Raw genomic sequence first — 56,328 nt, 5'->3', positions numbered from 1 at the left:
GGGAGGCCCCATCGCCGAGGAGATCCGGGGAGAGCTCGCCCGCGAGGTGGAGGCCCTTAAGGCCAAGGGGATCGTGCCGAAGCTCTCGGTCGTGCTGGTGGGGGACGACCCCGGGAGCGTCTGGTACGCCCGCAACAAGGTGAAAACCGGGGAGAAGGTCGGGGTGGTGGTGGAGGTGAACGAGCTGGCCGCCGACACCCCCGAGGCCGAGGTGGTGGCCTTGGTGGAGAAGCTCAACGCCGATCCGGACGTCCACGGCATCCTGGTGGAGTTGCCGCTTCCCGGCCACATCGACAAGGCCAAGGTGATGAACGCGATCACCCCGGCCAAGGACGTGGACGGGGTGACCGCGGTTAACCGCGGCTACGTGCTCGGGGGCCAGGAGGACCTGGCGCTCGTGCCGGCGACCCCGCTTTCGTGCATCGAGCTCATCCAGCGTTCGGGGGTGGAGCTCAAGGGCCGCCGGGTCACGGTGGTAGGCCGGGGCGACACGGTGGGCCGGCCCCTGGCCATGCTCCTTCTCCAGAAGGGCCGGGACGCCACGGTCACGGTGTGCCACTCCCGCACCAAGGACCTCGCCGGCGCGTGCCGGTGGGCCGAGATCCTGGTGGCCGCCGCGGGGGCGGGCCCGGACCATCTCATCAAGGCCGACATGATCGCGCCGGGCGCCGTGGTGATCGACGCGGCGATCAACGAGAAGCCCGACGGTTCGATCACGGGCGACGTGGATTTCGAGGCCGCCAAGGAAGTGGCGAGCGCCATCACCCCGGTGCCCGGCGGGGTGGGGAGCCTGACCACCACGATCATCCTTTCGAATACCATCAAGGCCCTGAAGCTCCAGAAGGGCCTGTCCTAACAACGGAGGGGAGGAGCCATGTCCATCTACGCGAAGAGCCTAAACGAGTACCTGGCCGAGGCCGCGAGCAAGAGCCCGACCCCGGGCGGGGGAAGCGTGAGCGCGGTGGTGGCGGCGAACGCCGCGGCCATGGTGAGCATGGTGGCGAACTTGACCCTCGGGAAGAAGGGGTACGAGGAGGTCCAGGACCTCGCCAAGGAGGTCGCCGACGGCTGCGCCAAGGCGATCGAGGACCTGAAAACCCTGACCGCCCGTGACATGGAGGCCTTCGAGATCTTCATGAAGGCCTGGCGGATGCCCACCGACACCGAGGAGCAGCACAAGGCCAAGGATGAGGCCATGGAGAAGGCGGCCCAGAACGCCTCCCAGGTGCCCCTGGAGATCTGCAAGGTGTGCCTGGAGATCCTCAAGATGGCGGCGAAGCTCGCGCCGGTGGGGAACAAGGGCGCCATCTCCGACGTGGGCGTGGGTGCCTACATCGCCGAGGCGGCGCTGCGGGCCGCGATGCTGAGCGTTGACATCAACCTGCCCTCGATCAAGACGGCGTCGTTCAAGGAGATGCTCGTGCGGGAGCGGGCCCGGCTCTTCGTGGAGGCCGAGGAACTGAAGCTCCAGGCCCTGGCCGACGTGAAGCGCAGGCTCTAGGTCAACCGGCCGGGAGTCTTCCGGACAAATAACGGCGGCCCGGGATCGCGTTCCCGGGCCGCCGCTTTCGTTTGGCGGGCGAGCGCCCGCGGACGGAGGGACGGCGACCGAGGTTTACGAGGCCGCGGCCCGGAGCGCCTGGTCCAGATCCTCCAGAATGTCGTCGATGTGCTCGATGCCCACCGAGAGCCGGATGAAATCCGGGCTCACCCCGGCGGCCTCCTGCTCCTCCGGCGTGAGCTGGGAGTGGGTGGTGGAGGCCGGGTGGATCGCGAGGCTCTTGGCGTCCCCGATGTTCGCCAGGTGGCTGAAGAGCTTGAGGTTGTCGATGAACCGCTTCCCGGCCTCGAGCCCGCCCCGGATGCCGAACCCGAGGATCGCGCCGTAGAGCCCCCGGTAGTGGTACTTTTTGGCGAGCTCGTGGGCGGGATGGCTTTCGAGCCCGGGGTAGCTCACCCAGTTCACCAGCGGGTGGGATTCCAGGAACCGGGCCACGGCCATGGCGTTTTGGGAGTGGCGCTCCATCCGCAGATGCAGGGTTTCGAGCCCCTGGAGGAACAAGAACGCGTTGAACGGGCTCAGGCACGCCCCGGTGTCCCGGAGCCACTGCACGCGGCACTTGATGATGAACGCGACGTTTCCGAGCCCGGGGAAGTCGCCGAAGGTTTCCCAGAAGTTGAGCCCGTGGTAGCTCGGGTCGGGTTCCGAGAAGTGGGGGAATTTGCCGTTGCCCCAGTCGAACCGGCCGCCGTCCACGATGACGCCGCCGATGGAGGTCCCGTGCCCCCCCACGAACTTCGTAGCCGAGGCGATGACCACGTCGGCCCCGTGGTCCAGGGGCCGGAGGAGGTAGGCCGTGGGCATGGTGTTGTCCACCACCAGGGGGATTCCCGCCTCGTGGGCGATGGCGGCCACCGCCTCGATGTCGAGGGTGTCCAGCTTGGGGTTCCCCACGGCCTCGGCGTACACGGCCCGGGTCTTCTCGGTGATGGCCCGCCGGAAGTTTTCGGGATCCCTAGGGTCGACGAACCGGACCCGGATGCCGAGTTTGGGCAGGGTGTAGTGGAGCAGGGTGTAGGTGCCCCCGTAGAGGCTCGTCGAGGCCACGATCTCGTACCCCGCCTCCACGATGCAGGAGAGGGCCAGGGTCTCGGCCGCCTGGCCCGAGGCCACGGCGAGCGCGCCGGTGCCGCCCTCCAGGGCCGCCATCCGCTGCTCGAACACCTCGGTGGTGGGGTTCATGATCCGGGTGTAGATGTTCCCGAACTCCTTGAGGGCGAACAGATTCGCCGCGTGTTCGGCGTTCTTGAACACGTAACTCGTGGTCTGGTAGATGGGGACGGCACGGCTCCCTGTGGTCGGGTCGGGCGACTGCCCGGCGTGAACGGCCAGGGTTTCGGGTTTCCAAGACATGGGGCGCTCCTTTTGGTTGTTGAGTGATCGAGGTCGCCAATGAGTATCCGAGATCTCCTCCGACGTCAAGGGAAATGGGTGGGGTTCGTGTGGGTTTTCGCGGCGGTGTGTGCGGCGACGGTGGCGGGCGCGGCCGATGCCGACCGGGCGGCCGAGCACCTGCGGCGGGCCGAGGCGTACCGGGCCGAGGGAAAGCTCGCCGAGGCGGAGATCGAGCTGCGCGCGGCGGTGCAGGCCGACCCCGCGAGCGCCCCGGCGCACCGGGCCCTGGCCGAGGTGTACCTGGCCCGGGGGGACGGCGCGGCCGCGTTCCGGGAGTTCCGGGAGGTTGTGAGCCTCGATCCGTCGGACGGCGAGGCCCGGCTTCGGGTGGCCGGGTTCTATCTGGCCGGGCGCCGGTTCGCGGACGCGGAGGAGCACGCGGCCAAGGCCGCGGAGTTCCTGCCCGACCGGTTCGAGCCCTGGGTCGTTTTGGGCCGGGCGCGGGCCAGCCAGAAGAAGTGGGACGAGGCCACCGGGGCGCTGGAGAAGGCACTGGAGAAGAACCCGGACGAGGAGGCCCTGTGGGTTGAGGCGGCCCGGATCCGGCTGGCCGCGAAGGACCCGGAGGGCGCGGAGCGCTTCCTGCGGCGGGGGCTCGATCGGGTGCCGCCTTCGGCGCGCCTTCGGGTGGCGCTCGCGAACCTCCTGGCGAGCCGGAAGCGGACCGAGGAGGCCGACGCCCTCATGGAGGAGGTGCGAAACCTCGCGGAGGGGAATCCCGACCTCCTCGAGGCGGTGGCCGTGTACCGGCTGCGCCGGGGCGACCGGGAGGGCGCGGAGGCCGTGTTGCAGGCCGCCCTGGACGAGGCCGGTGAGGATCCCGAGGCCCGCCGCCGGGCGCTCGCCGCCCTGGCCGGGTTCTATTCGGTCACCGGGGATCTCGGCCGGGCTCGCCAGACCCTGGAGGAGCTCCAGACGCTCGCGCCGGAGGACCCGACGGTGCTCCTTCGGCTTGCGAACGTGTACCTCCTGGCGAACGAGCCCGACCGGGCCGAGCCCCTGATCGGGAAGCTTCGGGAGAAGGCCCCTTCGGACCGCAACGTGCGGCTTCTGGCCGCCCGGCTCGATCTCGCCCGCGGGCGGGTGGCCGAGGCGCGCGAGGCGCTGGAGGCCCTGGTGGCCGAGGCGCCCGACTCGGTGAACGGCAACCTCTTTCTGGGCAAGGCCTACGCCATGGAGCGCCGCTGGGAGGAGGCCCGGGAGGCCTACCGGCGGGTGGTCGCCGAGGTGCCGAACCACTACTTCGCAAACCTCGACCTGGCGAAGGTGGCCCTGGAGCTCCGGGACCCCCGGGAGGCGCGAGAGGCGGCCGAACGGGTGCTCAAGGTCCGAACCGGAGATCCGGTAGCCCGGGAGATCCGGGCCACCGCGCTCCTCCTGGAGGGCGACGCCAAGGGAGCGGAGGCCGAGTTCCGGGCGCTCTTGAAGACGAAACCCGGGGACCCCAGGCTTTTGCTGCGGTTGGCCCAGAGCCTGGAGGCCCAGGGCCGGGGGGAGGAGGCGCTGGGGGTGTACGAGGAGCTCCGGTCCCGGGCCCCGGCCGAGGTGGAGCCGGTTCTGAGGGAGATGGCCTTGCTCGACCGGTTGGGCCGCCACGACCGGGTCCGCGAGGTGGGGGAGGCGTTCCTGCGGGAAAACGGGGAGGTGCCGCGCGTTCTCAACGCCCTGGCCGTTCACGCCACGAGCCGGGGCGAACCCGACGCGGCCGAGGCGTACCTCAAGCGGAGCCTCGCGGCCGACCCCTCCTGGGCCGAAACCCGGGAACTCCTGGCGCGGCTTCGGATGGCGCAGGGGCGGGTGGAGGAGGCGGTGGCGGCGCTCGAGGAGGCGCTGCGGGGGGAGCCCGACCGGGTCTCGAGCCTCCTCCTGCTCGCGACGATCCGGGACGGCACGGGCGAAAAGGAGAAGGCCGAAGCGCTCTACCGCAAGATCCTCGCCCTCGCGCCCCGCCATCCGGTGGCGGCCAACAACCGGGCCATGATCCTGGCCGAACGCGACGAGACCCTGCCCGAGGCGCTGCGGTTGGCGGAGATCGCAGCCGAGGAGGCCCCCGACAACCCGTTCACCGCCGACACCCTGGGGTGGGTGCTCTACCGGCAGGGCGCCTACGAGCGGGCCCGGCGCCAGTTCGAGGCGGCCCGGAAGCGCTTGCCGGACCATCCCGAGGTGGCCTACCACCTGGGGGCGACCCTGGCGAAGCTCGGGGACCGGACCCGGGCCCGGGCGCTTTTGGAGGAGGCCCTGGCCGCCAAGGAGAAGGGCCCCTGGGCGTTCGACGCGGGCCAGATGCTGGAGGAGCTCAAACGGGCCGGGGAATGACGGGGCCGTAGACCGTGGACCGAAGACCAGAGGAGCGAGCCATGAAGGCAGAAGAGGCGCGAGCCGGGCGGGTGTTCGTGCTGCGCCTGGAGGACGGCGACCGCCTGCCCGAGGCGATCGAGCGGTTCTGCGCCGAGGCCGGCGTCCAACGGGGCGTGTGCTGGATGGTCGGCGGCGCAGGGGCGGGGCGGGTCGTGGTGGGGCCCGAGACCGGGTACGCCCGGCCCGTCGTGCCCATGGTGGCGGGGCTCGACGGCGTGCACGAGGCGGCGGCCGTGGGCACGATCTTCCCCGACGACGAGGGTGCGCCCCGGCTCCACATGCACGCGGCCCTCGGCCGGTCGGGCCGCACCGTGACCGGGTGTGTCCGGCTGGGGGTGGAGGTCTGGGAACTGGGGGAGGTGGTCCTCCTCGAGATCGAGGGGAGCTCGGCCCGGCGCCGGCTGGACCCCTCCACCGGGTTTTCGGTGCTGGTTCCCGGCGGGCGAGCCCCCGCGGGCTAGTTCACCAGCTCCTCCGCCCCCTCGTCCGCGAGCCCCGCCCGCACGAGCAGCATGTACTGGGCGAGCTGCTCGTGGAGGAACTCGATGTAGCGCAGAAGCGCGCGGATGTCCCGGAACATCTGGTAGTCCGAGACCCCCGCGAGCACGTCGTCGTACCGGTTTCGGATGGTTCGGTATTCCCGCAGCATGGCCGATCCTCCCGCCCCGGCGGACATGGGGAGCCGGGGCCTGGGGTACGGATCGGCCGAGATCCGCCGCGGCTTTACCGGTCGGCCGGCGGACCCTTGCGGTGCCAGTTCCACGCCGTCTCCAAGATCACGTCGAGCCCCGGGTACCGGGGTTCCCAGCCCAGTTCCCGCCGGATCTTCTCGCTCGATCCCACGAGCACCGCCGGGTCCCCCCACCGGCGGCGGGCCTCCAGGACGGGGATCTCCCGGCCCGTGACCCGCCGGGCCTCCTCGATCACCTCCCGCACCGAGTACCCCCGGCCGTTCCCCAGGTTGTACGACCGGCTCTCCCCGCCCCCGAGTAGGTGCTCGAGGGCGAGCACGTGGGCCTCGGCCAGGTCCGTCACGTGGATGTAGTCGCGGATGCAGGTGCCGTCGGGGGTGGGGTAGTCGGTGCCGAACACGGCGATGTGGGGCCGCCCGCCCAGGGCCACCTCGAGCACCAGGGGAATGAGATGGGTTTCCGGGTCGTGGGCCTCGCCGATCTCGCCGTCGGGGTCGGCGCCGGCCGCGTTGAAGTACCGCAGGTTCACGTGGCGCATGCCGTAGGCCGTTTCGAAGTCGGTGAGCATCTGCTCGACCATGAGCTTGGTGCGGCCGTACGGGTTGATGGGGCGCTGGGGGTGGTCCTCGGGGATCGGGACCCGCTCGGGTTCGCCGTAGGTGGCGCAGGTGGACGAGAAGATGAAGAACTCGCTTTCCACCTCCTTCATCGTCTCCAGAAGCGCGAGCGTGGTGGCCACGTTGTTGCGGTAGTAGGGGCCGGGATCCCGGACCGACTCGGCCACGTAGGCGTAGGCCGCGAAATGCATCACGGCCCGGATCCGGTGCTCCAGGAGCACGGCCTGCACCGCCTCGCGGTCGGCCAGGTCGGCCTCCACGAACGTGCCCCACCGGGCGGCCCATCGGTGCCCCCGTTCCAGGTTGTCGACCACCACGGGGTGAAACCCCCTCTGGGCCAGGAGCTTGGCCACGTGGGAGCCGATATACCCGGCCCCCCCGGCCACCAACACGGCTTCAGACATGGGACGGCGTCCTTTCCACCGGGTTGTCCCGGAGCCAGTCGTCGAAGTAGTCGATCGTCCGCCGGAGCCCCTCCCGGAGCGGCACCTTGGGTTCCCACCCGAGTTTCTCCCGGGCCAGCGCGATGTCGGGCCGGCGCTGCACGGGATCGTCGGCCGGGAGCGGGAGGAACCGGATCTCGGAGCGCGACCCGGTCATCTCCCGCACGAGTTCGGCCAGTTCCAAAATGGTGAACTCCTCCGGGTTTCCCAGATTGACCGGCCCCGTGAACCCGTCCCGCTCCATCAGGCGCACGAGTCCCTCCACCAGGTCGTCCACGTAGCAAAAGCTCCGGGTCTGGGACCCGTCGCCGTACACCGTGAGGGGAAGCCCCCGTAGGGCCTGGACGACGAAGTTCGACACCACCCGGCCGTCGTCCGGGAGCATGCGGGGGCCGTAGGTGTTGAAGATCCGGGCGATCCGCACGTCCACCCCGTTTTGGCGGTGGTAGTCCATGAACAGGCACTCGGCGGCCCGCTTGCCCTCGTCGTAGCAGCTCCGCACGCCGATGGGGTTCACGTGGCCCCAGTAGGTCTCGGGCTGGGGGTGCACCGTGGGGTTCCCGTACACCTCGCTGGTGGAGGCCTGGAGGATCCGGGCCTTGACCCGTTTGGCAAGCCCCAGGGTGTGGATCGCCCCGAGCACGCTGGTCTTGATGGTCTTCACCGGGTTGTACTGGTAGTGGACCGGGGAGGCCGGGCAGGCCAGGTTGTAGATCTGGTCCACCTCCACGAACACCGGGTGGGTGATGTCGTGGCGCAGGAGCTCAAACCCGGGGTGGCCCAGGAGGTGGGTGATGTTCTGCTTTCGGCCCGTGAAGAAGTTGTCGAGGCACAGCACCTCCTTGCCGCGCCGGAGAAGGGCCTCGCACAGGTGGGAGCCGAGGAACCCCGCGCCGCCGGTGACGAGCACTCGCCGGTCGGTGCGAAGCGCGGGGTTGTAGATGAGCCGGTTAGGGTCGATTTGCATGGGAAGGTTCGCCTCCGGGGATCGGGCGGCCGATCATACGGAGGCGTCGCGGTCGAGGTCAAACGCCTCCCGTGTGGTGGGCAGGGTGAACCCGAACACGCTGCCCCTGCCGGGTTCGCTCTCCACCCAGATCGTCCCCCCCATCCGCTCCACGAGCTCCCGGCAGATGGCGAGTCCGAGCCCCGCCCCCTCGGTTCCGGCGTTCTTTCCCCGGGCGAACTTTTCAAAGATCCGTTCCCGTTCCTCGGCCGGGATGCCGGGCCCGGTGTCGGCCACCGTCACCTCCAGATGGCCGGGGCCGGCTTCCCGGACGCTCACCCGGATTTCCCCGTGGGGAGTAAACTTCGCGGCGTTCCCGACGAGGTTGAACAGGATCTGGGCGAGCCGGTCCGGATCGGCCCAGGCCCGGGGGGTGCCCGCCGGGGCCTCGAGCGACAGCCGGACGGGGCGCCCGCCCACGAGGGCCCGGGCTTGGTGGAGCACGGCCTCTGCCACGGCCTTGACGTCCACCGGGCAGGGGGCGATGCTGACCCGGCCGGACTCGAGACGGGAGAGGTCGAGGATGTTTTCGATGAGCCGCAGGAGCCGCCGGCCGCTTTCGGCGATGCGTTCCAGGCTCTGGGCCTGATCGGGGGTCAGCGGGCCGTCGAGTCCCTGGATCATCGCCTCGGAGTAGCCGATGATGCAGTTCAGCGGCGTGCGCAGTTCGTGGCTCATCTGCAGGAGAAACTCCGTGCGCACCTGGTCCGTCGCTCCGGGAGGGACCCGGGCGTCGGGCTTCGATTCGAGCCGCTCCAGGACCTCGCGCGCCCGTTGAAGCTCCCCGTAGACCCGGAAGAGATCCTCGGTTTTTTCCCGCTCTCGCTCCTGGGCCTCTTTGATCTCCGAGATGTCCCGCACCACGGCCTCCACCTGCTCGCGGTCTTCGACGAGAGCGAGCCGAAGGCTCCACAGGGCCGCTACCGTCTTGCCGTCGGCCCGCCGCAGCGGCAGTTCGTAGTTGCGGATCCGCTGACGCTGTCGCAGTCGGGCCACCACCGCGGGCCACGCCCGGGGTTCGGCCAGTATCTCTCGGGGGGAAAGGCCAAGCACCTGACCGGGAGGCCGGCGCAGGATCTGGCAAAACGCGCTGTTGGCGTGGAGCACGGTTCCCGCGGTGTCGAGAACCGCGATGCCGTCAGGGGTCATCTCCAGGAACTCCCGGAACCTCGCCTCGGTTTCCTGGAGCCTTCCGGCGCTTCTCTGCACCTCCTGGGCCAGGCGGTCCATGGTGTCGGCGATGGCCGCGACCTCATCCGTTCCCCCGGGTTCCTCGGGCACGAGGGCCGAAACCCGCTCGCGCAACCGCGTCCAGGGCCGCAGCGCCCGGCGCGCCACGAGAAGGGCGACGGCGGTGATGACCCCGGCCGTCAAGAAGGTGAGGAGCACCGCGGCCCGGGCGTACCTCCCCGCCAACGCCTGCATGGCCCGCACCTCTGCGGCTCGGGAAACGGGCGGGACGGCAGCCACGGCGTACCCCAGCACCCCCTCGTCCACCTCCACGGGGGACCATCGAAACGGCACGGCCGCCGCGGCGGTCCCATCCAGATCCACCCACCGGACCCCGAGTTGCCCGGCGTCGGCGTCGGTCAAAGGGTCGAAGACCGGTTGTAACAGCGCTGCCGCGGGGAGGGGCGGGCCGATCCGGTGAGGTGTGCCCCCCTTGTCGAAGAATACGAGGCAGGTGGGCGCGGGCAGGGTGGCCACCAGGTTCTCGAGGTGCAGAAGATCCAGATCCACCCACACCACGGGACCCGGGGCGCCCTGGGTCGGTGTCCAGGAGACCGTGATCCGGGAAAGGCCCCGGGGCGTTTCGGACGATGCCGCTTCCGCCTCGAACCAAAATCCGGTGTCCGAGGGTGTGGGAGAGTCCGGTATGGCGATCGGAGATGGCGGTTCGAAGGGCCCCACCTCGAACCCTTCGGCCCCGGCGCGGTACCCTGCCCGGAGGTAGAGGGGAGGCCAGATCACCGGGGAACCCGGCCCCGAGCCCGTGCGCACCGGGGCCAGGTGGGTGCGGCAGAACTCTTGGTACACGGAGGGCTCGGCCGGTAGATGGCCGAGCAACCGGAGATCGGCAAGCGAACGCTGGAGCAGGGACGACGCCCGGTCCGCGGCCCGCAGCGCCGCGCCCAGGGCGGTTTGTCGGGCGCGTGCGTCGAGGAGTTCCGACTGCGCCGCCGTGAGTTCGTGCCCAAGTCGCGCAAACCCCGCCGCGGCCAACCCCCCGAGCACCGCGAGGGGCAGCAGGGAGCAGGCGAGGAGCGCGAGGACGAGGCGGCGTTCGGTTCGTAGACGCACCGTGAATGTCCGGGACGGGAGGTGTCGACGGCCAGTGTACCGCCCCGGTGGGCGGGAGAAAACAGGAACTTCGGTCCTCGGTCACCGGTCGGCGGTCTCCGGTCCCTTGAGCGTCAGCGGCTGCCGTATCAGGGGCCAGAATTCGGAGGACAGATGTCAGGAACCCCCTGTCTTCTGGCACCTGGCACGGTCGCCGCTCCCACGGGGTAGGTCAAGGGAATGGCGTGGGGCGCCCAGGAGGCATCCGCGCCCCGGTGTCGTCGCGCCCGGGCGGCAGCGCCCCGTGTTTCAGGCCGCGAGCGACCGGTTCCGCAGTTCCTGGCAGAGTTCGAGGAGGTACCGCAGGCTCTCGTAGGGTTCCGCCACTCGGGGGGAGGCGGCAAAGAGCCAGGGCAACCAGCGCTCGGCGGGGGTACCAAACCGGGCGCGAAGGGCCCGGAAGAGTTCCCGGCGTTCCCCGAGGTCGTCGCGCTGGGAGAGATGGGCCGTGAACACGAACCCGGCGTGGGGGTTCCGGATTCGTAACAGGGCCCGGCCGGGTTCGATTTCGAACCCGGCCCCGGAGAGACGCTCGAGGTGTCGGCGTGCCTGTTCGAGGACCTCCGCCGGGACGGCCCGGTCCCATTCCTGCCCGGGGGGGAGAAGGGCGCGGAGGAGTTCTTCCGGTGTGGTAGCGGCCATGGTCACCTCCTTGTGGCAGGGGTCTCGGTTTGTGGGCAATTGCACAAACCGTGCCTGGGCCGGGGCGGGCGCCATGCGCGGACTCCGCCCAGCCGTTCGCCGGGCTCTGTGCCGCCTGGCCGGGGGGCAAGGAGCCGTGGTAGAGTCTCGCCATGGGCGTTGCAACGATCCAGGAGCAGTGGTATCTTCCGGAGTCCTGCCTCGACCGGGCCATGGAGTTGGCCTTGGAGGAGGCCCGGGAGGCGGCCCGAAAAGGGGACGTGCCGGTGGGCGCGGTCGTCTTGTGGGACGGTGAGGTGCTGAGCCGGGCCCACAACCGGCGCGAGGAGTGGGGGGACCCTCTGGCCCACGCGGAGTGCCTCGCGCTTCGGGAGGCCGCGCGGCGCGTGGGGCGCTGGCGCCTCGATCGGGCCCTGCTGGTCGTGACGCTGGAGCCATGCCCCATGTGCATGGGGGCTGTGCTCCAGGCCCGGGTACCCGTGGTGGCGTACGGGGCGGCCGACCCGAGGGCCGGGGCCGCCGGGTCGCTTTACGACCTGAGCGATGACCCGCGATTAAGCCACCGGGTGCGCGTGGTGCGCGGCATCCGGGAGGCCGAGGCGGCGCGGTTGTTGCGGGAGTTCTTCCGGGAGCGGCGCGGGCCCGCCAGCGAATGGGACTGACCGGGGGCGGCTAGAAATCCGGAGGTGTGAAGGCGCGGAGAGGTGGCCGAGTGGTCGAAGGCGGTTGACTCGAAATCAACTGTACCCTTTCGGGTACCGGGGGTTCGAATCCCTCCCTCTCCGCCATTTCTTTCTTGTTCCCAACCAAACGAGCGGCGCGGCCAGCACGGGCGGCTTGGCCCTGCGCAACGAGGCCTTGGTGAACCCCGTCAGGTCCGGAAGGAAGCAGCGGTAGCCGGGAGCCTCGTGTGCCGCAGGTCGCCGAGCCGCCCTTGGTGTCCGCGCCGCTTTGCGTGTGGGGAACCGGATCGGTCCCTCCAGGTGCCCCTCCCACGGGAATGGTCCGCATGGCGTATCAGGTGTTGGCGCGGAAATGGCGGCCCCAGCGGTTCGCGGAGTTGCGGGGCCAGGCCCACATCGTTCGGGCCCTCACCAACGCGCTCAAGGCGGGGCGCATCGCCCACGCTTACCTCTTCACCGGCATCCGAGGCGTCGGCAAGACCTCGGCCGCCCGGATCCTCGCCAAGGCCCTGAACTGCCCCCGGGCCACCCCTGACCCGTGCAACGCGTGCCCCTCCTGCGTGGAGATCACCCAGGGCCGCAGCCCCGACGTCCTCGAGATCGACGGCGCCTCCAACACCGGCGTGGACGATGTCCGCCGCCTGCGGGAGGCCGTGCGCTACCCGCCGCAGCAGGGGCGGTTCCGGGTGTACATCATCGACGAGGTCCACATGCTCTCCACGGCGGCCTTCAACGCCTTGTTGAAGACGTTGGAGGAGCCCCCGGAGCACGCGGTGTTCGTGTTTGCGACCACCGACCCTCACAAGGTGCCGGCCACGATTTTGAGCCGGTGCCAGCAGTTCGACTTTCGCCGGTTGGACCGGCGGGAGTTGATGGGGCTCCTGGGCGACGTGGTGAAGGCCGAGGGGATCGAGGCCGAGCCGGCGGCGCTGGCGGCGATCGCCCGGGAGGCGGACGGAAGCGTCCGGGACGCCCAAAGCCTGCTCGATCAGGTCATCGCCTACGCGGGGGACCGGATCAGCTACGAGGCGGTACGCGATGTGCTCGGCGTCGTGGACCGGGAGTTGCTGTTCGGCCTGGCCGAGCGGATCTTGGGCCGCGACGCCGGCGGGGTGCTGGGTCTCGTGGCCGAGGCTCGCCGGGTCGGCGTCGACGTGGGGCGCCTCGCCCAGGATCTGCTCGAGCTGTTCCGGGACCTGGCGGTGCTCCGGGCCGTGGAAAAGGCCGAGGGGGTCGTTGACCTCCCGCCGGAGGAGCGGGCCGAGGCCGGGAGGCTCGTGGAGGGGCACGCCTGGGAGGTGATCCACGCCCGGTTCGACATGCTGGCGCGGTCGGTCGAGGGGGTGCGGCTTGCGGCCGAGCCCTGGACCGTGCTTGAAATGACCCTTCTGAAACTCGCGCTGTTGCCGCCCCTGGTTCGGATCTCCGACGTGGCCTCGGGGGCGGCACGGGGCCAAGGGGGGGCGTCCGCCCCGGCCCGGACGGAGCGGGCACGACGACCCACGACCGAAGGATCCCCGGCGCGCCCGTCCCGGCGGGAGGAGTCGGCCGCGCCGGATCCCGGCGGGGTCCCGGCCGGTTCCGGGGAGGAACGGAAGCCCGCGGCGGAGGAACCGGGGCCCGACGGGGACGGGGAGGGGGTTCCCGCCGAACGGCCGCCGGCGTCTCCCCCGGACGCCTGGGAGCGGTTCCTCGGGGCGGTGCGGGAATCCAACCGCGCGCTGTGGAACGTGCTCCGGGAACACGCCCGGTTTCGGCGGTGGGACCCGGAGGCCCGACGTGTGCACCTCGCCACCGACCGGGAGCAGTTGTTCTTTTTTCGCTCAAAGGCGGACGTCCTGGGCCGTGCGGCAGCGAGGGTGTGGGGGGCGGGCGCGGCGGTGGACTGGGTTGTCGACGAACCGGCGCCGCGGGGGCGGGCTGGGGGGAGCGATCTGGCGCGACAGGTGCGCAAGGAGACCCTGGAACACCCCTTGGTACGGGGCGCCATGGAGATCTTCGATGCCACCGTGGAAGAGGTAAAGGTGCTAAAACGATAGGGAGACTGGGCGGGAAACGAAACATCCTTCGTACGGAGAGGAGCCGGGTATGGCGAAAGGGTTGGGAAATCTGATGCGCCAAGCGCAGGAAATGCAACGGCGCATGGCGAAGATCCAGGAAGAGTTGGCGGAGAAAACGGTCGAGGCCGCGGCCGGGGGCGGCATGGTTCGGTGCGTGGTGAACGGAAAGCAGGAGATCCTTTCCCTCACCATCGACCCCGAGGTGGTCAATCCCGACGACGTGGAGATGCTCCAGGACCTCGTGGTCGCGGCCGTGAGCGAGGCAATCAAGAAGTCCCAGGAGATGGTGGCCGAGGAGATGGGAAAGGTGGCCGGCGGCCTGGGGCTCAATCTGCCCGGACTCTTTTAGGGGACTCCCATGGCGAGGCGCGGGTTGGTCATCGTGCACACGGGGCCCGGCAAGGGGAAAACCACTGCGGCCCTGGGCCTGGCGCTCCGGGCCGTGGGGCAGGGGCTTCGGGTGGCCATGGTCCAGTTCATCAAGGGCAGCTGGAAGTACGGGGAACTCAAGGCCCCCGAGTTTCTTCCGGGGTTCGAGATCACGCCGATGGGCCGGGGGTTCGTGAACCTCGGGGCCAAGGAGCCCGACCCCCAGGATGTGGCCCTGGCCCGGGAGACCCTGGCGGCCGCCCGGGAAAAGCTCCTTTCCGGCCGGTACGACATGGTGATCCTTGACGAGATCAACTACGCCGTGGACTATGGTCTCGTGCCCGTGGAGGAGGTGCTCCAGTTGATCCGGGAAAAACCGCCGACCGTGCACCTCGTTCTCACGGGACGAAATGCAAGACCGGAGGTGGTCGAGGCCGCGGACCTCGTCACCGAGATGCGGGAGATCAAGCACCCCTTCCGCGAGGGGGTGAAGGCCCAGAAGGGGATCGAGTTCTAACCGTGGCACACGAAGAAAGGAGTGGGATGCGATGCCGATCAGCGAACGCAGGCGCGAGATCAAACGACGCCGGCACCGCCGGATGAAGCGGCTCAAGGCCCGGATCAAGGAACTCAAGGCCCAGGCGGCGAAGACCAAAAAGAAGAAATAGGTGCGAGACCGCGGGCGTTCCCCTCACGGGGGCGCCCGCGTCCGGTTCGTGGCCTTCCCCGTTGGTGCCGGGCCGGGCACACGGGCAGGTCGTCGCCTCGGGCGACGGGTTGGGGCTCCGGAGGCCGGACGGGACCCGGGGCAGGCGCGACCGAAGACCGGTGACCGAAGACCGGAGACCGAGTGGGACCCATGGCGTATCCCGCGCTGACACCCCAGGCGGTGGAACTTCTGGAGCTCCGGTACCTGCGCCGGGCACCCGACGGGCGCTTGGCCGAGGACCCTGAGCGGTTCTTTTGGCGAGTCGCCCGGGCCATCGCCCGTGCCGAGCGGCGCTGGGGGGGGGACCCGGCGCCCTGGGCCGAACGGTTCCACGACCTTCTGCGCTCGCTCCGGTTCCTGCCCAACTCCCCAACCCTCATGAACGCCGGCACCCGGCTGGGGCAGTTGGCGGCCTGTTTCGTGCTGCCCCTCGAAGACTCCATCGCTTCGATCTACGCCTCTCTCGGGTACATGGCCCGGATTCACAAGAGCGGGGGTGGTACGGGGTTTTCGTTCTCCCGGATCCGGCCGGCGGGCGACCGGGTGGGCTCCACCGGTGGGGTGGCGTCGGGCCCACTCTCGTTTCTGGAGTTGTTCGACACCTCGACCCGGGTGATCCGGCAGGGGGGGCGCCGGCGGGGCGCCAACATGGCGGTGCTCCACGCGAGCCACCCCGATATCCTCGCGTTTTGCCGGGCCAAAGTAGACGGCGGGTTCGAGAACTTCAACCTGAGCGTGGGGGCGACCGACGCCTTCCTGGCCGCGGTGGATGCCGGGGGCGACTGGCCGTTGGTGAACCCGCGCGACGGGGCCGTGTGGCGCAAGGTATCCGCACGGGAGGTGTTCGAGGCCATGGTCGAAGGGGCCTGGAAGGTGGGGGACCCCGGCGCCGTGTTCCTCGACGCCGTGAACCGCGCGAACCCCGTGCCCGCCCTTGGGCCGATGGAGGCCACGAACCCCTGCGGGGAGCAACCGCTCCTGCCCTACGAGTCGTGCACGTTGGGGTCGTTGAACCTCATGGCCTTTGTGAGGGGGAACGGTTTTGACTGGGAGGCCCTAGCCGGGGCCGCCCGGTTGGCCGTGCGGTTCCTGGACAACTGTGTGGAGCTCTCCCGGCCGCCCGTGGCCGCGATCCGCCGGGCCCAACTACGAACCCGGAAGATCGGGCTAGGCGTCATGGGATTCGCGGACCTTCTGGTCCGGCTGGGAATCCCGTACGCCTCGGAGGCGGCCCGGAACCTCGGCCGGGAGATCATGGCCGCGGTGGAACGGGCCGGGGTCGAGGCTTCGGCCCAGCTCGGCCGGGAGCGGGGGAGTTTCGAGGCGTTCCCGGGAAGCCGGTGGGAGCGAGGCGGTTTCGCGGCCCTGCGAAACGCCACGGTGACCACCGTGGCGCCCACGGGCTCGATCTCGATCCTGGCCGGGGTGTCGGGCTCCATCGAGCCCCTGTTCAGCCTGGCCTACGCCCGGCGGATCGAGGGCCGGGCCGTGGACTTCGGGGTCCATCCGGCCCTGGAGCCGGCCCTGCGGTCCCGGGGGATCGAGCCGAGGCCGGTGCTCGACCGGGTGCGGGAGGAGGGGTCGCTGGCAAAGGTGGAGGGGATCCCCCGGGACCTCAAGGCCCTATTCGCCACCGCGCTCGACATCCCACCGGAGGACCACCTGCGCATCCAGGCCGCCTTCCAGGTCCACACCCACAACGCGGTCTCGAAGACGATCAACCTGCCCCCCGAGGCGGGCCCCGAGGTGGTGGCCCGGGTGTTCCGGGAGGCCCACGGCCTGGGGCTCAAGGGGGTGACCCTGTACCGCCACGGGTCGAAGCCCGAGCAACCGCTCCTTCTGGGAGATCGGTGTAACCGCTGCGAGGGGGGCGGCTTGACGGCTTGACGACTAGGCGGCTTGGCGGCGTGAAGGCCGGAAAGCCAAGAACCCCCGGGACGGTCGCGCCGGGCGGTCGGGAGTGTTATGGCGCCTTGCCCCGCAGGTCCGGTTGCCCGCCATCCGCTTCGCCGGGGGGAAACCGGACGCCAGAGCCCCAAGGCGCGTGTCCTGGCGGCACGGGTATCCCAACGGGACGTCCCCTCCGCAAATCGAAGCCTCCCGCGTCAGGCGGCCGCCTCCTTCTTCCGGGCCCGGGCCTTCGCGTTTTCGACCCACTCGGCGAAAAACGCCAGGAATACCCCGAAGAAGAGCGACGCCGTGAGCCCCAGGGCGCCGATCAGGGCCCGCTTGGGCTTGACCTTCTCATCCGACACGGCCGGGGGATCGATCGCCTCGTAGGCGAAGTGTTCCACGTTCTGGGCCATCATGGCCTTCTCCACCTGCTCGGACAAAAGGGCTTGGAGTTTCGCCACGATGACCGGGTCGGTGGCCTTCTGGAGTTGCTGCTCGGCGAACCGGCGGTTCGCCTCGATCTTTTTGAGTTCGTCCTCCTGGACCACGAGGGCGAGTTCCTCGAGGAAGTACGTGAGCAGAGTTTTGGCCAGCTCGGGGTCCTTCCACTCGAAGCTCACCCGGAGCACCCCCGCCTTGGTGTCGTTCTTGACTCGATATACGCTCTCCAGGAGCTTTTCGGCGTCCCAGACGTTGGGCACGTCCTTGGGGTCGTCCACGAGCCATCTCTTGGTCTTGGGGTCCCAGATGTCGTCGAACAGCACGGGCAGGAGGTCGTGTTTCTTCACGACCCGCTCGATCAGGCGGTGGCTCTTGAGGAGCGCCTCCAACCGGTTCGCGTCGGCCCCGCCGAGGGAGATGCCGAGGCTCCCGGCGATCTCGGCCCCGAACCCCCCGAACGCCGCCAGGGCCGAGGACACCCCGCTCTGGGCCTTCTCCTGGGGCGGCGCGATCACGGCCTGGGCCCGGTACATGGGGGTGGCCAGGAGGGCATAGGCCACGGCCAGCCCCGTGCCGAGCACGGTGACGAGCGCGATCCGTCGCCACCGTCGCCGCAGCACGGCCAGGAGGTCCAGGAGATCGATCTCGTCCTCCTCGGGGGGCATCCAGTAGGGGAGATACCCCGGGGGCACGGGAACGCCGCCGGCCGGCGGCTCGGGTCGGGTCGGCTCGGTCATGCTCGCCATCCTAGAACAGGGCCACGGCCACCCCGGCCGTCACCGCGATCTGGTAGAGAATCTGGGTCATGTCCTTGAGCTCCTTCATGAAACTCACCCGTACGACCTTCTCCGGCACGAGCACGGTGTCGCCGGGATAGAGCTCGAGCGCCTCGATGTCGCGGCTCCACCAACTGCCGCCGGCGAGGCTGCGGGAGCTCACAACCGTGCCGTCGGCCCGCACCACGTAGATCTCCTTCTCCTCGGCGTCCGGGGTGGGCCCCCCGGTTTTCTCCAGGTAGTGCTCCACCGTGCGGTTGGCCGGCTCCCACAGGAGGCTCGTGGGGTTGTAGACCGCGCCCACCACATTCACGGTCTGGGGCCGTTTGGGGATCGTGAGCGTGTCGCCGTCCTCCAGGGCGATGTCCCATTCGGACCCCTCCAGTTCCTCCAGGGGCAGAAACCGCACCACCACCCGGCCCGTGGCCCGGGCCGCCTCGAGTTTCCGGAGAAGCTGCTCCTGGGCCGCCAGGTACTGTTTTTGGGCGGCCACGTCCTCGGGGGTGAGCGCGGCCTGCACCTCGGCCGACGAGGCCCGGAGGATCGCCTGCTGGAGCCGGTCCCGGAGTTCGTCGAGCCGGCGCTGCTGCTGCTCTCTGGCGCTTTCCCGGGTGAACACGGCGCCACGCAGGTAGGCCTCGGGGGTGTAGCCCCCGGCCCGGCGCAGGACGCTCGAGAGGTGCTCGCCCTTCGAGACGTAGTAGGTGCCCGGGAACCGGACCTCGCCCGCGACCTCGACCTTCCAGGTTTCGCGCCACTCCGGGATGCGCTTCACGAACACCTTGTCGTAGGGCCGAAGCGGCAGGTTGTGCTCGGGGTCGCCGGCCATGGCCTGCTCCAGGGAGAACCGGATCGTGCGGGTGACGGCCTCGTCGGAGCCCTCGGGTACCTCGGTGCGCACGATCTCGGCCTCGTCCGGATAGGCCTCGTCCTTTAGCCCCCCCGCCGCGAGGATCAGATCCCTCACCCGGAGGTTCTCGGCGTAGGGATACTCCCCGGGGCGGGTGACCATGCCCCCCACCACCACCGGCCGAAGCGGTTGGAAGTCGTAGGCGGAATGGATCACCACGTGGTCCAGATCCTGAAGTTCCAGGTTGTGGGCCGGGTCCCCCTGGAGCGCCCGGCCCAGGTCGAAGGTGCGGGCCGTGATCTCCTTGGTGGCGGGGTCGGTGCGGTACAGGTGGGCGACGGGTAGGTACGCGCTTTTGGTGAGCCCGCCGGCCTTGAACACGAGATCCCGGACGGTCATCCCCCGGGTGAGGCGCACCGGGACCGAACCGAGTTCTCCCTCTTCCGTCTTTCGGGCAATCGCCTCTGGTGGCTTTCTCCCCCGGTTCCTAGGGGTCGGCAGTCCTCCAAATCCTGTCTGGCTGGGGTTGCCATCACGATCTTGTTCGCTCTCAACCCACTCACGGAAGCGATCCCACGCGGTCTTCCCCGTCAGATTTTCCGGATTTTTTGCCTTTTGAATCTCGCCCTCTACGAACACCACGGGTTCCGGACCCAGGTCCCACACCGCATGGACCACGAGCTCGTCCTCGTCCTGGAGTTCCAGGTTGTGGTCCGGGTTGCCGGCGAGGGCGGCTCCCAGGTCCACGTAGAGGGTCTGGCGCTCCCGCCCCGGGAGGTACCGGAGGAGTTCGGCCCGAGAGAGCAGCGCGTCGGGGGCGAGCCCGCCGGCCAGCCGGACCAGATCGGCAACCCGGGCCCCCGGCTCGATCCGGTACAGGCCGGGCTTTCGAACCTGCCCCGAAGCCGTGGCCCGGTGGGGGGGCCGGAACGCGTCCTGGCTGAACAGAAACACCTCATCGCCGGGCCGGAGCAGGGGGTCCTCCTCGGTCCCGGCGGCCTCCAGGGCCCGGCCCGGCCGGAAGGTGACCACCTCCTTCACGCGGTCTGGTCCGGTGTCCCGGAGGATCACCCCGTACTCCAGGTCCACCCGGGGTTTAAGCCGATCGGCGGAACCGAGGAGTCCGGAGATCCGAAGACCCTCTTTCCAGGCATAGGTGCCCGGCCGATACACGTGGCCGTAAAGGGCGACCTTGTTCTCGGGCTCGGGGGGCACCGGAAACGCCCTGACGCGGTCGCCGTCCTTGAGCGGAAAATCCGGGGCCCCGGGGCCCCAGGTAACGTCCCGGACCACCCGGCGTTCATGGCCTTCGGTCCGCTCCACCTGGATCCGGCCGCCAAAGGCATCGGCACGCAGTCCCCCCGCGAAGTCCAGGGCGGCTCGGAGGCCCTCACCGGGGAGGAGTTCGTAGATGGCCGGCCGCTTCACGACGCCGGTGACCTCCACCAGAACGGTGGCCCGCGGCACCACCACCACGTCGCCGGTTTCCAGGGGGCGGTCGCCCGGGGCGTATCCGTCCCGGAGGAAGGCGTACAGGTCCAGGGTGGCGATCACCTTGCCCCCACGCCGCAGCCGCACCGACCGCAACGACCCCAGGTCCGTGGGGCCTCCCGCGGCCATGACCGCGTGCACCGTTTGGGACAGGGGCGAGAGGGTGACCGCGCCGGGAGCCTCCACCTCCCCCACCACGAACACCTGAATGGACCGGGTCGCCGCCAAGGTCACGGCGGCGTTCACCCCGGTGATGGATTCGGCCCGGGTGCGCAGCGCATCGCGCGCTTCCCGGTAGGTGAGGCCGGCCACGGATACGGGGCCCACCTTAGGGAACTGGACCCGCCCCTCGGGGTCCACCACGAGATCGTACTCGGCCTCGAGTCGGCCCCAGAGGGTGACGTGGAACCGGTCCCCCGGCCCGACCCGGTAGTCGTCGGGGGGCGGCAGGAGGGCCGGGGGGGCAAAGGCGTCGGGCCCGGCGGCGAAGAGCTGTTTCCCGTAAAGCTCGAGCTTGGCCTGCGCCGGTTGGAGGGATTCGGCCTCCTTGCGGAGCCGTTCGTACACGTCCAGCACGGGGGCGGGGCCCTCCTCCTCGAGTTCCGCCTCCACCGTCGCGTGGTCTTCGTCGGTCAGGGCCAGTTGGGTCCGCCGTTGCTCCAGGATTGTCCGCTCGGTGGCGGTAATGACCCCGTCGGACCTGAACGTCTCCAGCACCGAGCGGTACACGTCGAGCCGGTGGAGCCGTTCCATGGCGTACTCCAGGAGCTTCTCCGCCTCCTCCTGGGAGTCCCCGAGGTCCATCCATTTTCGCAGAAGCCAAGCACGGGCCTCTTCGTCGAGGTCGCCTGCTTCGCGAAGCGCTCTGACGTCGGCCAGGGCGGCGCGGATTCGCTCGGCTCTCTCCTCTGCCACCTCCTCCAGGATTTTCTCGGCTTCTGCTCGGGTCAGACCGAGCGCCAGTGCCTGGGTCAGCAGTTCTTTGCGCTTTTCGGCGTCCGGCATCTCCGTCAGGAGGACTTCCTTCACGATGGCTCGGAACTCCTCTTCCGGACTCTCCTTCTGGACCGCTGCCTTTCGCTTCGGCTCCTCCCTGGGGGCGGGCGCGGAAACTGCGCCCGATCCCCCCTGCATCTGCTGGAGCAGGCGGTTCACATCGACCCCTGGGGGAAGTCCCGGAATCTTCGGGGCCCCGGACGTGGGTGCCGGCAGCGACGGGCCCGCCGCTCGGGCCAGGCCCAGCGGAGCGGCGGCGAGTGCCAGGGCGAAGAGGACGCGGACGAATCGGTTCATGGAGAAAACCCTCTTTCGTGATTTCAGGCTACAGGGCCAGCGGGGTGGGGTACCCCCTGCGACAGATGCTCGGCTCGGTGGAGGCGGTCACCGGGCCAGCATCCGCTCCCCCGGATCCCCCGAAGGAGAGGAAAAGCCCTTCAAAACCACCGGGCCGTCGCGGAGAGCCCCAGGTAGAGTTCGGTGCGGTCGCTTCGATCCGGGGTGTCGAGGGCGTTCGCAACCCGGGCCCACATTGCTTCGGCCCGGACCTCCAGGGGAGCATCCCACAGGCGGACCCTCCGGGCCTCAAGTCCGAAGCCCCACTCGGCCCGGCGCTCCTCCGTTCCGGTGCTCCGGGCCCGTTCCTCGAGATCGAGGCTCACCCGGGCCCGCCAAGCGGGTCCGAAGTGGCGCGAGAGTTCGAAGAACCAATTTTGGGCGTCGCCCCCCATGTGATGACCCAGGGGGTGTCCCCGATAGGTATACCCTTGGGGGTACATGCGGTTCCGGTACCACGGGACGTCGGTTTCGGCCCACTCGAACCGAAACTCCGTGACCGCGGTGGTGAGGTAGAGACCGCCCAGTTTGGCGACCCGGTTCAGCTTGAACGGCTCCCAACTCCCGGTATTTTCCCCTTGCCATTTGGAGATGATGTCGGTGGAGCCGTACTCGAAATAGGCTTTCCCACCCTTCAGCGGCCCCCAACCGTTTAGGAACGGCAGCCGCACCGTGAGGTCGAACGACACGTACTGGTCGTTGTCGTAGCGGTGGCTCTCCCCGGGGTCGACGTTTTCGTTGGTCGCGGTGAAGAGTTCCCACCAGTCCTTCGGGGTGTCGTAGACCTCTCGACCCTTGCCCCCGTACAGGATGGCCCGGTTCGCTCCCAGGTCGAGCCAGGACGTGGGGTGGTACGAGGCCCGCATCCCGAGGAGGCGGGGATCGTGGACGGGGTTTATCCCGCTCCCGTAGCGCGAATCGGCCGGATCGGGATCGCCGTCCGAGAGGTAGGCGTTGAACACCAGAAACCGAAAGCCCCCGAGCCACGCGAGGCTACCGGGCAGGAACAGGGGTGCCTCGGTGCGGACCCGCCAGTAGTCGTAGGTGGGGGCGTTGGCGTCGAGCAGGAGGCTCCCGTGGTAGCCCGGGCCCAGGCGTTCGGCGTCCCGGCCCACCTTGAGCGACCACTTGCCCCACACACCCTTGACGTAGAGCCGCTTCACCCGAAACGAGAAATCCCCGGGTTCCCGGGCGAACTGGAGTTCGTAGGCGCCGGCCACCCGGTCGCCCCAGAACGCCGCCCCCGAGGCGTTCAGGAAGGTGGTCCAGCCGTCTTCGAGGGTGTCCCCGGCCGTTCCGTAGAGGGGTCGGTCGCGGGTGTCCTCATTGGCCCAGTACGAGCGCAGCGTGAGGTCGGGGGCCAAGGTCTCCCAGTGGAGTCCGCCGTCGGCTCTCGCTTGGGCCCAGCGCTCCAGGCGCTCCCCCAGGGGATCGACGAGGCCCCGGGGCTTGAGGGCCCGATAGGCCTCCAGATACAGGGCGTCGTCCAAGGGGCCCGCGGCCGGGTCGGCCGGCCGGGCCACCCCGGACGAGGCGGCGAGGTCGGAGACGGCCCGGGCGTTCGGCTCCCAAAGGGGGATGTCCACGAGCGCCAGGGCCGGGCCGGCGAGCGACGTCGCGATGGCGCAGGCCGCGAACGACCGGACGAGCGGGCGGTGGGCGAGGTCCATCTCCTCTCCTCCTCAACGGGACGGAATCCGGCCTTATAGCACAAGGCTCCCCCGGAGCGGAACCCGGTTGGAGCCCTCGGGAGCCCCGTGGTATACACGGACGCCGGGCGGCGCGTCGTCGTCCCCAGCGCCGAGATTCGGGAAGGGCCGCCCCGCTGCGAAACCGCGACGTTGGACGGAGGGTGAACCCAGGGTGAGCGCGAAAAGGACGTCGGAATCAAACGACACCCTCGAGGGGCTGCGGGCCGAGATCGACCGGATCGACCGGGACCTCGTGTCGCTCCTGGCCGAGCGGCGCCGGGTGGTGGCCCGGGTGGCCGAGCACAAGCGCCGCATGGGACTTCCTGTGTACCACCCGGCCCGGGAGGAGGATCTGATCTCCCGGAGGCGGGAGCAGGCCGCCGAGGCGGGTCTGGATCCGGATCTCGTCGAAGACGTGTTCCGGGCGATCGTGCGGGCCTCGCGGGAGGCGCAAGCCCGGGGGCTTCGGGCGCCCGGGGTGCGGCCCGGGGCCAAGGTGCTCGTGGTGGGCGGCCGGGGCGCGATGGGGGCGCGCCTGGTCGAGTGGTTCTCTGCCGCGGGGTACCGCACCGAGGTGTTGGAGCGGGAGGACTGGGGGCGAGCGAAGGAGTTGGCCGCAGGGGCCGACCTCGCCCTTCTGGCCGTCCCGATCCGGGCCACGGCCGAGGCGGCCCGGCGGTTGGCGCCCCACCTCCCGGGAGAATGCGTGCTCGCGGATCTTGCGAGCCTCAAGCGCGAACCCGTGCAGGCCATGCTCGAAGCCCATGCCGGTCCGGTGTTGGGGCTCCACCCGATGTTCGGGCCCACGACCCGGAGCCTCGACAAGCAGGTGGTCGTGGCCACGCCGGCCCGGGAGCCGGAGCGTTCCTCCTGGGTGCTGGAGCAACTGGCCGCGTGGGGGGCCGTGGTCGTGCGCTCCACCCCGGAGGAGCACGACGAGATCATGGGGGTGGTGCAGGCGCTACGCCATTTCGCCACGTTCGTGTTCGGGCAGTTCCTGTGCCGCACGGGGGTGGACCTGGCGCGGACGCTGGAGGTTTCGAGCCCCATCTACCGGCTGGAACTCGGCATGGTGGGGCGGCTGTTCGCCCAGGATCCGGAACTCTACGCCGACATCATGCTCTCCACCCCGGAACGCAGGGCCCTTTTGCGTCGGTTCCTCGAGGCGGCGGCCGAAAACGCCGCGTTCCTGGAGGAGGGCGGTCGGGAAGGCCTGATCGGGGAGTTCCGGCGGGTGGCCGAGTGGTTCGGGCCGTTCGCCGGGCAGGCGATCCGGGAGAGTTCGTACCTGATCGAGAAGCTTGTGGAGCGTTTTTGATCGACGCGGTTGTCGGTCTCCGGTCATCGGTCGGGCCGCGTCCCGACCCGTCGGGCGGCCGCGAACCGTAGGGCGAAGTCCGAGGAGGTCGAGATGAACGAATACGCGCGGTGGCAGGCCGAGCGGAGGGTGGAACTCGCCGCAAAGGCCCTCGAGGAGAACGGGTTTTCCGTGTGGGTGTGCCGGAGCCGGGAGGAGGCGGTGGAACGCCTCGTGGCGGAAGCCCGGGAGGCCCGGACCGTGGGGTTCGGCGGCTCCGTCACCCTGGTGGAACTCGGGCTTCCGGAACGAATGGCGGCCCTGGGGAAGGAGTGCCTGGTCCACGGGGCGCCGGGTCTCACCCCGGAGGAACGGGTCGAGATCATGCGCCGCCAGTTGACCTGCGACCTGTTCCTGAGCGGGGCGAACGCGATCACCCTCGACGGGTGCATCGTGAACGTGGACGCCACGGGGAACCGGGTGGGGGCGGTGGCGTTTGGGCCGAAGAAGGTTCGCGTCATGGCGGGGGCGAACAAGATCGTGGACTCGGTGGAAGCGGCGAGGGCCCGGATCCGGGAGTGGGCGGCCCCACCCAACGCCCATCGGCTGTCGTTCAAGACTCCGTGCGCCACCACCGGCCGTTGCGTCGACTGCCGGAGCCCCGACCGGATCTGCCGGATCGTCCAGATCCTGGAGCGCCGGCCCAGGCTCACGGATCTGGGGGTGCTCCTGGTGCCCGAACCGTTGGGGCTCTGACCCCTCCTGGAAACATGGAAACCCCGTAGGCCACGAGGCGGCCTGTTCGCCGAGTACCGCCCCGGGCAGGCGCCGGGCGCCCCTTCGATCGCCCACCTGCCGAGGCGAGGCAGGTTCGGGCAAGCGGTGACGCAGAAATCCCGAAGGGGTTCCGCTGCCGAGCCGCCGAGCAGCCCCGCCGCCCAGCCGAAGTTCCACGGAAGCTCCCCGGGGCCCCTTTAGGGCCCCGCTACGCAGGACAGTAACGCGCGAGGCGGGGCCCCGGTGTGGGAGCGGCGCCGGTGCCAGGAGTCAGTGGACACACGACGGAGGACAGGGGGTTCTCTGACCTCTGATTCCTGAATTCCGGCCCCTGATACGGCAGCCGCTCCCACAGGTTGGGACAGCCGCTGACGCCGGAATCCCAAAGGATTTAGGCGTCCTAGCATCCCAGCCTCCCAACGTCCTAGCAGGAAGCTACTTGGAAGCTCCGTAGGCCGCGGAGCGCGGCCTGCTTGCGACCGATTGACGCGCGCAAGCGCCGGGGCGCGCGCTGGCGGGCGGGGCAAGGGGCCCCCCTCCGGCCGGGCGCGAGTGCCGGCACCCGAACCGCCGCGCAGCCCGGACCCCGGGCGGTGGCTCCATGGCCCACTCGCCTAGACGCGGCGGGTTCGTGGTGCGAGCGACGGAGGCACTGCGCGGCTTTTTGCGGGGGCCGCACCCGGCTCTCCGGGAGGCCCCTTGCCCCCCCAACGCGGGCGACGGGTCCGTGTCAGTTGGAAGGGGGGCCGCTGCGGCCCCCCGACGTTCAGTACCGCGGCAGGGCGCCCGCGCCGCCTAGGGATGCGAGGCGGCCCTTTGCCGGTTCGCTTTGCACGATCTCGATCGAGGCCGCCTGAACCAAGGCCTCTTCCATCGCGAGATCCCAAACGTCCTCCACCCGTTCCACGGCCGCGCCGCAGGTCGGGCAGGGGCCTTCCCCGGCGCGCAGGCGGCCGCAGGCGGCGCACCGACCGCCGGGTTCGGTAAACCCGCAGGCCACGGCCAGGGTGCGCACATTGCGGTTGTGGAGCGCCTGGAGCACCGGATCGGCGCCGAGCACGCCTTCCTCCTCGATCCGGGAAAGGGTCCTCGCCTCTTCCCGTGCCTCGATCGCTCGGGAGGCCTCCAGGGCCCGTTTGGCGAGTTCCTCCGGTGAGGCTTCCAGAAGCAGCGGGAACGGTTCGGGCTCGACGCGGCCGCGAACCTGGGGATCGAGGTGCTCCAAGAGGGCGCCCCGGAAGGCCGGGGATGCCCCCAGGAGAATGTGTTCCACCCCCAGCTGCCGTGCAAGGGCCTCCACCACGTGGGCGAGCGCCTTCGCCTCGGAATGGCGCAACTCGGTTTTCAACCGGTCCCGCTCGTCCCGCGTGAGGTATCGGCGCGGATCCCACCGGTCGGAGCACACCTCCCGGATCTTGAGGCCCTCGATCGTGAGGAGTTCTTGGCAGAGTCCGGCTTGGGTGAGGGCGACCCGGCTCCGGGCTTCAGAGGCGAGTACCACGAGGGCCTGCTCGTGTTCATCGATCGCCCGTACGAGGGGTCGCACATAGGGCCGCGGGCCCACGTGGACCCGGTCGTCCACCTGGATCGGCAGGGTGAACATGCGCCAGAGTCCCTCCGCGCCGCACGTGAACAGGGCCAGGCCGCGGGCCTGGGTGGGCGGCGGGTCTGCGAGCAGCACCGTCTCCAAACGGGACACCTCGTTTTCCACCGCGGGACCTCCCGCTTCCCGTGTTTTCCGCAAAAGGTCCTTTACGGCGGCCTCCCACCCCCCCCGTGCCCGGCGTTCCGGCCCGAGGTCCAGGTAAAGGCTTACGACCGGCGCTTTGCCCTCTTTCCATGCGGCCAGTTCCCGCGCCTGGCCGGGTGTGGGGAGCACGTGTACGGGAGAGTTCACCGCGGTCTCGAACAGTTCCTTCACCTCCTCGGTGTCTTGCGGCGACAGGATCTGTTCCATGGAAACGTTAACCGGCGTGGTCATCGTGCGTTCCTCCTTTCGTCGGTTCGCCCGCCCTACCGGGAGGCGGCCGGGCGGGCCTCGAAACCATCCCAGCCGACAAGGGGGGCTCATCCGGCGGCGTTCACGGACCCCCGTGGATTCCCGAGGGGGCAGTGAAGGCGAGGAAGGCGGCCGGAACCAGGCCCCTTGCCGGGCTTCGGGCTGGGTGTCTGTTCGAAGGCAACGTGGTATTACCCCGTGGCATCGGCGGCCGGCGAGGGGGCTTGGGCGAGCAGCCGGTGGGCCTCCTCCGTGCCCACCCCGAGCACCTGCCCGACCTCCCGCGGGGACAGGCCGTGTTCGTCTCGCAGTACCGCCGCCTGACGGACATCGGCCCTCCCGCCGGCAAACACCTCCTTCTCTTCGGCGAGAAGTTCCGGGGTGGGCTCGTCCGAAGGCAGAGCGTCCTCCCACCGGGGCAGGTCGTCGGGCTGATACCAGTCGTAGAATTCGTCGTCCACGAGGGTCGGGTTTTCCACCGGAACCGGGTTTTCGAGGGTCACGCTCCAGAGCCGCTGGAGCCGCCGCTCCCGGAGGACGGTGTCGCGGACCACCCGGTACAGCCGCCCCAGAAGCCAGACCCGCAGCGACTGATCCGAGGGCTTCCGCCGCCGGAGCCGCCATGCCCTCGCCAGCGCGTCGGCCACCACCTCGGGCGCCGTGGGTTCCCCGGGAAGCAGGTCCCCCATGGACCGGTGATACGCGAGATCCCGCCTGGCGCGGTAGAGAAGTTCGGGCAGATGGGGCTCGACGGCCTGCCAAAATGCCTCTCGGTCACCGGCCAGGGCCCGGTCCCAGAGCTCGGTTTCGGAAGCGTGGGATCGGATCGTGCCACCCATGGCGTCACCTCCTTTGGCCGGTCTTGGGCCCCAATGGCCGCTCCAAACCTAATCATCGGCCGGCGGGAGGCAACGAGGGGGTAAGGACAAAAGCGGGCCCCGGGGAGGCAGAGGACTCCACCGGGGCCCGCTCTTCGGGGGGAAGGGCTGAGAAGTGAAGAGGTGGCGGTCGACTCGTTCTCAGACCGCCGCCTTCAGGAGAAACGTACGGGGATCGAGCACCAGGGAGCGAGCGTCGGCCTGGGTTCCCGCGGCCCGGGCCACGCGAAGCTCCACCCCCTCGGAACCGGGTTCCAGGGTCAACCCGAGGTGGGCGTGGGACAGGGCCTTTTCCAACCCCTCACCCGGGTCGTCCTGGTCCCGATGGGTGCGGACCGCCACCCATACCTTGAGGCCCCGGCTGCGCGCGAACTCGCCGAGGTCCTGGAGGATCCCCTCCAGGTCTTCGCCGGCGTCGAATCCGTCCACCACCACGGCCCGGGGCGAGAAAATCGACTGCTCCACGAGGTCGACGAGCCGCTCCTCCAGTTTCTGGACCGAGAAGCTCTGCACCCGGAAGGTCATGATAAAGCGGTTGCGCTCGACCTCGGCCCAGACCTCGCGGCTGCGCTCGAGTTCGTAGCCCTCCGCAAGGTCCCGGAACAGCTCCTCGTACCAGGCCTTCACGTGGTTCACGGTGTCCCCGATGCTCACGTGGAGCACCGGGTTCCCCCGCAGCAGGTTGTCGAGCGCCACCTGGATCAGGAAGGCCGTCTTTCCGGTGCCCGCCCGTGCGGCCACGAGGCCGACCTGACCCGGGGCGAGGCCCCCCTCGCGGGTTTGGTCGAGGATTCGGAGGGGATTGCGGGCCACCAGTTCGTTCTTCAGCATCTGCGCGCTCCTGTCGCTCAGGCGGATCAGCACGGCCACGGGACCACCCCCTACGCCGCGGACTCCTTTTTGAGCTCCTCCTGGTACTTCTTCTTGAGTTCCTCGGCCACGCTCTGGGGCACGGGCCGGTACTTGGCGAACTCCATCGTGAACTCGGCCTTGCCCTGGGTGGCTGAACGCAACACCGTGGAGTACCCGAACATCTCGGCCAGCGGTACCTCGGCCTCCACCACGGTGTACAGCCCGTCCTCCGAGGTGCCGACGATCATGCCGCGCCGCTGGTTCAAGGTAGCCAGCACCTGGCCCTGGAACTCGGAGGGGGTCTCCACCACCACCTTCATCACGGGTTCCAGGATGATGGGCTTTGCCTTGGGGTAGGCCTGCCGGAAGGCGCCGATGGCCGCCTGCTGGAAGGCCATGTCCGAGGAGTCCACCGAGTGGGCCGCTCCGTCGTTGATCACGACCCGCACCCCGGTGATCGGGGCCCCGATCAGACTGCCCTTCTTGAGGCAGGCCTGGAAGCCCTTGTCACACGACGGGATGTACTCCCGGGGGATCACGCCGCCCACGATCTGGTCCACGAACTCGTACTCGCCCTCCTCCAGGGGTTCGATGTACCCGGCCACGCGGCCGTACTGGCCCGAACCGCCGGTCTGCTTCTTGTGGAGGTAGTCGAACTCGGCCCGCTGGGAGATGGCCTCCCGGTACGCCACCTGGGGCTGCCCGGTTTCCACCTCGGCCTTGTACTCCCGGCGCATCCGCTCGATGTACACGTCGAGGTGGAGCTCCCCCATGCCCTGGATGATCGTCTCCCCGCTCTCCGGGTCCACGAAGGTCCGGAAGGTGGGGTCCTCCTTGGAGAACCGGTTCAGGGCCTTCGACATGTTGACCTGGCTCTTGGAGTCCTTGGGGTACACGGCCAGGCTGATCACCGGTTCGGGCACGTACATGGAGGTCATCGTAAGCCGCATGCCCTCGGCGCAGAAGGTGTCGCCCGAGGCGCAGTCGATCCCGAACATGGCCACGATGTCCCCGGAGTTCGAGGCCTCGATCTCCTCCATCTGGTTCGCGTGCATCCGGCACAGCCGGCCCACCTTGAACTTCTTGCCGGTCCGGGCGTTGACCAGGGTGTCGCCCTTGCGGATCACGCCCTGGTATACCCGCACGTAGGTGAGCTGGCCGTACCTTCCGTCCTCGAGCTTGAATGCGAGTCCCACCGTCGGCTTTTCGGGGTCGGACTCCAGGGGCATCTCGGCCTCGTCGCGTTCCATGTCGAGCGCCACGTTCTGGATGTCGTAGGGGCTCGGGAGATAGCGCACCACGGCGTCCAGAAGGGGCTGGACCCCCTTGTTCTTATAGGCCGACCCCATGAACACCGGGGTGAGTTCCCGGGCCAGAACGCCCTTGCGGATGGCGGCGTGGATCTGTTCCTCCGTGGCCCGGTCCTCGAGCACGGCCTCCATGAGTTCGTCGTCGAACATGCTGGCGGCGTCGAGGAGCTCCTCGCGCCGCGCCAGGGCTTCCTCCATGAGGCTTTCGGGGACGTCCTCGTAGCGGACGTGCTCGCCGTTGTCCCCGTCGAAGTACACGGCCTTCATCTTCACCAGGTCCACCACCCCCTGGTGGTCGGCCTCGAGCCCGATCGGGATCTGCATGAGCACGGCGTTGTGCTGGAGCTTGTCGCGCAGTTGGTCCAGCACCCGGTACGGGTTCGCGCCGGTGCGGTCGCACTTGTTGACAAAGGCGATCCGGGGCACCTTGTAGCGGTTCATCTGCCGGTCCACGGTGATGGACTGGCTCTGGACCCCGCCCACGGCGCAGAGCACCAGGATCGCGCCGTCCAGCACCCGCAGGGCCCGCTCCACCTCGATGGTGAAGTCCACGTGGCCCGGGGTGTCGATGATGTTGATGAAGTGGTCGGCCCACTCGCAGAAGGTGGCGGCCGACTGGATCGTGATGCCGCGCTCCTTCTCGAGTTCCATGAAGTCCATGGTGGCCCCGGCGCCGTCCTTGCCCTTCACCTCGTGGATCGCGTGGATCCGGTTGGTGTAGTAGAGGATACGCTCGGTCAGTGTGGTCTTGCCCGAGTCGATGTGGGCCGAGATGCCGATGTTGCGGATCTTGGAGATGTCCTTGATCATGTCCTCTGCTCCTATAGGGGTTCTAAAATTCTCCCTTTTCGCGTGCCACGGCGGCGCTTTTCGGTTCCCCCCGAAGAACGCCGCCGGGGCCGGGCCGAAAAGAGTCGGGCTTTATACGGGTCGGGATCTCGGGAGTCAAGAAAAAAATCGGTCGACGGTCGTTGGTCGTCGGTCTACGGGCCGGGGGCCGGTCGCCGGCCCGGGCCTGTTCGCCTGGGGGGCTTGGCACGAAAAAACGGGCTGCCGGGAGCCGGCAGCCCGTTTTTCGCCCTGCCCAGGGCGGATCGGTCAGCCGAGATCCCAGGGGGCCGGCACCCCGTCCTTGAACCGGGCCGGCACCCGGAAGTAGCCCGCCTCGTCCGCCAGGCGTACGAGGCGGGTCGCCTCCTCCATGCCCACCTCGTTCATCAGCGCAAACGGGCCCTTAGGCCAGGCCAGGGCCGTTTTCACCCCGAGTTCCAGATCCTTGAGGCTCACTACCTCCCGGTCCACGAGGTGGGTGGCGATGGAGAAGATCGCTCCGAGCAGGTGGTCGCGCACCTTGGCTCGGGCCGCAGGGTCCGTGTTCACCGGGCCGTCCTCCAGGTTCCAGGGTTGGCCCGACTCGAACTGGCGCTTGAGCGCCTCGGGTACCGGGGGGTACCCGATGTCTGTGTTGCCCAGGTACTCCACCATCGACACGGCAGCGTGGTAGGCGGTGCCGAGCCCCGAGCCGTTCTGGACCCACATGATGCCGTACTTGAGGCCGAGGGCCTCCTTCGAGATGTCCTCCAGGGTGGCCACGTTGTAGGTCTGGCCGTCGTAAAAGGAATCCAGCACGTTGTAGCTCGCGATGAAGATCGGGTTGATCGCAAACCCCGGGAAGTCCTTGACCGTGATCGGGATCTTCCCGTTCTTCCGGGCGAACTCCATCAAGGCCTCGTACGTCTCGTCCGAGGTGTGCTTCGACCGGATCACCTCCACGAGCTTGTTCACGTTGGCCGGGAAAAAGTAATGGAGCCCGGCCGTGCGCTCGGGCCGGTCCACCCGTTCCATGAGCTTCTCGATGAGGAAGGTGGAGGTGTTGCTCACGAGTATCGCGTCGGGCCGGCAGTGATTGGAGAGGTCCTCGAAGATCTGGATCTTGAGGTCCATCTTCTCCACGGCCGCCTCGATCACCAGGTCACAGTCCGCGAGACCCTCGTAGCTCGCGGTACCCCGGATCTTCGAGGTGATCGCGTCCATCTGCTCCTGGGTCATCTTGCCCCGCTCCACCCGCTTTTGGAGGGCGGCCTTGACGAACCGGTCGAACATCTTCTGCACCAGTTCGTCGTTGAGTTCCTTGTAGACCACCTCGTAACCCGACGCCGCCGCGTTGAGCCCGATGGCCGAACCCATCACCCCGAAACCGACCACACCGACCTTCTTGATCTCCGCCATGTCACTCCTCCTCTCGCTGGGACCAACCGCGGTTCTCCCGCTCCATGTGAACCAAGGCGCACAGGATACCAAACGGATGGTCGGGAAGGAAGAAAAACCTCGTCTGCTGCGTATGCGAACGAGGTTTGGTCAGGCCAGGAGCATCCGGTCGGAGAGTTCGTCGTCGTCGGTGCGGACCTCGTGGAACTTGTCGAGGAGGTCCTTCACGGTGAGGCCTTTGCGCTCGTCGCCGGAGACGTCCAGGATGATCCGGCCCCGGTGCATCATGATGGTGCGGTTGCCGTGGCGAAGCGCCTGCTCCATGTTGTGGGTGACCATGAGCGTGGTCAAGCGGTCGCGCTCAACGATCCGGTCGGTGAGGTCCATGACGAGGTGGGCCGTTTTGGGGTCGAGCGCGGCGGTGTGCTCGTCCAGCAGGAGGATCTTGGGCCGGCGCAGGGTGGCCATGAGCAGGGTGATCGACTGGCGCTGGCCCCCCGAGAGAAGCCCCACGGGATCGCGAAGCCGGTTCTCGAGCCCCAGGCCCAGGGTGGCGAGAAGCGCCCGGAACTCGTCACGATCGTCCTTTCGCACCCCGGGCCGAAGTCCCCGGGCGAGCCCCCGGCGGGCCGCGATGGCGAGGTTCTCCTCGATGGTCATGGAGGCGGCCGTGCCCTTGAGCGGATCCTGGAACACCCGGCCGATGTCCCGGGCGCGCTCGTGCTCGGGAAGCCGGGTCACGTCTCGGCCGTCGATCCGGATGGTGCCGGCGTCCACCGGAAACGCGCCGGCCACGGCGTTGAGAAGGGTGGACTTCCCCGCGCCGTTCGAGCCGATCACGGTGACGAAGTCGCCGTCGGCCACGTGGAGGTCCACCCCCGAGAGGGCCACGTTTTCGTTGACGCTCCCCCGGTGGAAGATCTTGATGAGCCCCTCGATCTGGATCACGCCACGGCCCTCCGGCGAAGGAGTTTTGAGCGAAGCCCGGGAACCCCGAGGGCCACGACAACGAGCACCGCGGTGATCAGATTGAGATCGCTGGGGGTGAGGGCGAGGTCACCGAACCGGATGGAGAGCGCGGTGGCGATCGCCAACCGATAGACCACCGAGCCCAGCACCACGCCCACCAGGGCCCGCCCCACCGACCCCTCGCCCACCAGGGCCTCCCCGAGGATCACCGACGCGAGCCCCGCTACGATGGTTCCGACCCCCATCCCCACGTCGGCCGATCCCTGGCTTTGGGCCACCAGGGCGCCCGAGAGGGCCACGAGCCCGTTAGAGAGGGCGAGCCCCAGCATGATGGTCACGGTGGTGTTCACCCCCTGGGCCGTGATCATGGCCGGGTTGTCACCGGTGGCCCGGAGGGCGAGCCCCAGTTCCGTGTGCAAAAACCACCACAGGAGCCCCACGCAGACCACCACGACCCCGAAGAAGATGAGGGGGTAGAGGACGTAGTTGGGCATCCCGAGCCCCTCGAAGGGGCCGAACACCGTGGGCTCCGTGAGAAGGGTGATGTTGGGCCGGCCCATGACCCGGAGGTTCACCGAGTAAAGGGCGATCATGGTGAGAATGGAGGCCAGGAGGTGGAGGATCTTCAGCTTGGTGGCCAGGAAGGCGGTGACCCAGCCGGCCACCATGCCGGCGGCGACCCCGATCAGGACGGACACATAGGGATCCCCGCCGGTGGTGATCCATGTGGCCGACACGGCCGCGCCCAGGGGCAGGGACCCGTCCACCGTGAGGTCCGGGAAGTCGAGCACCCGAAACGTGAGATACACGCCCAGGGCCATGAGCGCGTACACGAAGCCCTGCTCCAAGGCCCCCATGAAGGTATAGAAACTCACAACGATCTCCGAGCGGCGAGGCGGCGAGGCGGGTGGGCGGCTGGGCGCCAAGGGAGCGGCTGGAAGGCAGGGTCCACGGGGTTCCCCTCGCCTCCCAGCCTCCCCGCGTTCCAGCTTCCCCGCCTTCCAGCCTACTCGTACACCTTGGCGGCCTTGGCCACGAAGTCCGCGGGAAGGGTGGCGCCCATGGCGGCGGCCGCCTTCTTGTTCACGTGGAGTTCGAAGTTCTTGAGGGTCTCCACCGGCATCTCGGCCGGGTTGGCCCCCTTGAGGATCCGGTCGATCATGTCGCCGGTCTGGCGACCCAGTTCGTAGTAGTCGATGGCGATGGCCGCCACGGCGCCCCGCTTCACCGAGTCGGTGTCGCCGGTCACCAGCGGCATCTTGGCCTCCTGGCACACCCGGACCACGGCCTCGAGGGCCGAGACCACGGTGTTGTCCGTGGGCACGTACACGGCGTCGGCCCGGCCTACAAGGCTCTTGGCGGCGGCCATGACCCCGGCCGAGTTGGCCACCGTGGCCTCGACGATCTCGTAGCCGAGCTCGGCCCCGGCCTTCTTGGCCAGCTTTACCAGGGTCACGGAGTTGGGCTCGCCGGCGTTGTAGATCACCCCGATCCGATTGGCCTTGGGGGCCACGGTCCGGAACAGCTTGAGTTGCTCGGCCACGGGCGACAGGTCGGTGGTGCCCGTGACGTTGCGGCCGGGGCGCTCCAGGGATTCCACCAACTTGGCCCCGACGGGATCGGTGATGGCCGAGATCACGATGGGGATCTCCCGGGTGGCCTTGGCCGCGGCCACGGCCGTGGGGGTGGCGATGGCGAGAATGAGGTCCACGCCCTCCCCCACGAACTTCTTGGCGATCAGGTTGGCCGTGGCCGGGTTCCCCTGGGCGATCTGGATGTCGTAAACGACGTCCTTGCCTTCCTCGTACCCGAGTTCCTTGAGCCGGTCGATCGCGCCCTGACGGGTGGCGTCGAGGGCCGGGTGCTCCACGATCTGGGTGATGCCGATCCGGATCGGCTTGGCCCAGGCCGCAGGGGCGAGAAGGGTGCAGGCGAGGAGCGAGACGAGGATCCGACGCATGGGACACCTCCTTTGCGGGCCGAGAACGGCACAAGGTTTGGAGCCGGACCCCGCGCGGCGCCGGGGCACTGCGGGGGCCGGAGGGTTCGAGGGCTGACTGCGGACCGGCGGTCCCCGATACCCGGCGGGGTTATACCCCGAACGTTTGACCATGTCAAAAGAAGTTTGAAGCGATCTATGCCACGTAGGCCAATCCGGTCTTTCGCCGGACCACCTCCATCGTCTCCCGGGCCACCTCCCTCGCTTTGCGCGCCCCCTCGCGAAGGATGTCGTTGAGGTCGTCGGGCCGCGCCCGGAGTTCCTCGAACCGGGCCCGGTGGGGGGCGAAGTACTCCCAGATCACGTCGATCAGCTCCTTTTTCACGTCGGAGTATTTGAGCCCCCCGGCCAGGTAGCGCTCCCGCAGCGCCCCCGCCCCGGGTTTGTCCAAGAACAGGCGGTAGATCGCAAACAGGTTGCATTTGTCGGGGTCCTTGGGGGCCTCGATCGGGGTGGCATCGGTCACGATGGACATGACCCTCTTTTTCAGGGTCGCCCGGTCCGTGAAGATGTCGATGGTGTTCCCGTACGACTTGGACATCTTGCGGCCGTCGGTGCCGGGGATCACGGCGACCTCGTCGTCGATCTCGGCCTCGGGAATGACGAAGGTCTCGCCAAAGGTGTTGTTGAACTTCTGGGCCAGGTCGCGCGTGACCTCGAGGTGCTGTTTCTGGTCCTTGCCCACGGGAACCACATGGGACTGGTAGAGCAGGATGTCGGCGGCCATGAGCACCGGGTAGGCGAAAAGTCCGTGGTTGGGCTGGAGCCCCTTGGCCACCTTGTCCTTGTACGAATGGCACCGTTCCAGAAGGCCCATCGGGGTGAGGGTCGAGAGGACCCAGGTCAGTTCCTGGACCTCCACGACGTCGGACTGGACCCAGAAGGTGGCCTTCTCGGGGTCGAGCCCCAGGGCCAGGAACGCAGCCGCGGCGTCCCGGGTCCCCTGGGCCAGGGCGGCCCCGTCTGTGACCGAGGTCATGGCGTGGTAGTTGGCGATGAAGCAGAAGAGATCGGCCTCGTTCTGGTAGGCGATCATCTTTCGCATCATGCCGAAGTAGTTGCCGATGTGGAGCGCTCCGGAGGGCTGGATCCCAGAGAGCACGCGTTTCATCGTTGGACCTCCTCGATCGTCGGCGGGAAAGGATGGCGTGTTCCGCAAATGAAGCGGGCCGCGTTCTCCGCCCGGGGAGCCCGCGGCCCGTCTGGCCCGGCCGCGGGGGTCGTCCCGCGGCCCGAAGATCGACGCATCACGCCGGCCGGCCCTGCGGGTCCCGGGTCCGCCAGCGCCACCAACCGTTCCGGAAGGATGCCTCTCGTGTCGTCATGGCGCGTGGAGATAGCAGGTTCAACGCGCGGGTGTCAACCACCCCGGGCCGGCTCCCTCGGGACCGGCAGCGCGTCCTGCCATTCGGTGCGGCACGGTGGGCCGGGGGCGAACCAGAATCCCGCGAGCCTCCCTGACGAATCCAGGTGGATCGCGCTCGCCGACGAGGTGCCGAACCGCGACCCCGGCTCCGGGTGAATGCACAGCGGGGTCGCCCCGGGGGCGTCCACCCCGTGGTCCGAAAGGAACGAGAACAGGGCCCCGGGCGACGGGTCCCCCCGGGCCGCGAGGTCTTCCATGCGGCGAAGAGACCGGCGGGCCTTGGGGTCATCGGGGTCCCGAAACCGGGCGTTGGTGATCACGTGGCACCCGGGCAGAAGTCGGTAGGTCAGGGTGTTGCCGGGGGAGTGGTCCACCACGAAGGCCCGCTCCGCGTCGGCGATCAGGAGCGTGTAGGACTTGCAGGCCGGCGCAACCCACTCGGCGAACCGGCGGGCTTCGTCGGCCGAGGCGTGGCGAAGGGTTTCCAGGACCACGGTTCCCCGACTGCAGGCGCTGGGCCCCTTGGCCAGGGTGCCCTCGTGGTTGGCCAGGGTCACGAGGAGGCCGGCGTCGAGGTTCACCCCGAGCCAGGTTCCCCCGGCCACCCGGTCCCGGGGGCCAACGATCCGTGGGGTTTCCACGAGCACCGTCGGGGGATCCCAGGCCCGGTCGAGGTTCTCGTCGCGGTTTCCGGCGAAGACCACCGGCCGTTCTGGAAACACTTTAAACCAGAGATGCAGCGTGCACACGGGAACCTCCTTCGCGTCGCCCCCGACCGTGGTGATCCCAAAGAACCAACCACGGGGTTTGCCCGATCACCTGCTCTCGCCCCGGCCTCCACCTGTCCCGGGAATCAGCCCCCGCCCGGGCGGTGTGCCGGCAGGCGGACCCGGGCGCGCCAAAGGGCCGCCCCGGCCAGCGCCGTGGTGGCGGCCGAGAGCCCGGCGGTGGCCGCCTCGCCGCCCCAGGCCCAAAGGGGCGCGCCCAGCAGCGCCCCCGTCATGCGCCCCAGGCCGAGCACGGCGAAATAGGCGCTGAGGAGCGTGGCCCGGCTCCGGGGGGCGATCTCGGTGCACACGGAAAACGAGGTGACCACAGTGAACTCGAAGCACAGGAATAGGGAGAACACGGCGCCCAGGGCCAGGCCGAGCGACCCGAGCGCGAGGGGGAGGAGCCCGTAGGCCGCCGTGGCCAGGGCGGTGCCCCAGCCGAGCGCCCGCGTAAGTCCGATCCGATCCGAGAGGGCGGCCGTGAGCCCCTCGCCCGAGAGTTCGGCGAGCCCCACGGCAACGGTGCTGGCGCCCAGGGCCGCAAGCCCCAGGCCGAAGCGCTCCTCCAAGATCGCGCCGTAGACCACGAACAGGTTGTCGTTGGCGAGGCTCAACAGAAAACCGAACGCGAGCATCCCCCGGGCCTGGGGGCTCCGGAGCACCTCGGACCAGACGCGCGCGACCGGCCGGCCGGCCAAGGGGCCGGGATCGGGAAACGCCCAGGCCAGCCCGGCCACCCCCACGGCCGCCAGGACCGCCAGGGCGCCAAAGGACCACGGCCACCCGGCGCTGGCCGCCACCCAGCCCACGGCCGGGATCCCCACGAGAGTGCTCCCCGCCCAGGCCGTTTCCACGAACCCCACGGCGCGCCCACGGTGGGCCAGGCCCACCCGGTTTCCCACGTGGGCCTGGATCGCCGGGTCGAACAGCGCTTTACCGAACGACGCCAGAATCACCCCGGCCGCCACGGTCCCGTACCCCCCCACGACGGCCGCGCCGGCCATCCCCGCGGCCGTGAGCCCGGCGCCCAAGAGCAGGAGCGCCCTGGGGCCCCGCCGGTCGGCCAGGGGCGCCCCCAGGGGGCCGAGCAGCGATACGAGTTGCGAGGCGGCGATGAGCGCGGTGACCGCGGCGAGCGACACCCCCAGGTGCCGAGCCAGGTCCGGGGCGAAGGGGTAGGGCAGGCGGCGGGCCGTATTGATGACGGTCCGGGCGGCCACGGCCACGAGCAGGGCGGCCCAAAGGGGCGGGATGGGTCTCGGGGCGCGCATGGCCGCCGATTGTGCCCGACCCCCTCGGCCGGCGCCAGGGGCGGACGCGGCCTCGGACACGGCGCTCATCCGCGGGGACCGCGGAGGCGCTCCTCCAACGACCGCACCAGAAGCGAGACGGCCCGGTGGGCGGGGCAGGGAACGCCGAGCCGCTCGCCTTCGGCCACCACGGCCTCGTTCAGGGTGCCGATCTCCGTGGGACGGCCGGCTTCCACGTCTTGGAGCATGGAGATCCGGTTGTCTCCCACCCCCTCCAGGGCCCACCGGCTGAACCCGCCGGGGTCGTCGAGTTCGGGAAACGCGATGCCCCGGGCCCGGGCCACCCGTGCCGCCTCCTCGGCCAGGAGGTCGACCAGGCGGCAGATCGAGGGGCTTTCCAGCATCTCGCGGCCGGTGCGGCCGGTGATCGCGGCCACGGGGTTTGTGGCCACGTTGGCGATCAGCTTCTTCCACCGCACGGGCTCGACGTCCTCGACGAGCTCCACCCGTTCGCCGGCCCGTTTGAGCCGTTGGGCCAACGATCCTACGGCCCGGGGCACCGCCGGGCTCGCCGGGGGGAGATGGGGACCGATGGTGAGGAGCGGCCCCTTGCCGCCTCGGTACCGCACGGTGCCGTCGGGCCGCCTCTCGGCGCTGTGGGCCGTGATACCCCCCACGATCCTCTCGGCTCCCCACCGGGCTGCCAGGGTCTCGAGGTTTCCGAGGCCGTTTTGCACCGACAGGATCACGGTGTCGGGACCCACCAGGGGGCCGATGTCCTCCGCCGCGGTCGCGGTGTCGTAGCCCTTCACGCACACCTGAACCACGTCCGCCGGTTCTTCCGCTTCGAGCGGGTATCCCGACAGGGCGGTGCCGAGAACGTGTTCCCGGCCGTCGGGGAACACCACCGGCCGCCGCTTCTCCCGGAGTTCCGCCAGCCGCGCGGGGTCCTTCTCGACCCCTAGCACCCGGCAGCCGGCCCTCTCGTAGATCGCCGCGAAGGTGCTTCCCAGGGCCCCCATGCCGACCACCGCTACCCGGGAGCCGGCCGTCCCGTTCCGGGTCATGCCACCCCCACCTTGGGGCACAGATGGGCCACGGGGCATGGGCCGCATTTCGGCTTCCTCGCCGTGTAGAACTCCCGGCCGAGGTAGGTCAGCAGGTTGGAGAACGCGACCCAGCGGTCCCGGGGCAGGAGGGCCTCGAGGTCTCGCTCGATCCGGTCCGGCTGGGTGTGGCGCGTGAGCCCCAGTCGGTGGCTTACGCGCTTCACGTGGGTGTCCACGAACACCCCCGGCACCCCGAGGCTGTTGCCCAGAACCAGGTTCGCCGTCTTCCGGCCCACGCCCGGCAGGGTGGTGAGTTCCTCCACGGTCTCGGGGACCCGGCCACCGAACCTCTCCACGATCTCCCGGCAGCAGGTCTGGAGGGTTCGGGCCTTCTGCCGGTAGTACCCCGTGGGCCGGATCGCGGCCTCGATCTCCTCGAGCGGGGCGGTCGCGAAGGCCTCGGGAGTGGGAAAACGGTCGAACAGGGTCTGTGTGACCCGGTTCACCCGGTCGTCCGTGCACTGGGCCGCGAGGATCGCGGCCACGAGCAGGGTGAAGGGGTCGCGAAACCGAAGGGCCGTGGTTTCCGGATACCGTTCCCGGAGGATCCGGTCGATCTCTGCCGCCCGTTCTCGCTCATCCATGGCCACCTCCGCTCGCCGAGTCGTGGACGCCGGTGCCATCGCTTGGCCTGTGGGATGGGGAGGCGAGGGACTCACGGTACCACCCGTGGTGGGGGCTCCATTTCCATCTGTGCAACCGGTTCGCCTTGCGGTGCTTCACCTTGAGGCGATACGCGATCACCGCTTCGTAGGTGATCCACCAACCGAGGGCGGCCACCGGGATGCCCACCACGAAGCCCCCAATCCAGAGGGGGGCGAAAATGTGGTGGGTGAGGTTTCCCACATCGGTCAGCGCGTGCCAGAACCCCTCGGGGGGGCGCAGGGGCATCCCGAGGATCCACGCGCCCACCGAATAAGTGAGGGAATAGATCACGGGAGCGGTCAAGGGGTTGGTGATCCAGACCCCCAGGGCCGCGGCCAACTTGTTCTGGCCCAGGAGGGTGGCCAAAACGACTGCGATGACCATCTGGAACCCCATCGTGGGCGAAAACCCAACCAGCAGCCCCAGGGCCAGGCCAAACGCCACCTCCCGAGGTTTGCCGTGGAGGCGGACGCACCGGTAGTAGAGATACTTCGTGGTCTTCTCCCACCCCGGCCGTTGCCGTTTTCGGCGCACCAACGCGGACATGGCGGCTGTCAGGTCCCGGGCCCCTCGGGCCAGGGACGAAACCGGTTCGTGATGGGAAACCGCCGGTCCTTTCCGAACGCCCGCGGCGTGATCTTCACGCCCGGGGGGGCTTGGCGGCGCTTGTACTCGTTTCGGTCTACCAGGGCGACCACCCTGCGCACCACCTCCCGCCCGAACGCGGCCTCCAGGCTCTCCACCGGCCGGTCGTCCTCCACATAGGCCTGGAGGATGGGGTCGAGGATGTCATAGGGCGGAAGGGAGTCCGTGTCTTTCTGCCCGGGCCGCAGTTCGGCGCTGGGCTCCTTCGTAAGGATGGCCTCCGGGATCCAGGGCCGGCGGGCCTCGGCGTTGCGCCAGCGGGCCAGGCGGTACACCCAGGTTTTCGTCACGTCCTTGAGCACCGCGAACCCACCGGCCATGTCCCCGTAAAGCGTGCAGTAGCCCACCGAGGTCTCGCTCTTGTTCCCGGTGCTCAGCACGAGCCAACCGAACTTGTTCGAAAGGGCCATGAGCAGGGTGCCCCGGATCCGGGCCTGGATGTTCTCCTCGGTGACGTCGGGCTTTGTTCCCTCGAACGCGGGAGCCAGGGTGTCGAGGAAGGCGTCGAACACCCGCCCGATGGGGATCTGGAGGAACCGGATCCCGAGGTTTTCGGCCAGCGCCCGGCTGTCCTCGACGCTTCCGGCGCTGGAGAACGGGCTTGGCATGGTCACCCCCACCACCCGGTCCGACCCTAGGGCGTCCACGGCCACCGACGCCGTCAGCGCCGAATCGATGCCGCCGCTCAGCCCGAGCACCACCCCCCGGAACCCGTTTTTCTCCACGTAGTCGCGGCAGCCCAGGACGAGGGTGCGGTAAATCTCCTCCTCCGGCCCCGGAAGTTCGATGGTCCGGTGGGGAAGGGCCGGCTTCGCGGCCGGCGGTAGCGGGGGAAGTTCCTCCACGCCCGCCAGGGGCACGGCCGAGGACTCCCGGCGCACGGCCACCCGGCGGCGGGGATCCCGGAGGCGCTGGTTCAGAACCTCGGCCGGGTCGATGTCCACGACGAGGTAGTCCTCCTCGAACGGAAGACCCCGCGCGATCACGTTCCCCCGGGGGGAGAGCACGAGCGAGTTCCCGTCGAACACGAGCTCGTCCTGGCCGCCCACCAGATTGCAAAACGCGATCGCGGCGGCGTTGTCCGAGGCGCGGGTCGAGAGCATGGTCTCTCGGAACTGCACCTTTCCGGCGTGGTAGGGCGAGGCCGAGATGTTCACGAGGAGTTGGGCGCCGCCCGCCAGGGCCTGGGTGCGGGCCGGGCCGCCCGGGTACCACATGTCCTCGCAGATGGTCACCCCGAAGGCGCATCCGTCCAGCCGGAACACCCGGGTCTCGTCGCCGCGCTGGAAGTAGCGGTGCTCGTCGAACACCCCGTAGTTGGGGAGGATGCACTTCTTGACTACGGCCCGGAGTTCGCCGTTGTGGAGCACGGCCGCCGCGTTATAGAGGTCGTCTTCCCGATGGACAAACCCGACCACGGCGCAGAGCCCCCGGGACGCCTCGGCGAGTTCCTCGAGGGCCTTCAGGTTCTCGTCCACGAACGAGGGCTTGAACAGGAGGTCTTCTGCGGGGTACCCCACGAGGGCACACTCGGGGAACACGGCGAGATCGGCCCCCAGGCGCTTGGCGTGTTCGATCCCCTCCCGGACCTTTCGGGCGTTTCCCTCGATGTCCCCCACCGTGGCGTTCATCTGGCAAAGGAAGATGCGCATCCCTGGACCTCGGGCACTGGGGCGGGCCGACGATGGGGGCGCGAAGCGGGGCTCTCGGGCCCGTCTCCGGAAATCCCCCGGAAGATCCCTACACTACGCAAAACACCGACCTCGTTGCAACGGCGTTGCCCCCCGTCGGAACCGGTGATACGGTCCGGAGTTTGGGGCTGCAGGACGACGGCGGGCCCGCGGCGAAGACTCCGGTGGGCTGGGAGGCGGCCTGCTCGCCACAGCAGACCGCGTTCGAGGTTCGATCACGTGGTGGGCCGCCGGGGTGCGGGCCAAGGCACCGGCGCCCGCAAGACCGGCGGCCGTGGACCGAAGTTGCCAGAGAAATGTACCACGGAGGACACGGAGAACATGGAGGCACGACCCCTTTTCCCGTCACCGGCCGGAAGGGAAGATTCGCCGCCCGGAAGCCGGTGACCCAAGGCCTGGCGAGGGAGGAATCCACGTTGCGAAAGGTCAGTTTCGGAGCGTTGGGGGTTCTTGTGGCGTTTCTTTCCGCCGTCTCGTGGGCGGCGAACCCGCGGGAAACCCCGGTGGTGAGGGCCGTGCGCAAGGCGAGCCCCGCGGTGGTGAACATCTCTACCGAGATCGTGACCCGGGGAAGCCCCTTTGCCGGCTTGAATCCGTTTTTTGAGGAGTTCTTCCGGGACTTTTTCGGGGGACTTCCGGAAACCGCCCGGAAAACCCGGAGCCTGGGGTCGGGGGTGATCATCGCGGCCGACGGCACGATTCTCACCAACGAGCACGTCATCGCCAACGCGAGCCGGATCACCGTGACCCGGGCAAACGGGGAGACCTACGAGGCCCGGCTCGTAGGGGCCGATGGGCAGACCGACGTGGCTGTTCTCCGGGTCGATGCCAAAGGGGATCTTCCGGTCCTCGAGATGGGCACCTCCGCCGATCTCATGATCGGGGAGACCGTGATCGCGATTGGGAACCCCTTTGGGCTCTCCCACACCGTGACCACCGGGGTCGTGAGCGCCGTGAACCGAACGATCCGGGGCGACAACGACCGGGTCTACACCGACTTCATCCAGACCGACGCCTCGATCAACCCCGGGAACTCGGGCGGGCCGCTTTTGAACATCCTCGGGGAACTTATCGGGGTGAACACGGCCATCTACCAGAAGGCCCAGGGCATCGGGTTCGCGATTCCCATCGACAAGGCCCGCCGCATCGTCGAGAACCTCTTGGAATACGGCACCGTGCACCGGGCCTGGCTGGGGGTGCACGTGCAGGACCTTACGCCCGACCTGGCCCGGTATTTCGGGGTGCCCCAGGGGGTTGTCATCACCCGGGTGTTCGAGGGCAGCCCCGCGGCCGAGGCGGGGCTCGAGCGCGGCGACGTGATCGTCCGGGTGGACGGCCGGGCGGTGGAGGACCGGGAAACCTTTTTCCAACGCCTCGCCGGCTACACGGCGGGCAGCCGGATCCGGATCGACGTGGTGAGCCGGGGGGCCGAGAAGCAGGTGGTGGTCGAAGCCCGTGAGATCCCGGACGCGTATGTGGAGTTCCTAGGGCGAGAATGGCTGGGGGTCGAGGTGGTGCCCAACTCGCTGAGCCTGGCCCGACGGTACGGGCTCTTCACCGACCGGGGTCTCGTGGTCACCAAGGTCACCCCCGGCTCGGCGGCCGCCCGGGCGGGCATCGAGCCGGGCGACGTGCTCCGGCAGATCAACGACCGGCCGGTGGACGGGCTCGACGCGTTCCGGGAGGCCCTGCTCGCCGCGAGCCAGCGCGAGACCGTGGTTCTGGTGGTGCAGCGGGGCCGAACCGCCTACTACGTGACCTTGACCCCCTAGTGAGGCGTTTCCGAGGTCCCGTGGTTTTCCCGAGGGGTGGGGCCGTGGGGCCGTTCCTTCGCTGAACGGCCTCGCGGGGGCCGCCTCGGCGCGTGAGGGCACGCGCCGCGGCCGCTCCCCTGGCGCCGGGCGGCCCGAACGGCTCGGCCGTCGCGCTTCGCCGGGCCTCCCAGCCCCACCGGGGCAATTTGCTGACCTTTTTGCGAGACAAAACACGAGCGCAGAACCCTACGCCGGCGCCTGCCGGTTGCCACGGGCTCCGTTCCCGCTATCCTCCCCCGGAGGGACGGGTACCGGGAGGAGACACGGATGGACGAACGCAAACTGCGCAGGTGGCACCGGTGGGTGGGGATCGCGGTGCTTCCCCTCGCCGCGATCCAGGTGGTGAGCGGGCTGTTCCTCGGGCTCGGCCGGTTCGGCCGGGTGCGGGATGCGGTGTCCGGGTATTTTCAAGACCGGGGCTGGGACGCGCCGCTCGCCTTCTGGGATTTCGTGACCTTCGAAGCCCATTACGGCGGGGGCACACTCGGAAGGACCCGTCTCCTCCTTCTGGGCGGCGGGTTGCTGTTTCTCCTGGCTTCCGGGGCGATCCTGTTCGCCAGGGTTCAGGGGCGGCTGTGGGGCCGCCCCCCGGCGCAGCCGATCCCGGCGCACCCCCAAACCTTCGCGGCTCGCCGCCGGGTGTACGTGCTCCTCGGGGCGGCCGCGGTCGGGTTCGGGGTGCTGGTGGTGACCGTGCTCTCCCAGGGGCTTCGGATCAGTGCCGTGTTTGCGCCGGCGATGCACGCCCTCTCCCGGGCGGCGGTCCACGTGTCGGGATCCCACCGCGTGCTGGAGGAGCTCCTGGTGGGCGACCCGGAGGCCCGGCTCGACCGGGTGTGGGACGAGTTGGAACGGGCCGGCGCGTACCTGGAGGCGGTCCGCGAGGGCCGCACCCTGGGTGGGGTGACGTACCTTCCCGCGCCCTCCCCGGAGGCCCGCCGCCGGATCGACGGGGCCATAGGGGCCTTGGGGGGGCTTCGGGATCTGACCGTCGAGCGGTTTGTGGTCGGCGAGGCGGCCGGTTCGGCGTTGGACCAGCGGTACGACCGGGTCTTCGAGGGGTTCCAGGACTCCGTCCAGGGGGTGGAGCAGGCGGTGTTCGACGGACTCCGGGACGCCCAGGAGAGGCTGGTTTCCACCCATCTCGCCCTCGGAGGGGCGTGTCTCGTGCTGGTCCTGTGGCTGGGGATCGAGGCCCGGCGGTACGACGAACAACGGGCCTCGTACCTGCGGGAGGTGGAACGGGGCCGGGACCGTCTGGAACAGGAACGGGCGTTTCTCGAGCAGGTCGTCCAGCAATCGGCCGACCCGCTGCTCCTGTTCGACCGAGACGGGACCGTGCTCGAGGCCAACGAGGCCGCCTGCCGCTGGTTGGGGTACGAGCGCGGGGAGTTGATCGGCAAGGGGTGGGACGATCTCGATGCGACCCACTCGTTCGCCGTCCTGAAGGGGGACTGGGACCGGCTGGAGCCGGGGGCACCTTCGTCGCTGTGTCACGCGGTGCGGACCCGGGACGGGGGGGTCCTGGAGAGCGTCTCCAACCAGGGGGTGATCCAGGCCGGCGGGGACCGGTGGGTGGTGTGCCTGCTCCGGCCAGCGGAACGGGCCTGATCCAGGGCTCAAGGCCCGGGGCGCCGGTGCCGATCAGGACGGGGTCGGAAAACCCCGTGGGGGCGCGGAGGACCGTCGTGGACCGAGGACCCGTTTTGGATTGGGAGGGCGCTCTGGCCCGGGTGGGGGGGGACGAGGAGTTCTTGGGGGAGCTGGTGGGCTGTTTTCTCGTGGACCTTGACGGGTACGTTCGGGACCTGGTGGGGGCATCCCCCGGCCCGCAGGCCCGGGCCGCGGCCCACCGCATCAAGGGGGCGGCCCGGAACATCGGGGCCGAGGCCTTGGCCGAGGCCGCCGAGGCGGCGGAGGGGTCGGAAGGCGCCCCGGAGGACGTCACGGCCGTGGAGCGGGAGGCCGATCGCCTGCGGCGGTACTGGAAGGAGCGCGCCGGATGAGGGTGCTCGTGGCGGACGACGACGCCATCTCTCGGAGGGTCGCCACGAAGATCCTCTCCGACCTGGGGTGCGAGGTGACCGCGGTGGACGGCGGCCTGGCGGCGTTGGAGGCCATGAGTCTCGACCCGCCCCACGTTCTTCTCACCGACTGGGTCATGCCCGACCTCGGGGGTGAGGACCTGATCCGGATGGCCCGGGCCCAGGGGTTCCAGGGCACGATTTGGTTCGCCTGCCCGCGGGAGGGGGCGGAGAACCGCGAGGCGGGCCTGGCCGCCGGGGCCGACGCCCCGGTCCACAAGCCCTTCGACCGGGACGAGGTCGCCCGGCTCCTGGCGGATCTTACCAAAGGAGGGTAAGGTGTCAGCCATCCTCGTGGTCGACGACGTTCGGGTCAACCGGCTCATGCTGGTCAAGGGGCTCGCCCCCTTGCCCGCGATCGAGGCCGAGGATGCGGCCGAGGCCCTGCGGCTGTTCTTCGAGAGGCGCCCTGCGGTGGTGGTCCTGGATCTCGGACTCCCCGACGTGGACGGGGTGACCCTTCTTCGTATCATCCGCCAGCACGACCGGCGCTTCGGGCAGGAGACCCCGGTGGTCGTGGTGAGCGGCGAGGGAACCCGGGAGCACGTGGTGGAGTTGGCCCGGCTGGGCATCCACGGGTTTTTCGTCAAGCCCGTAAACCCCGCGAAGCTGGCCGAGAAGGTACGGGAGCTCTGGCCCGGGGCGGGGGAGGACGAGGAGGGGGCGGAAGAGGACGAGGAAGAGTCGGGGGACGAAGAGGGGGAAGAGGCCGCGGCGGAGTGACGGGCCGGTGCGGGGGTTGGCCTTCCTCTCCGGCTTCGGGTTCTGGAACGCCATGACCAAACTGTATCCGATTCAGCGGCGGTACCCCAGGGCCGCCATCGAGGGCGCGACCCTGGTGCGGTGCGACCGCAATCCCGTGACCGAGGGGTTCACGAAGACCCGGGTCATCGGCCTGGGGGGGTGCGGGTTCGAAAGCGACGAAACCCTGGGCATCGGGCGCCTGGTGGAGTTGTGGATCAAGATCCCGTCGGCGGAGCAGCCGGTACGGGCCCTCGGCCGCATCGTGTACGAGCGTTCCCTCTCGCCCGGCCGTTACGAGGTGGGGGTGGAGTTCCTCCGGGTGCCTGCGGAACACCGAGAGGCCATCGCAAAGCTCTTCCCCGCCCCGGAATCCCGCGGGGACGAAACCTCCCGCTCCGCATGACTCCCCAAGGTCTGGCGCCCCTCGTCCCCGCCCGCTAGAATCCCGCCGTTCGTACCGTTCCGCCGCGTCCATGCCGATGCTGGGAGGGGGATCGAATTCCGGGTTCGACCCGGGCAGACGTGCCTCCCGCAGCTTGGGGCGGGCAGCAACGCCGCAATTCCGCGGGCTTTCAGCCGCCCCAGCCGCCGGGCCGCCCAGCAGGAAGCCGTATGAAAGGGTGCAACATGGTTCCCGAACCGGTGCGCCGCCGCGCCGAGGAGTTGCGCCGGCTCCTCCACTACCACAACTACCGGTACTACGTCCTCGACGCCCCCGAGATCCCCGACGAGGAGTACGACCGCCTGTTCCGGGAACTCCAGGACCTGGAGCGGCGGTACCCCGAGCTCGTGACCCCCGATTCGCCCACCCAAAGGGTGGGGGCGCCCCCGCTGGACGCCTTCGAACCGGCCCCCCACGCCGTGCCGATGCTCAGTCTCGAAAACGCGATGGACGAGGCGGAACTCCGGGAGTTCGACGCCCGGATCCGCCGATTCCTCGGGACCGAGGAGCCCCTCGTCTACTCCTGCGAGCCGAAGTTCGACGGGCTCGCGGTGGAGCTCACGTACGAGGGCGGGGTGCTCGTGAGGGGGGCCACCCGGGGCGACGGGTTCGTCGGGGAGGATGTGACCGCGAATCTCCGCACGGTCAGGACCGTGCCCCTTCGTCTCCTCGGCGATCCCGTTCCGAGGTTGGTGGACGTGCGGGGCGAGGTGGTCATGCCGGTGGAGGCGTTCCGGCGGCTCAACGCCGAGCAGGAGGAGGCGGGGCTCGCCCCGTTTGCCAACCCGCGAAACGCGGCCGCCGGGTCGGTGCGCCAGCTCGACAGCTCCATCACGGCCCGCCGCCCGTTGGAATTTTTTGCCTACGGGGTTGGACGGCTCGAGGGGGTGGCCGTGGCGACCCAATGGGAACTCATGGAACGCCTGGCCGGGTGGGGATTTCGGGTGGCCGAGCACCGTCGCCGGGCGAGGGGGATCGAGGAGGCGGTGGAGTACTGCCGGCAGACCGAGGCCCGCCGCGACGAGTTCCCCTACGAGATCGACGGCTGCGTGATCAAGGTGGACGATGTCGGGCTCCAGGAGAAGCTCGGTACCAAGGCGCGCGCGCCCCGGTGGGCGGTGGCGTACAAATTCCGACCCAGGCAGGCGGTGACCCGGGTGCTCGACATCGTCCCGAGCGTGGGCCGTACCGGGGCCATCACCCCCGTGGCGGTGCTCGAGCCCGTGAACGTGGGGGGGGTCACGGTGAGCCGGGCCACCCTGCACAACCCCGACGAGATCGCCCGCAAGGACGTCCGGATCGGGGACTGGGTGGTGGTCCAACGGGCCGGCGACGTGATTCCCGAGGTGGTGCGCCCCCTGGTGGAGCGGCGCACGGGCGGGGAACGGCCCTTCGTGATGCCCGAGCGGTGTCCGGTCTGCGGGGCCCACATCGAGCGGCCTCCGGGCGAGGTGATCCCCCGGTGCACCGGGTTGAGCTGCCCGGCCCAGATCAAGGGCCGCATCCGGCATTTCGCCTCCCGCAGGGCCATGGACATCGACGGGCTCGGCACGAAGCTCGTGGACCAGTTGGTGGACCGGGGACTGGTGCGCGACCTTTCGGATATCTTCCGGTTGCGGGTGGAGGACCTCGTGCCCCTAGAGCGCATGGGGGAGAAGAGCGCCCGAAAACTCGTGGAGTCGATCGACCGCGCCCGGGAGCGGGATCTCGCGCGGTTCGTGTACGCCCTGGGGATCCGCCACGTGGGCGAGGCCACGGCCCGGGCCCTGGCCGAGCGGTTCGGCACCCTGGAGGCCCTCATGGACGCGTCGGAGGAGGAACTCCTTGCGGTTCCCGACGTGGGGCCCGAGGTGGCGGCGAGCATCCGGTCGTTCTTTTCCGAGCCCAGGAACCGGGAGACCCTCCGGAAGCTCCTGGAGGCCGGGGTGAGGCCGATCCCGGTTCGGGGCGGCCCGCCTCGGGGCCCGCTGGCCGGGAAGACCTTCGTGTTCACGGGAACCCTGGAATCCATGACCCGGGACGAGGCGAAGGCGCGGGTGGAGGGGCTGGGGGGCAAGGTGTCGTCCTCGGTGTCCCGGAAGACCGACTACGTGGTCGTGGGCGCCGATCCGGGCTCCAAGGCCGAGAGGGCCCGGCAGTTGGGGGTGAGGACGCTGACGGAGGACGAGTTCCTGGCCCTGATCGGGACGCGGTGAACCGCGGACCGACGACCGCGGACGGCAGACTGACGACCGACGACCGAAGTTGCGAAAGGAGACCCGATGATCCGCACCGAACGCGACGGGGGCGTCGCCACGGTATTCCTGGACCGTCCCAAGGTGAACGCCCTTTCGCCCGAGTTTCTGGAGGCGATCCAAAGGGGCCTGGAGGAGGCCTGGTCCGACCCCCGCGTCCGAGCCGTGGTGCTCGCGAGCGCGCAGGACCGGGCGTTCTCGGCGGGGTTTGATCTGCGGGCCCTCGACGCCCTCCAACCCGAGGCGTTTGCCCGGTTTTTCGGAACCTTTGCGCTGTTGTATCGGAAGGTCGCCTGGGCCCGGGTGCCGGTGGTGGCGGCCGTGGGGGGGCACGCGCTGGCGGGCGGGGCCATCCTGGCGCTCGCGTGCGAGCGCCGGGTGTTCGGAACGGGGGAGTGGGGGTTCGGCCTCACCGAGGTGGACCTGGGGCTTCCCCTGCCGGGCGGGGTGATGGAGATGCTCAAGGCGGAGGGAGACGCCCGCACGGCGTACGAGCTGGCCGCCATGGGGCGGGTGCTCCGGCCCAACGAGGCCTTTGAGCGGGGCATCGCCCACCGCCTCGTGCCGGCCGACGAGGTGCTGGCCGCCGCCCGGGAGGAGGCGGCGGCGCTCGCGGCCAAGCCACCCCGGGCCTTGGCCGCCCTGCGGGAGGCCCTGCGCGCCCCTCTCGTGGCCCGCATGGAGGATGCCGATCGCGACGCCGGGGCCGCCTTCCTGGATTGGTGGGCCTCTCCTGAGGCCACCGAGCGGCGCCGCAAGGTGCTCGAGAGGCTGGGGAAGGGAGGCTAGGATCTGTGCGAAGGCCGGCACCCGACACCCGGCGGCCGAGCCTGGCCGAGCGCCTGGAGGCGTTCCTCTGGGACTCGGCGGGTACGGGCCGGTTCGCGTCGGTCGTGCGCACCGTGCTCATCACGGGCTGGAAGTTCCGGGCCGACCGCGGGTTTCTTCGGGCCTCGGCGCTGACCTATTCCACGCTGTTGAGCCTGGTGCCGCTTTTGGCCCTGGCGTTCTCGGTGCTCAAGGGGCTCGGGGTCCAGCGCCGGCTCGAGCCTCTGATCCTTCGGCACCTGGCCGCGGGCAATACCGAAATCGCATCGCGCGTTCTCGAGTACGTCGAGCGCACGAAGGTGGGCTCCCTCGGGGCGGTGGGGCTTGTGGCGCTGATCGTGACCGCCGTCGCGGTGATCGGGAACGTGGAACTCAGCCTCAACGACATCTGGCAGGTGCGCCGGGGCCGGTCGCCCGTGCGGAAGGTGGCGGACTACCTCTCCATGCTGATCCTGGGGCCGGTGCTCCTCTTCGCCTCGATCAGCCTCACCACAAGCCTCCAAAGCCCGGCGGTGCTGGAACGGCTCCAGGTACTCGGGCCGGTCCTCCGGGGGGGGCTGCGGCTCCTGCCCTTTGCCGCGGTGTGGGTGGCGTTTACCGCGCTCTACGTGATCCTTCCGAACCGGAAGGTCCCGATCCGCTCCGCCCTGGTCGGCGGCGTGGTGGCCGGCACGATGTGGCAGGTGGCCGAGTGGGCTTACATCGAGTTCCAGATCGGGGTGGCGAAATACAACGCCATCTACGGGGCCATGGCGCAGTTGCCCCTTTTGTTCGTGTGGCTCTACTTTAGTTGGTGCATCGTGCTCTGGGGGGCCGAGCTCGCCTTCGTGCACCACCTGCCCGGCAGGGGACGCTACCTGCGGTCGCGCCACGAACTGTGGGTGCCGCGGTTGGAAGGGGCGCTGGCGTTTCTCGTGCCCGTGGCCGCTCGTCACCTGGCCGGGGAGCCAGGGCCCACCGAGGGCGAGGCGGTGGCAGCCACCGGGTTTGACCCGGCCGACGCGGGACGGGTGCTCGACCGCCTGCTGGAGGAGGGGTGGCTCGTGCAGACGCAGGAAGATCCGCCGCGCCTCGCGCCGGGGCCGTGCCCCGAGCACGTCCCGGTTGCCGAGCTCCTCGCGTCCATACTCCGGGTGGGCGAGGGGGGGGACGTACCACAGGCGGTTCGCGCGGCCCTGGAGCGGGAGTTCGGGGACCGAACCTGGGCCGACCTGTCTCGCCGGGAAGCGCCGTGACCGCAGTCTGGGCCTTCGACCTCGACAACACCCTCTACCCGGCCGAATGCGGGCTGTTCCGGGAGGTGGACCGGCGGATCCGTCGGTTCATGGCAGAGCGGGTCGGCATCCCGCCGGCCGAGATCCCGGGGCTCCGGGCCGAGTACAAGCGCCGCTACGGCGTGACCCTGGGGGGACTCCTGGCCCATCACGGGGTGGACCCCGAGGAGTACCTGGCCTACGTCCACGACGTTCCCGTGGAGCGCTATCTCCAGCCCGACCCCTCACTGGCCGAAAGCCTCGAGGCCCTCCCGGGGGAACGGGTGATCTTCACCAACGGGTCCGTGGGCCACACCCGGCGCGTGCTGGAGGCTCTGGGCGTCGCCCCCCTCTTCTCGGCGGTCTTCGACATCGCGTTCATGGGATACGTGCCCAAGCCCCGCCCGCAAGGGTACGAGCGGCTGCTGCGGGCCCTGGCGGTGGCCCCGTCGCGGTGCATTTTGGTGGACGACCTGCCGGAGAACCTGGCGACCGCCAAGGCCTTGGGGATGCGGACCGTCGGCGTGGGCCCCGCGGGGCCGCGGGACGGGCATCCCTGGGTTGCGAGCCCCCGGGAGTTGCCCCGGGTCTGGGAGCAGGTGCTGGGCGACGGCGGTTCCCCCGAGCCCTCACCGCCCACCGGACAGCCCGGCTGAGCCGCGACCCGGACCGACGGTTCGCAGAGGGGACCTCGCGGGCGGAAACCCGTTCGCGACGCTCTTGGGGCCCTACGAGCCGCAAGGTAGCACCCGGATCAGGAACGCGATGAGGAAGCGGTGACCGTGTCAGGAGTCAGTGGACAGACGACAGAAGACAGGGGGTTCTCTGACCTCTGACTTCTGAATTCCGGCCCTTGATACGGCAGCCGCTCCCACAGGTTTGGACAGCCGCCGACGCTGGAATCCCAAAGGATTTTGGCGTCCTAGCATCCCAGCCTCCCAGCGTCCTAGCAGGAAGTTACTTGGATAAAGGTTGAGGTAAGCTTTGACGCCGAGATCCGGATGGTTTCCCGCTGGCAAGCCGCCAAGCCGCCCCATGAACCCCTACGAGACCCTGGTCGCCCGCCTTACCACCCTGGCCATGGGCTATCCCCCCCGGGAGGTCCTGTTGGAGATCCTGCGGGAGACTTTTTCGGAGGAGGAGGCCCGGGTGGCGTCGTTTCTTCCGACAGGGGTGCCCCCCTCGATCCGGTCCCCGCGGAACGGGTGGCCCAGGAGGCCGGGATGGGGCCCGGGGAGGTTCGGCGGGTGCTCGACGGGTTGGCCGAACGGGGGATGATCTACCGTCGGCGGACCCCCTCCTCGGCCGTGTACGCCCTCCACCAGGTGGGATTCGGGTTTCCCCAGACGTTCTTCTGGGCCGGCGAAGATACCCCCCACGCCCGCCGGATGGCCGAGTTTGTGGTGAAGTACTTCAACCGCCACGTGACCCGCGAGGCCTATGCGGCCGCGCCCACGAAGCCCTACCGGTATGTGCCCGTGGGCGCCTCCATCCGCCCCGAGCGCCAGGCCGTGCTGCCTCACCACGCCATGGACCCCATTCTGGCCCGGGCCACCCGGTTCGCGGTGGCCCACTGCCCCTGCCGGGTCACGGCGCGGTTGCGGGGCCGGCCGTGCCCCCACCCGGAGGAGGTGTGCCTCAAGTTCGACGAACTGGCGGAGTACCTGATCGATTCCGGGCTGGGCCGCGAGATCTCCCGGGACGAGGCGCGGCACCTTGTCGACCGGGCGGCCGGGGCCGGACTCGTCCACTTCGTCGACAACGCCCGGGATGGCGTGAAGCACAACTGCAACTGCTGCGGGTGCGCCTGCTGGAACGTGGGGAACCTGCGGCGGCGAAAGATCCCCCGGGACGTGCTGATGGCCGTGTATTTCCTGCGCCGGACCGACAGGGACGCCTGTACGGGTTGCGGGGCCTGCGCCGAAATCTGCCCGGTGGCCGCCGTGGAGATGGGGGCCGAGGGGCCCGAGGTGGACCTCGAGTGGTGCATCGGGTGCGGGGTATGCCACACCGTGTGTCCCACCGAGGCCGTGTATATGGAACCACGGTGCGACCAGCCCGAGGTGCCCGAGACCTTCGCGGCCCTCCACCGCCGGATCCTCGCGGAGAAGGGGTTGATTGGGTGAAACAGATCAGCATTACCACGGAGTGGATTCGGCTCGACCAGGCGTTGAAGTCGGCCGACTGGGTCCAGACCGGGGGCGAGGCGAAAATCCGGATCCAGGCGGGCGAGGTCCGGGTCAATGGCGAGGTGGAGACGCGACGCGGCCGCAAACTCCGGCCCGGCGACCGCGTAGAGTGGCAGGGCCGTCTGTCTGAGATCGCGGCCGCGGCCGGGGGCGCAGGGGAGGAGTAGGGGGGCTTCGGGATCGCCACCACCCGACGACCGACGTCCACAGACCTCCTCTTCGTTTGAAGCGACGAAACCTTGACACCGACCCCCCGTTCGGGTATTTGCAAAACGTCGTTTTTGGTTTCCCCCCAACCAAAGGAGGTCTCCATGGAACGCCGCAGTTTCCTCAAGAAGGCCGGTGTCGCTGCTGCCGCCGCCGGCGCGGTCACCTTCGGGAAGGCCCCCGCGGTCATCGCGGCCAAGAAGTACAAGTGGAAGATGGTGACCACGTGGCCCCCCCACTTTCCGGTGCTGGGTGAGGGCGCCGACCTGCTGGCCAAGTGGGTCGAGGAGATGAGCGACGGCCGGCTCAAGATCCACGTGTACGGCGGCGGGGAGCTCGTGCCGCCCCTGCAGACCTTCGACGCGGTGAGCCAGGGCACGGTGGAGATGGGGCACGGGGCGGCGTACTACTGGGCCGGGAAGATGCCGGCTTCCCAGTTTTTCGCGGCGGTGCCCTTCGGGTTCAACGCCCAGCAGATGAACGCCTGGCTCTACGGCGGCGGGGCCTGGGACCTGTGGAGGGAACTCTACGCGGCCTTCAACGTGGTGCCGTTCCCGGCCGGGAACACCGGCGTGCAGATGGGGGGCTGGTTCAACAAGGAGATCAACTCGCTCGAGGACTACAAGGGCCTCAAGATGCGGATCCCGGGCCTCGGGGGCAAGGTGGTGGCCAAGGCCGGTGGAAACGCGGTGCTCGTGGCCGGTGGCGAGATCTACACGAACCTGGACCGGGGCGTGATTGACGCCACCGAGTGGGTGGGTCCCTACCACGACCTCAAGATGGGGTTCTACAAGGCGGCCAAGTACTACTACTACCCGGGCTGGCACGAGCCGGGCACGGTGCTCGAGTGCATCGTCAACAAGAAGGCCTGGGAGAGCCTGCCCAAGGACCTCCAGGCCATCGTGGAGACGGCCTGCTGGAGGTCGAACATCTGGATGCTCTCGGAGTTCGACGCCAAGAACAACGACGCCCTCCAGGAGTTGGTGCAAAAGCACGGAGTGCAGCTCCGGCGGTTCCCGGACGACGTGCTCAAGGGCTTGCACAAGCTCGCCGAGGAGGTCCTGGACGAGGTCGCGGCGTCGGACGCCATGAGCAAAAAGGTGTACGAGCACTTCAAGGCCTTCCGTAAGAAGGTGGACGCCTGGACCGACATCTCTGAGCGCAGCTACCTGGAGGCCCTGCGGCTGTAGGCTTCGGGCAGTGCAGGCACGAAAAAACGGGCGGTCCCACGAGGGGCCGCCCGTTTTTCGTGTGCGCTTTCCGGCCTTCTAGCTTGTGTCCGTCCGGAAATTCGAGATTTGGCCGTACAGGCCCGACCGGCCCGAGGGGTAGGGTTTACCCCGGTGGGCCGATGAGACGGTGACGAGTCCGAATGCGACGGTCTATTTCATCTGCTGAAAGAAATCCCGCGCTCGC

General features: G+C 69.4%; 48 protein-coding genes, 1 tRNA gene and 1 other RNA gene (1 of these 50 only partly in view). 26 read left to right on the top strand and 24 right to left on the bottom strand.

All coding sequences use genetic code 11. From position 1 onward, the window contains the following. On the top strand, window positions 1-856 hold the 3' portion of the coding sequence (locus tag ACY0I8_RS00855) for a bifunctional 5,10-methylenetetrahydrofolate dehydrogenase/5,10-methenyltetrahydrofolate cyclohydrolase (protein ID WP_461393179.1). Its footprint begins 20 nt before the window's first position; the window shows 856 of its 876 coding nt (coding positions 21-876); its start codon lies off the left edge, out of view; the stop codon is at window positions 854-856. Window positions 857-874: 18 nt separating this feature from the next. Continuing rightward, window positions 875-1,501 (top strand): cyclodeaminase/cyclohydrolase family protein, encoded by a 627-nt coding sequence (locus ACY0I8_RS00850; RefSeq protein ID WP_461393178.1) that lies wholly within the window; start codon window positions 875-877, stop codon window positions 1,499-1,501. Window positions 1,502-1,615: 114 nt separating this feature from the next. Here ACY0I8_RS00850 and ACY0I8_RS00845 read toward each other — a convergent pair whose 3' ends face one another. Beyond that, the gene (locus ACY0I8_RS00845) at window positions 1,616-2,914 is read right to left on the bottom strand and encodes a homocysteine synthase (RefSeq protein WP_461393177.1); all 1,299 of its coding nucleotides are present in this window, start codon (window positions 2,912-2,914) and stop codon (window positions 1,616-1,618) included. A gap of 39 nt (window positions 2,915-2,953) precedes the next feature. Here ACY0I8_RS00845 and ACY0I8_RS00840 point away from each other — a divergent pair, with 39 nt between their 5' ends. Further along, window positions 2,954-5,275, top strand: a complete 2,322-nt coding sequence (locus ACY0I8_RS00840; RefSeq protein WP_461393176.1) for a tetratricopeptide repeat protein — start codon at window positions 2,954-2,956, stop codon at window positions 5,273-5,275. A 41-nt stretch (window positions 5,276-5,316) separates the two neighbouring features. Then, window positions 5,317-5,778 (top strand): PPC domain-containing DNA-binding protein, encoded by a 462-nt coding sequence (locus ACY0I8_RS00835; protein ID WP_461393175.1) that lies wholly within the window; start codon window positions 5,317-5,319, stop codon window positions 5,776-5,778. Here the strand turns inward: ACY0I8_RS00835 and ACY0I8_RS00830 are convergent. The 5 genes from ACY0I8_RS00830 to ACY0I8_RS00810 form a co-directional block, all read right to left on the bottom strand. Further along, entirely contained in the window at window positions 5,775-5,966 is a 192-nt protein-coding gene (locus tag ACY0I8_RS00830) for a hypothetical protein (protein ID WP_459942244.1), read from the bottom strand. The genes ACY0I8_RS00835 and ACY0I8_RS00830 overlap by 4 nt on opposite strands. A gap of 74 nt (window positions 5,967-6,040) precedes the next feature. Continuing rightward, window positions 6,041-7,030: a UDP-glucose 4-epimerase GalE gene (galE, locus tag ACY0I8_RS00825; protein WP_461393174.1), complete on the bottom strand. Its 990-nt coding sequence runs from the start codon at window positions 7,028-7,030 to the stop codon at window positions 6,041-6,043. Further along, the gene (locus ACY0I8_RS00820) at window positions 7,023-8,036 is read right to left on the bottom strand and encodes a UDP-glucuronic acid decarboxylase family protein (protein WP_461393173.1); all 1,014 of its coding nucleotides are present in this window, start codon (window positions 8,034-8,036) and stop codon (window positions 7,023-7,025) included. The genes galE and ACY0I8_RS00820 overlap by 8 nt, the downstream gene beginning before the upstream one ends. 33 nt (window positions 8,037-8,069) lie before the next feature. Continuing rightward, on the bottom strand, window positions 8,070-10,376 hold the full coding sequence (locus ACY0I8_RS00815) for a sensor histidine kinase (RefSeq protein ID WP_461393172.1): 2,307 nt from the start codon (window positions 10,374-10,376) through the stop codon (window positions 8,070-8,072). A 288-nt stretch (window positions 10,377-10,664) separates the two neighbouring features. Continuing rightward, window positions 10,665-11,057 carry a hypothetical protein gene (locus tag ACY0I8_RS00810; protein WP_461393171.1) on the bottom strand — a complete coding sequence of 131 codons (393 nt, stop codon included), beginning with the start codon at window positions 11,055-11,057 and terminating at the stop codon, window positions 10,665-10,667. A gap of 152 nt (window positions 11,058-11,209) precedes the next feature. On the opposite strand from ACY0I8_RS00810, the gene ACY0I8_RS00805 reads away from it, so the two are divergent. The 7 genes from ACY0I8_RS00805 to ACY0I8_RS00775 all read left to right on the top strand — a co-directional run bounded on the left by ACY0I8_RS00805 (window position 11,210) and on the right by ACY0I8_RS00775 (window position 16,765). Further along, window positions 11,210-11,719, top strand: a complete 510-nt coding sequence (locus tag ACY0I8_RS00805) for a nucleoside deaminase (protein ID WP_461393170.1) — start codon at window positions 11,210-11,212, stop codon at window positions 11,717-11,719. Window positions 11,720-11,755: 36 nt separating this feature from the next. Then, a tRNA-Ser gene (locus ACY0I8_RS00800) sits at window positions 11,756-11,845 on the top strand. 46 nt (window positions 11,846-11,891) lie between these two features. Further along, window positions 11,892-11,990, top strand: an RNA gene (gene ffs / locus ACY0I8_RS00795) — signal recognition particle sRNA small type. 76 nt (window positions 11,991-12,066) lie between these two features. Continuing rightward, window positions 12,067-13,779: a DNA polymerase III subunit gamma/tau gene (gene dnaX / locus ACY0I8_RS00790; RefSeq protein ID WP_461393169.1), complete on the top strand. Its 1,713-nt coding sequence runs from the start codon at window positions 12,067-12,069 to the stop codon at window positions 13,777-13,779. Window positions 13,780-13,828: 49 nt separating this feature from the next. Further along, window positions 13,829-14,149, top strand: coding sequence for a YbaB/EbfC family nucleoid-associated protein (locus ACY0I8_RS00785; RefSeq protein WP_459942237.1), 321 nt, complete (start codon window positions 13,829-13,831; stop codon window positions 14,147-14,149). A 9-nt stretch (window positions 14,150-14,158) separates the two neighbouring features. Next, window positions 14,159-14,686, top strand: coding sequence for a cob(I)yrinic acid a,c-diamide adenosyltransferase (gene cobO, locus ACY0I8_RS00780; protein WP_461393168.1), 528 nt, complete (start codon window positions 14,159-14,161; stop codon window positions 14,684-14,686). Between the two features lie 342 nt (window positions 14,687-15,028). Next, on the top strand, window positions 15,029-16,765 hold the full coding sequence (locus ACY0I8_RS00775; RefSeq protein ID WP_461393167.1) for an adenosylcobalamin-dependent ribonucleoside-diphosphate reductase: 1,737 nt from the start codon (window positions 15,029-15,031) through the stop codon (window positions 16,763-16,765). 218 nt (window positions 16,766-16,983) lie between these two features. Here ACY0I8_RS00775 and ACY0I8_RS00770 read toward each other — a convergent pair whose 3' ends face one another. From ACY0I8_RS00770 to ACY0I8_RS00760, 3 genes are all read right to left on the bottom strand, one after another. Beyond that, window positions 16,984-17,949: a Wzz/FepE/Etk N-terminal domain-containing protein gene (locus ACY0I8_RS00770; protein ID WP_461393166.1), complete on the bottom strand. Its 966-nt coding sequence runs from the start codon at window positions 17,947-17,949 to the stop codon at window positions 16,984-16,986. A 10-nt stretch (window positions 17,950-17,959) separates the two neighbouring features. Next, the gene (locus tag ACY0I8_RS00765) at window positions 17,960-21,358 is read right to left on the bottom strand and encodes an SLBB domain-containing protein (protein ID WP_461393165.1); all 3,399 of its coding nucleotides are present in this window, start codon (window positions 21,356-21,358) and stop codon (window positions 17,960-17,962) included. A gap of 404 nt (window positions 21,359-21,762) precedes the next feature. Further along, entirely contained in the window at window positions 21,763-23,331 is a 1,569-nt protein-coding gene (locus ACY0I8_RS00760) for a capsule assembly Wzi family protein (RefSeq protein WP_461393164.1), read from the bottom strand. Between the two features lie 193 nt (window positions 23,332-23,524). Between ACY0I8_RS00760 and tyrA the strand changes: the two genes are divergently transcribed. Continuing rightward, complete coding sequence (tyrA, locus tag ACY0I8_RS00755) at window positions 23,525-24,670, top strand: bifunctional chorismate mutase/prephenate dehydrogenase (RefSeq protein WP_461393163.1); 1,146 nt, start codon at window positions 23,525-23,527, stop codon at window positions 24,668-24,670. Window positions 24,671-24,763: 93 nt separating this feature from the next. Continuing rightward, window positions 24,764-25,405: a lactate utilization protein gene (locus tag ACY0I8_RS00750; protein WP_461393162.1), complete on the top strand. Its 642-nt coding sequence runs from the start codon at window positions 24,764-24,766 to the stop codon at window positions 25,403-25,405. A gap of 787 nt (window positions 25,406-26,192) precedes the next feature. On the opposite strand, the gene ACY0I8_RS00745 is transcribed toward ACY0I8_RS00750, so the two are convergent. The 15 genes from ACY0I8_RS00745 to ACY0I8_RS00675 all read right to left on the bottom strand — a co-directional run bounded on the left by ACY0I8_RS00745 (window position 26,193) and on the right by ACY0I8_RS00675 (window position 43,078). Beyond that, on the bottom strand, window positions 26,193-27,407 hold the full coding sequence (locus ACY0I8_RS00745) for a baeRF10 domain-containing protein (RefSeq protein ID WP_461393161.1): 1,215 nt from the start codon (window positions 27,405-27,407) through the stop codon (window positions 26,193-26,195). A 209-nt stretch (window positions 27,408-27,616) separates the two neighbouring features. Next, a complete protein-coding gene (locus ACY0I8_RS00740; RefSeq protein WP_461393160.1) occupies window positions 27,617-28,264 on the bottom strand; it encodes an RNA polymerase sigma factor in 648 nt (215 codons plus the stop codon). Between the two features lie 180 nt (window positions 28,265-28,444). Further along, window positions 28,445-29,134, bottom strand: a complete 690-nt coding sequence (locus ACY0I8_RS00735) for an ATPase domain-containing protein (RefSeq protein ID WP_461393159.1) — start codon at window positions 29,132-29,134, stop codon at window positions 28,445-28,447. A 50-nt stretch (window positions 29,135-29,184) separates the two neighbouring features. Then, the gene (fusA, locus tag ACY0I8_RS00730) at window positions 29,185-31,275 is read right to left on the bottom strand and encodes an elongation factor G (RefSeq protein WP_461393158.1); all 2,091 of its coding nucleotides are present in this window, start codon (window positions 31,273-31,275) and stop codon (window positions 29,185-29,187) included. A gap of 288 nt (window positions 31,276-31,563) precedes the next feature. Then, window positions 31,564-32,694, bottom strand: a complete 1,131-nt coding sequence (locus ACY0I8_RS00725; RefSeq protein ID WP_459942314.1) for a 3-hydroxyacyl-CoA dehydrogenase family protein — start codon at window positions 32,692-32,694, stop codon at window positions 31,564-31,566. A gap of 129 nt (window positions 32,695-32,823) precedes the next feature. Then, window positions 32,824-33,621 carry an ABC transporter ATP-binding protein gene (locus ACY0I8_RS00720; protein ID WP_459942313.1) on the bottom strand — a complete coding sequence of 266 codons (798 nt, stop codon included), beginning with the start codon at window positions 33,619-33,621 and terminating at the stop codon, window positions 32,824-32,826. Continuing rightward, window positions 33,618-34,517, bottom strand: a complete 900-nt coding sequence (locus ACY0I8_RS00715) for an ABC transporter permease (protein WP_459942312.1) — start codon at window positions 34,515-34,517, stop codon at window positions 33,618-33,620. The genes ACY0I8_RS00720 and ACY0I8_RS00715 overlap by 4 nt, the downstream gene beginning before the upstream one ends. 131 nt (window positions 34,518-34,648) lie before the next feature. Further along, entirely contained in the window at window positions 34,649-35,602 is a 954-nt protein-coding gene (locus tag ACY0I8_RS00710) for an ABC transporter substrate-binding protein (protein WP_459942311.1), read from the bottom strand. Window positions 35,603-35,777: 175 nt separating this feature from the next. Continuing rightward, complete coding sequence (gene trpS / locus ACY0I8_RS00705; protein ID WP_459942310.1) at window positions 35,778-36,752, bottom strand: tryptophan--tRNA ligase; 975 nt, start codon at window positions 36,750-36,752, stop codon at window positions 35,778-35,780. 248 nt (window positions 36,753-37,000) lie between these two features. Next, window positions 37,001-37,756 carry an NRDE family protein gene (locus ACY0I8_RS00700; protein WP_459942309.1) on the bottom strand — a complete coding sequence of 252 codons (756 nt, stop codon included), beginning with the start codon at window positions 37,754-37,756 and terminating at the stop codon, window positions 37,001-37,003. 104 nt (window positions 37,757-37,860) lie between these two features. Continuing rightward, a complete protein-coding gene (locus ACY0I8_RS00695; RefSeq protein ID WP_459942308.1) occupies window positions 37,861-39,048 on the bottom strand; it encodes an MFS transporter in 1,188 nt (395 codons plus the stop codon). 65 nt (window positions 39,049-39,113) lie between these two features. Then, complete coding sequence (locus ACY0I8_RS00690; RefSeq protein ID WP_459942307.1) at window positions 39,114-40,094, bottom strand: ketopantoate reductase family protein; 981 nt, start codon at window positions 40,092-40,094, stop codon at window positions 39,114-39,116. Next, window positions 40,091-40,720, bottom strand: coding sequence for an endonuclease III (nth, locus tag ACY0I8_RS00685; protein ID WP_461393157.1), 630 nt, complete (start codon window positions 40,718-40,720; stop codon window positions 40,091-40,093). Before nth ends, ACY0I8_RS00690 begins: the two co-directional genes overlap by 4 nt. Further along, on the bottom strand, window positions 40,713-41,327 hold the full coding sequence (locus ACY0I8_RS00680) for a DUF2062 domain-containing protein (protein ID WP_459942305.1): 615 nt from the start codon (window positions 41,325-41,327) through the stop codon (window positions 40,713-40,715). The genes nth and ACY0I8_RS00680 overlap by 8 nt, the downstream gene beginning before the upstream one ends. 8 nt (window positions 41,328-41,335) lie before the next feature. Beyond that, window positions 41,336-43,078 carry a glutamine-dependent NAD(+) synthetase gene (locus tag ACY0I8_RS00675; RefSeq protein ID WP_459942304.1) on the bottom strand — a complete coding sequence of 581 codons (1,743 nt, stop codon included), beginning with the start codon at window positions 43,076-43,078 and terminating at the stop codon, window positions 41,336-41,338. Window positions 43,079-43,533: 455 nt separating this feature from the next. Here ACY0I8_RS00675 and ACY0I8_RS00670 point away from each other — a divergent pair, with 455 nt between their 5' ends. From ACY0I8_RS00670 to ACY0I8_RS00610, 13 genes are all read left to right on the top strand, one after another. Beyond that, a complete protein-coding gene (locus ACY0I8_RS00670; protein ID WP_459942303.1) occupies window positions 43,534-44,889 on the top strand; it encodes a Do family serine endopeptidase in 1,356 nt (451 codons plus the stop codon). A 309-nt stretch (window positions 44,890-45,198) separates the two neighbouring features. Next, the gene (locus ACY0I8_RS00665) at window positions 45,199-46,542 is read left to right on the top strand and encodes a PAS domain S-box protein (protein WP_459942302.1); all 1,344 of its coding nucleotides are present in this window, start codon (window positions 45,199-45,201) and stop codon (window positions 46,540-46,542) included. Between the two features lie 77 nt (window positions 46,543-46,619). Next, complete coding sequence (locus tag ACY0I8_RS00660; protein ID WP_459942301.1) at window positions 46,620-46,937, top strand: Hpt domain-containing protein; 318 nt, start codon at window positions 46,620-46,622, stop codon at window positions 46,935-46,937. Then, entirely contained in the window at window positions 46,934-47,293 is a 360-nt protein-coding gene (locus tag ACY0I8_RS00655; protein WP_459942300.1) for a response regulator, read from the top strand. The genes ACY0I8_RS00660 and ACY0I8_RS00655 overlap by 4 nt, the downstream gene beginning before the upstream one ends. Before the next feature lies 1 nt (window position 47,294). Beyond that, a complete protein-coding gene (locus ACY0I8_RS00650) occupies window positions 47,295-47,738 on the top strand; it encodes a response regulator (protein WP_459942299.1) in 444 nt (147 codons plus the stop codon). Window positions 47,739-47,790: 52 nt separating this feature from the next. Then, entirely contained in the window at window positions 47,791-48,162 is a 372-nt protein-coding gene (locus ACY0I8_RS00645; protein WP_459942298.1) for a PilZ domain-containing protein, read from the top strand. A 224-nt stretch (window positions 48,163-48,386) separates the two neighbouring features. After that, window positions 48,387-50,396, top strand: coding sequence for an NAD-dependent DNA ligase LigA (ligA, locus tag ACY0I8_RS00640; protein ID WP_459942297.1), 2,010 nt, complete (start codon window positions 48,387-48,389; stop codon window positions 50,394-50,396). A 66-nt stretch (window positions 50,397-50,462) separates the two neighbouring features. Further along, the gene (locus tag ACY0I8_RS00635) at window positions 50,463-51,224 is read left to right on the top strand and encodes an enoyl-CoA hydratase/isomerase family protein (protein ID WP_459942296.1); all 762 of its coding nucleotides are present in this window, start codon (window positions 50,463-50,465) and stop codon (window positions 51,222-51,224) included. A gap of 5 nt (window positions 51,225-51,229) precedes the next feature. Further along, complete coding sequence (locus ACY0I8_RS00630; protein ID WP_459942295.1) at window positions 51,230-52,498, top strand: YihY/virulence factor BrkB family protein; 1,269 nt, start codon at window positions 51,230-51,232, stop codon at window positions 52,496-52,498. Next, complete coding sequence (locus ACY0I8_RS00625; RefSeq protein WP_459942294.1) at window positions 52,495-53,172, top strand: HAD family hydrolase; 678 nt, start codon at window positions 52,495-52,497, stop codon at window positions 53,170-53,172. Before ACY0I8_RS00630 ends, ACY0I8_RS00625 begins: the two co-directional genes overlap by 4 nt. A gap of 567 nt (window positions 53,173-53,739) precedes the next feature. Continuing rightward, window positions 53,740-54,642, top strand: coding sequence for a DUF362 domain-containing protein (locus tag ACY0I8_RS00620; RefSeq protein WP_459942293.1), 903 nt, complete (start codon window positions 53,740-53,742; stop codon window positions 54,640-54,642). After that, window positions 54,639-54,872 (top strand): RNA-binding S4 domain-containing protein, encoded by a 234-nt coding sequence (locus tag ACY0I8_RS00615; RefSeq protein ID WP_459942292.1) that lies wholly within the window; start codon window positions 54,639-54,641, stop codon window positions 54,870-54,872. Before ACY0I8_RS00620 ends, ACY0I8_RS00615 begins: the two co-directional genes overlap by 4 nt. Before the next feature lie 144 nt (window positions 54,873-55,016). Continuing rightward, the gene (locus tag ACY0I8_RS00610; protein WP_459942291.1) at window positions 55,017-56,102 is read left to right on the top strand and encodes a TRAP transporter substrate-binding protein; all 1,086 of its coding nucleotides are present in this window, start codon (window positions 55,017-55,019) and stop codon (window positions 56,100-56,102) included. The last annotated feature ends 226 nt before the right edge of the window (window positions 56,103-56,328 follow it).

The sequence above is a fragment of the Deferrisoma sp. genome (assembly GCF_054681715.1).
The sequence above is the reverse complement of the archived record's forward strand: the minus strand, read 5'-3'. Positions and strand labels throughout refer to the sequence as shown.

What these genes read in the sequence shown, in the direction of transcription:
- ACY0I8_RS00850 (WP_461393178.1), top strand. Translation starts at nt 875, where the DNA reads ATGTCCATCTACGCGAAGAGCCTAAACGAGTACCTGGCCGAGGCCGCG.
- ACY0I8_RS00845 (WP_461393177.1), bottom strand. Translation starts at nt 2,914, where the DNA reads ATGTCTTGGAAACCCGAAACCCTGGCCGTTCACGCCGGGCAGTCGCCC.
- ACY0I8_RS00840 (WP_461393176.1), top strand. Translation starts at nt 2,954, where the DNA reads ATGAGTATCCGAGATCTCCTCCGACGTCAAGGGAAATGGGTGGGGTTC.
- ACY0I8_RS00835 (WP_461393175.1), top strand. Translation starts at nt 5,317, where the DNA reads ATGAAGGCAGAAGAGGCGCGAGCCGGGCGGGTGTTCGTGCTGCGCCTG.
- ACY0I8_RS00830 (WP_459942244.1), bottom strand. Translation starts at nt 5,966, where the DNA reads ATGCTGCGGGAATACCGAACCATCCGAAACCGGTACGACGACGTGCTC.
- galE (WP_461393174.1), bottom strand. Translation starts at nt 7,030, where the DNA reads ATGTCTGAAGCCGTGTTGGTGGCCGGGGGGGCCGGGTATATCGGCTCC.
- ACY0I8_RS00820 (WP_461393173.1), bottom strand. Translation starts at nt 8,036, where the DNA reads ATGCAAATCGACCCTAACCGGCTCATCTACAACCCCGCGCTTCGCACC.
- ACY0I8_RS00810 (WP_461393171.1), bottom strand. Translation starts at nt 11,057, where the DNA reads ATGGCCGCTACCACACCGGAAGAACTCCTCCGCGCCCTTCTCCCCCCC.
- ACY0I8_RS00805 (WP_461393170.1), top strand. Translation starts at nt 11,210, where the DNA reads ATGGGCGTTGCAACGATCCAGGAGCAGTGGTATCTTCCGGAGTCCTGC.
- dnaX (WP_461393169.1), top strand. Translation starts at nt 12,067, where the DNA reads ATGGCGTATCAGGTGTTGGCGCGGAAATGGCGGCCCCAGCGGTTCGCG.
- ACY0I8_RS00785 (WP_459942237.1), top strand. Translation starts at nt 13,829, where the DNA reads ATGGCGAAAGGGTTGGGAAATCTGATGCGCCAAGCGCAGGAAATGCAA.
- cobO (WP_461393168.1), top strand. Translation starts at nt 14,159, where the DNA reads ATGGCGAGGCGCGGGTTGGTCATCGTGCACACGGGGCCCGGCAAGGGG.
- ACY0I8_RS00775 (WP_461393167.1), top strand. Translation starts at nt 15,029, where the DNA reads ATGGCGTATCCCGCGCTGACACCCCAGGCGGTGGAACTTCTGGAGCTC.
- ACY0I8_RS00770 (WP_461393166.1), bottom strand. Translation starts at nt 17,949, where the DNA reads ATGACCGAGCCGACCCGACCCGAGCCGCCGGCCGGCGGCGTTCCCGTG.
- ACY0I8_RS00760 (WP_461393164.1), bottom strand. Translation starts at nt 23,331, where the DNA reads ATGGACCTCGCCCACCGCCCGCTCGTCCGGTCGTTCGCGGCCTGCGCC.
- ACY0I8_RS00750 (WP_461393162.1), top strand. Translation starts at nt 24,764, where the DNA reads ATGAACGAATACGCGCGGTGGCAGGCCGAGCGGAGGGTGGAACTCGCC.
- ACY0I8_RS00745 (WP_461393161.1), bottom strand. Translation starts at nt 27,407, where the DNA reads ATGACCACGCCGGTTAACGTTTCCATGGAACAGATCCTGTCGCCGCAA.
- ACY0I8_RS00740 (WP_461393160.1), bottom strand. Translation starts at nt 28,264, where the DNA reads ATGGGTGGCACGATCCGATCCCACGCTTCCGAAACCGAGCTCTGGGAC.
- ACY0I8_RS00735 (WP_461393159.1), bottom strand. Translation starts at nt 29,134, where the DNA reads ATGCTGAAGAACGAACTGGTGGCCCGCAATCCCCTCCGAATCCTCGAC.
- fusA (WP_461393158.1), bottom strand. Translation starts at nt 31,275, where the DNA reads ATGATCAAGGACATCTCCAAGATCCGCAACATCGGCATCTCGGCCCAC.
- ACY0I8_RS00725 (WP_459942314.1), bottom strand. Translation starts at nt 32,694, where the DNA reads ATGGCGGAGATCAAGAAGGTCGGTGTGGTCGGTTTCGGGGTGATGGGT.
- ACY0I8_RS00710 (WP_459942311.1), bottom strand. Translation starts at nt 35,602, where the DNA reads ATGCGTCGGATCCTCGTCTCGCTCCTCGCCTGCACCCTTCTCGCCCCT.
- trpS (WP_459942310.1), bottom strand. Translation starts at nt 36,752, where the DNA reads ATGAAACGCGTGCTCTCTGGGATCCAGCCCTCCGGAGCGCTCCACATC.
- ACY0I8_RS00695 (WP_459942308.1), bottom strand. Translation starts at nt 39,048, where the DNA reads ATGCGCGCCCCGAGACCCATCCCGCCCCTTTGGGCCGCCCTGCTCGTG.
- ACY0I8_RS00690 (WP_459942307.1), bottom strand. Translation starts at nt 40,094, where the DNA reads ATGACCCGGAACGGGACGGCCGGCTCCCGGGTAGCGGTGGTCGGCATG.
- nth (WP_461393157.1), bottom strand. Translation starts at nt 40,720, where the DNA reads ATGGATGAGCGAGAACGGGCGGCAGAGATCGACCGGATCCTCCGGGAA.
- ACY0I8_RS00680 (WP_459942305.1), bottom strand. Translation starts at nt 41,327, where the DNA reads ATGTCCGCGTTGGTGCGCCGAAAACGGCAACGGCCGGGGTGGGAGAAG.
- ACY0I8_RS00675 (WP_459942304.1), bottom strand. Translation starts at nt 43,078, where the DNA reads ATGCGCATCTTCCTTTGCCAGATGAACGCCACGGTGGGGGACATCGAG.
- ACY0I8_RS00665 (WP_459942302.1), top strand. Translation starts at nt 45,199, where the DNA reads ATGGACGAACGCAAACTGCGCAGGTGGCACCGGTGGGTGGGGATCGCG.
- ACY0I8_RS00655 (WP_459942300.1), top strand. Translation starts at nt 46,934, where the DNA reads ATGAGGGTGCTCGTGGCGGACGACGACGCCATCTCTCGGAGGGTCGCC.
- ACY0I8_RS00645 (WP_459942298.1), top strand. Translation starts at nt 47,791, where the DNA reads ATGACCAAACTGTATCCGATTCAGCGGCGGTACCCCAGGGCCGCCATC.
- ligA (WP_459942297.1), top strand. Translation starts at nt 48,387, where the DNA reads ATGGTTCCCGAACCGGTGCGCCGCCGCGCCGAGGAGTTGCGCCGGCTC.
- ACY0I8_RS00635 (WP_459942296.1), top strand. Translation starts at nt 50,463, where the DNA reads ATGATCCGCACCGAACGCGACGGGGGCGTCGCCACGGTATTCCTGGAC.
- ACY0I8_RS00620 (WP_459942293.1), top strand. Translation starts at nt 53,740, where the DNA reads ATGGGGCCCGGGGAGGTTCGGCGGGTGCTCGACGGGTTGGCCGAACGG.
- ACY0I8_RS00610 (WP_459942291.1), top strand. Translation starts at nt 55,017, where the DNA reads ATGGAACGCCGCAGTTTCCTCAAGAAGGCCGGTGTCGCTGCTGCCGCC.